This is a genomic window from Chryseobacterium sp. CS3K3.1 (assembly GCF_059515165.1).
The window spans coordinates 1-57,671 of the sequence record NZ_JCAKRV010000019.1; the positions used below are offsets into that span (position 1 = coordinate 1).

The 57,671-nt window shown below is 34.8% G+C and carries 50 protein-coding genes and 1 pseudogene (1 of these 51 running past the window's edge); 14 read left to right on the top strand and 37 right to left on the bottom strand.

Features of this window, described 5'->3' with window-relative positions; translation table 11 throughout:
• Positions 1 to 124: 124 nt before the first annotated feature.
• From AC5YGI_RS16810 to AC5YGI_RS16830, 5 genes are all read right to left on the bottom strand, one after another.
• Entirely contained in the window at positions 125 to 667 is a 543-nt protein-coding gene (locus AC5YGI_RS16810; RefSeq protein ID WP_330746755.1) for a peptidoglycan-binding protein LysM, read from the bottom strand.
• A gap of 341 nt (positions 668 to 1,008) precedes the next feature.
• Complete coding sequence (locus AC5YGI_RS16815) at positions 1,009 to 1,335, bottom strand: helix-turn-helix domain-containing protein (RefSeq protein WP_496169032.1); 327 nt, start codon at positions 1,333 to 1,335, stop codon at positions 1,009 to 1,011.
• Between the two features lie 12 nt (positions 1,336 to 1,347).
• Positions 1,348 to 1,785: a transposase gene (locus AC5YGI_RS16820; RefSeq protein WP_446105566.1), complete on the bottom strand. Its 438-nt coding sequence runs from the start codon at positions 1,783 to 1,785 to the stop codon at positions 1,348 to 1,350.
• A 118-nt stretch (positions 1,786 to 1,903) separates the two neighbouring features.
• Positions 1,904 to 3,169 carry a phage tail-like protein gene (locus tag AC5YGI_RS16825; RefSeq protein WP_496169033.1) on the bottom strand — a complete coding sequence of 422 codons (1,266 nt, stop codon included), beginning with the start codon at positions 3,167 to 3,169 and terminating at the stop codon, positions 1,904 to 1,906.
• Positions 3,170 to 3,259: 90 nt separating this feature from the next.
• A complete protein-coding gene (locus AC5YGI_RS16830; protein WP_496169034.1) occupies positions 3,260 to 3,823 on the bottom strand; it encodes a hypothetical protein in 564 nt (187 codons plus the stop codon).
• Positions 3,824 to 4,509: 686 nt separating this feature from the next.
• On the opposite strand from AC5YGI_RS16830, the gene AC5YGI_RS16835 reads away from it, so the two are divergent.
• On the top strand, positions 4,510 to 5,454 hold the full coding sequence (locus AC5YGI_RS16835) for a helix-turn-helix transcriptional regulator (RefSeq protein ID WP_496169035.1): 945 nt from the start codon (positions 4,510 to 4,512) through the stop codon (positions 5,452 to 5,454).
• A 1,151-nt stretch (positions 5,455 to 6,605) separates the two neighbouring features.
• On the opposite strand, the gene AC5YGI_RS16840 is transcribed toward AC5YGI_RS16835, so the two are convergent.
• The gene (locus tag AC5YGI_RS16840; protein ID WP_047433474.1) at positions 6,606 to 8,099 is read right to left on the bottom strand and encodes a phage tail-like protein; all 1,494 of its coding nucleotides are present in this window, start codon (positions 8,097 to 8,099) and stop codon (positions 6,606 to 6,608) included.
• A gap of 1,954 nt (positions 8,100 to 10,053) precedes the next feature.
• Between AC5YGI_RS16840 and AC5YGI_RS16845 the strand changes: the two genes are divergently transcribed.
• Positions 10,054 to 11,343 (top strand): chloride channel protein, encoded by a 1,290-nt coding sequence (locus AC5YGI_RS16845; protein ID WP_227942425.1) that lies wholly within the window; start codon positions 10,054 to 10,056, stop codon positions 11,341 to 11,343.
• 443 nt (positions 11,344 to 11,786) lie between these two features.
• On the opposite strand, the gene AC5YGI_RS16850 is transcribed toward AC5YGI_RS16845, so the two are convergent.
• Positions 11,787 to 12,701, bottom strand: a complete 915-nt coding sequence (locus AC5YGI_RS16850) for a helix-turn-helix domain-containing protein (RefSeq protein WP_047433476.1) — start codon at positions 12,699 to 12,701, stop codon at positions 11,787 to 11,789.
• Between the two features lie 46 nt (positions 12,702 to 12,747).
• On the bottom strand, positions 12,748 to 13,650 hold the full coding sequence (locus tag AC5YGI_RS16855; protein WP_496169036.1) for an SDR family oxidoreductase: 903 nt from the start codon (positions 13,648 to 13,650) through the stop codon (positions 12,748 to 12,750).
• Between the two features lie 606 nt (positions 13,651 to 14,256).
• On the opposite strand from AC5YGI_RS16855, the gene AC5YGI_RS16860 reads away from it, so the two are divergent.
• Positions 14,257 to 14,622: a hypothetical protein gene (locus tag AC5YGI_RS16860; RefSeq protein ID WP_120231234.1), complete on the top strand. Its 366-nt coding sequence runs from the start codon at positions 14,257 to 14,259 to the stop codon at positions 14,620 to 14,622.
• 425 nt (positions 14,623 to 15,047) lie between these two features.
• Here the strand turns inward: AC5YGI_RS16860 and AC5YGI_RS16865 are convergent, their stop codons facing one another.
• From AC5YGI_RS16865 to AC5YGI_RS16875, 3 genes are all read right to left on the bottom strand, one after another.
• Positions 15,048 to 15,335 carry a helix-turn-helix domain-containing protein gene (locus tag AC5YGI_RS16865; protein ID WP_047433479.1) on the bottom strand — a complete coding sequence of 96 codons (288 nt, stop codon included), beginning with the start codon at positions 15,333 to 15,335 and terminating at the stop codon, positions 15,048 to 15,050.
• 107 nt (positions 15,336 to 15,442) lie between these two features.
• A complete protein-coding gene (locus AC5YGI_RS16870) occupies positions 15,443 to 16,294 on the bottom strand; it encodes an RteC domain-containing protein (RefSeq protein ID WP_330746762.1) in 852 nt (283 codons plus the stop codon).
• A 50-nt stretch (positions 16,295 to 16,344) separates the two neighbouring features.
• A complete protein-coding gene (locus AC5YGI_RS16875; protein WP_123277880.1) occupies positions 16,345 to 18,015 on the bottom strand; it encodes a helix-turn-helix domain-containing protein in 1,671 nt (556 codons plus the stop codon).
• Positions 18,016 to 18,302: 287 nt separating this feature from the next.
• On the opposite strand from AC5YGI_RS16875, the gene AC5YGI_RS16880 reads away from it, so the two are divergent.
• The 7 genes from AC5YGI_RS16880 to AC5YGI_RS16910 all read left to right on the top strand — a co-directional run bounded on the left by AC5YGI_RS16880 (position 18,303) and on the right by AC5YGI_RS16910 (position 23,061).
• A complete protein-coding gene (locus AC5YGI_RS16880; RefSeq protein ID WP_047433482.1) occupies positions 18,303 to 18,506 on the top strand; it encodes a hypothetical protein in 204 nt (67 codons plus the stop codon).
• A gap of 8 nt (positions 18,507 to 18,514) precedes the next feature.
• Positions 18,515 to 18,688: a hypothetical protein gene (locus tag AC5YGI_RS16885; protein ID WP_183037380.1), complete on the top strand. Its 174-nt coding sequence runs from the start codon at positions 18,515 to 18,517 to the stop codon at positions 18,686 to 18,688.
• Between the two features lie 9 nt (positions 18,689 to 18,697).
• Positions 18,698 to 20,209, top strand: coding sequence for a MauE/DoxX family redox-associated membrane protein (locus AC5YGI_RS16890; protein WP_330746763.1), 1,512 nt, complete (start codon positions 18,698 to 18,700; stop codon positions 20,207 to 20,209).
• A 29-nt stretch (positions 20,210 to 20,238) separates the two neighbouring features.
• Complete coding sequence (locus tag AC5YGI_RS16895; RefSeq protein ID WP_047433484.1) at positions 20,239 to 20,502, top strand: hypothetical protein; 264 nt, start codon at positions 20,239 to 20,241, stop codon at positions 20,500 to 20,502.
• Positions 20,503 to 20,879: 377 nt separating this feature from the next.
• Positions 20,880 to 21,266: a hypothetical protein gene (locus AC5YGI_RS16900; protein WP_330746765.1), complete on the top strand. Its 387-nt coding sequence runs from the start codon at positions 20,880 to 20,882 to the stop codon at positions 21,264 to 21,266.
• A 191-nt stretch (positions 21,267 to 21,457) separates the two neighbouring features.
• The gene (locus tag AC5YGI_RS16905) at positions 21,458 to 21,844 is read left to right on the top strand and encodes a hypothetical protein (protein ID WP_330746766.1); all 387 of its coding nucleotides are present in this window, start codon (positions 21,458 to 21,460) and stop codon (positions 21,842 to 21,844) included.
• Positions 21,845 to 21,939: 95 nt separating this feature from the next.
• Entirely contained in the window at positions 21,940 to 23,061 is a 1,122-nt protein-coding gene (locus AC5YGI_RS16910; RefSeq protein WP_330746767.1) for an aspartyl protease family protein, read from the top strand.
• A gap of 77 nt (positions 23,062 to 23,138) precedes the next feature.
• Here the strand turns inward: AC5YGI_RS16910 and AC5YGI_RS16915 are convergent, their stop codons facing one another.
• The 4 genes from AC5YGI_RS16915 to AC5YGI_RS16930 form a co-directional block, all read right to left on the bottom strand.
• Positions 23,139 to 25,703 carry a S9 family peptidase gene (locus tag AC5YGI_RS16915; protein WP_330746768.1) on the bottom strand — a complete coding sequence of 855 codons (2,565 nt, stop codon included), beginning with the start codon at positions 25,701 to 25,703 and terminating at the stop codon, positions 23,139 to 23,141.
• Positions 25,693 to 27,096 (bottom strand): RagB/SusD family nutrient uptake outer membrane protein, encoded by a 1,404-nt coding sequence (locus tag AC5YGI_RS16920; protein WP_330746769.1) that lies wholly within the window; start codon positions 27,094 to 27,096, stop codon positions 25,693 to 25,695. The genes AC5YGI_RS16915 and AC5YGI_RS16920 overlap by 11 nt, the downstream gene beginning before the upstream one ends.
• Positions 27,097 to 27,121: 25 nt before the next feature.
• Positions 27,122 to 30,151: a SusC/RagA family TonB-linked outer membrane protein gene (locus tag AC5YGI_RS16925; protein ID WP_330746770.1), complete on the bottom strand. Its 3,030-nt coding sequence runs from the start codon at positions 30,149 to 30,151 to the stop codon at positions 27,122 to 27,124.
• A gap of 143 nt (positions 30,152 to 30,294) precedes the next feature.
• The gene (locus AC5YGI_RS16930; protein WP_330746771.1) at positions 30,295 to 30,783 is read right to left on the bottom strand and encodes a hypothetical protein; all 489 of its coding nucleotides are present in this window, start codon (positions 30,781 to 30,783) and stop codon (positions 30,295 to 30,297) included.
• Between the two features lie 502 nt (positions 30,784 to 31,285).
• Between AC5YGI_RS16930 and AC5YGI_RS16935 the strand changes: the two genes are divergently transcribed.
• On the top strand, positions 31,286 to 31,612 hold the full coding sequence (locus tag AC5YGI_RS16935) for a hypothetical protein (RefSeq protein ID WP_330746772.1): 327 nt from the start codon (positions 31,286 to 31,288) through the stop codon (positions 31,610 to 31,612).
• A 215-nt stretch (positions 31,613 to 31,827) separates the two neighbouring features.
• Here AC5YGI_RS16935 and AC5YGI_RS16940 read toward each other — a convergent pair whose 3' ends face one another.
• Genes AC5YGI_RS16940 through AC5YGI_RS16955 form a run of 4 tightly spaced genes read right to left on the bottom strand, consistent with a single transcriptional unit; the run spans position 31,828 to position 37,765 of the window.
• Positions 31,828 to 32,832, bottom strand: coding sequence for a hypothetical protein (locus AC5YGI_RS16940; RefSeq protein ID WP_330746773.1), 1,005 nt, complete (start codon positions 32,830 to 32,832; stop codon positions 31,828 to 31,830).
• A gap of 28 nt (positions 32,833 to 32,860) precedes the next feature.
• Positions 32,861 to 34,615: a restriction system-associated AAA family ATPase gene (locus AC5YGI_RS16945; protein WP_330746774.1), complete on the bottom strand. Its 1,755-nt coding sequence runs from the start codon at positions 34,613 to 34,615 to the stop codon at positions 32,861 to 32,863.
• A complete protein-coding gene (locus tag AC5YGI_RS16950; protein ID WP_330746775.1) occupies positions 34,596 to 36,194 on the bottom strand; it encodes a restriction endonuclease subunit S in 1,599 nt (532 codons plus the stop codon). The genes AC5YGI_RS16945 and AC5YGI_RS16950 overlap by 20 nt, the downstream gene beginning before the upstream one ends.
• Positions 36,194 to 37,765, bottom strand: a complete 1,572-nt coding sequence (locus tag AC5YGI_RS16955; RefSeq protein WP_330746776.1) for a type I restriction-modification system subunit M — start codon at positions 37,763 to 37,765, stop codon at positions 36,194 to 36,196. The genes AC5YGI_RS16950 and AC5YGI_RS16955 overlap by 1 nt, the downstream gene beginning before the upstream one ends.
• 481 nt (positions 37,766 to 38,246) lie before the next feature.
• Between AC5YGI_RS16955 and AC5YGI_RS16960 the strand changes: the two genes are divergently transcribed.
• Positions 38,247 to 39,797 carry a T9SS type A sorting domain-containing protein gene (locus tag AC5YGI_RS16960; protein WP_330746777.1) on the top strand — a complete coding sequence of 517 codons (1,551 nt, stop codon included), beginning with the start codon at positions 38,247 to 38,249 and terminating at the stop codon, positions 39,795 to 39,797.
• 194 nt (positions 39,798 to 39,991) lie between these two features.
• On the opposite strand, the gene AC5YGI_RS16965 is transcribed toward AC5YGI_RS16960, so the two are convergent.
• On the bottom strand, positions 39,992 to 41,281 hold the full coding sequence (locus AC5YGI_RS16965; RefSeq protein WP_330746778.1) for a DUF3945 domain-containing protein: 1,290 nt from the start codon (positions 41,279 to 41,281) through the stop codon (positions 39,992 to 39,994).
• A 438-nt stretch (positions 41,282 to 41,719) separates the two neighbouring features.
• Here AC5YGI_RS16965 and AC5YGI_RS16970 point away from each other — a divergent pair, with 438 nt between their 5' ends.
• Positions 41,720 to 42,316 carry a Crp/Fnr family transcriptional regulator gene (locus AC5YGI_RS16970; RefSeq protein WP_330746779.1) on the top strand — a complete coding sequence of 199 codons (597 nt, stop codon included), beginning with the start codon at positions 41,720 to 41,722 and terminating at the stop codon, positions 42,314 to 42,316.
• A gap of 56 nt (positions 42,317 to 42,372) precedes the next feature.
• On the opposite strand, the gene AC5YGI_RS16975 is transcribed toward AC5YGI_RS16970, so the two are convergent.
• The 6 genes from AC5YGI_RS16975 to AC5YGI_RS17000 all read right to left on the bottom strand — a co-directional run bounded on the left by AC5YGI_RS16975 (position 42,373) and on the right by AC5YGI_RS17000 (position 47,372).
• Entirely contained in the window at positions 42,373 to 42,933 is a 561-nt protein-coding gene (locus AC5YGI_RS16975) for a hypothetical protein (RefSeq protein WP_330746780.1), read from the bottom strand.
• A 479-nt stretch (positions 42,934 to 43,412) separates the two neighbouring features.
• Positions 43,413 to 44,060 carry an SMI1/KNR4 family protein gene (locus AC5YGI_RS16980; protein ID WP_330746781.1) on the bottom strand — a complete coding sequence of 216 codons (648 nt, stop codon included), beginning with the start codon at positions 44,058 to 44,060 and terminating at the stop codon, positions 43,413 to 43,415.
• Between the two features lie 479 nt (positions 44,061 to 44,539).
• The gene (locus tag AC5YGI_RS16985) at positions 44,540 to 45,523 is read right to left on the bottom strand and encodes an alpha/beta fold hydrolase (protein WP_330746782.1); all 984 of its coding nucleotides are present in this window, start codon (positions 45,521 to 45,523) and stop codon (positions 44,540 to 44,542) included.
• A gap of 65 nt (positions 45,524 to 45,588) precedes the next feature.
• The gene (locus AC5YGI_RS16990; protein WP_330746783.1) at positions 45,589 to 46,929 is read right to left on the bottom strand and encodes a hypothetical protein; all 1,341 of its coding nucleotides are present in this window, start codon (positions 46,927 to 46,929) and stop codon (positions 45,589 to 45,591) included.
• A 7-nt stretch (positions 46,930 to 46,936) separates the two neighbouring features.
• Positions 46,937 to 47,173, bottom strand: a complete 237-nt coding sequence (locus AC5YGI_RS16995) for a hypothetical protein (protein ID WP_330746784.1) — start codon at positions 47,171 to 47,173, stop codon at positions 46,937 to 46,939.
• Positions 47,139 to 47,372 carry a recombinase family protein gene (locus AC5YGI_RS17000; RefSeq protein WP_496169039.1) on the bottom strand — a complete coding sequence of 78 codons (234 nt, stop codon included), beginning with the start codon at positions 47,370 to 47,372 and terminating at the stop codon, positions 47,139 to 47,141. Before AC5YGI_RS17000 ends, AC5YGI_RS16995 begins: the two co-directional genes overlap by 35 nt.
• Before the next feature lie 680 nt (positions 47,373 to 48,052).
• On the opposite strand from AC5YGI_RS17000, the gene AC5YGI_RS17005 reads away from it, so the two are divergent.
• Positions 48,053 to 49,603 (top strand): T9SS type A sorting domain-containing protein, encoded by a 1,551-nt coding sequence (locus AC5YGI_RS17005; RefSeq protein WP_330746786.1) that lies wholly within the window; start codon positions 48,053 to 48,055, stop codon positions 49,601 to 49,603.
• 491 nt (positions 49,604 to 50,094) lie between these two features.
• On the opposite strand, the gene AC5YGI_RS17010 is transcribed toward AC5YGI_RS17005, so the two are convergent.
• The 11 genes and pseudogenes from AC5YGI_RS17010 to AC5YGI_RS17060 all read right to left on the bottom strand — a co-directional run.
• Positions 50,095 to 50,640 (bottom strand): peptidoglycan-binding protein LysM, encoded by a 546-nt coding sequence (locus tag AC5YGI_RS17010; protein WP_496169040.1) that lies wholly within the window; start codon positions 50,638 to 50,640, stop codon positions 50,095 to 50,097.
• Between the two features lie 702 nt (positions 50,641 to 51,342).
• Positions 51,343 to 51,786, bottom strand: coding sequence for a Rid family detoxifying hydrolase (locus tag AC5YGI_RS17015; RefSeq protein WP_330746788.1), 444 nt, complete (start codon positions 51,784 to 51,786; stop codon positions 51,343 to 51,345).
• A gap of 64 nt (positions 51,787 to 51,850) precedes the next feature.
• Positions 51,851 to 52,759, bottom strand: coding sequence for an alpha/beta fold hydrolase (locus tag AC5YGI_RS17020; protein ID WP_227942476.1), 909 nt, complete (start codon positions 52,757 to 52,759; stop codon positions 51,851 to 51,853).
• 26 nt (positions 52,760 to 52,785) lie between these two features.
• The gene (locus tag AC5YGI_RS17025; protein ID WP_330746789.1) at positions 52,786 to 53,697 is read right to left on the bottom strand and encodes an alpha/beta fold hydrolase; all 912 of its coding nucleotides are present in this window, start codon (positions 53,695 to 53,697) and stop codon (positions 52,786 to 52,788) included.
• A 224-nt stretch (positions 53,698 to 53,921) separates the two neighbouring features.
• Positions 53,922 to 54,746, bottom strand: coding sequence for a helix-turn-helix domain-containing protein (locus AC5YGI_RS17030; RefSeq protein WP_047433498.1), 825 nt, complete (start codon positions 54,744 to 54,746; stop codon positions 53,922 to 53,924).
• A gap of 165 nt (positions 54,747 to 54,911) precedes the next feature.
• The gene (locus AC5YGI_RS17035) at positions 54,912 to 55,157 is read right to left on the bottom strand and encodes a hypothetical protein (RefSeq protein WP_330746790.1); all 246 of its coding nucleotides are present in this window, start codon (positions 55,155 to 55,157) and stop codon (positions 54,912 to 54,914) included.
• Between the two features lie 199 nt (positions 55,158 to 55,356).
• The gene (locus AC5YGI_RS17040; RefSeq protein ID WP_330747664.1) at positions 55,357 to 55,659 is read right to left on the bottom strand and encodes a Crp/Fnr family transcriptional regulator; all 303 of its coding nucleotides are present in this window, start codon (positions 55,657 to 55,659) and stop codon (positions 55,357 to 55,359) included.
• A gap of 45 nt (positions 55,660 to 55,704) precedes the next feature.
• Positions 55,705 to 55,951, bottom strand: a pseudogene (locus AC5YGI_RS17045) (Crp/Fnr family transcriptional regulator); the annotation flags it as partial.
• 253 nt (positions 55,952 to 56,204) lie between these two features.
• Entirely contained in the window at positions 56,205 to 56,390 is a 186-nt protein-coding gene (locus tag AC5YGI_RS17050) for a hypothetical protein (protein WP_047433500.1), read from the bottom strand.
• Positions 56,391 to 56,743: 353 nt separating this feature from the next.
• Positions 56,744 to 57,106, bottom strand: coding sequence for a hypothetical protein (locus tag AC5YGI_RS17055; protein WP_047433501.1), 363 nt, complete (start codon positions 57,104 to 57,106; stop codon positions 56,744 to 56,746).
• Positions 57,107 to 57,120: 14 nt separating this feature from the next.
• On the bottom strand, positions 57,121 to 57,671 hold the 3' portion of the coding sequence (locus AC5YGI_RS17060; RefSeq protein WP_330746792.1) for an exodeoxyribonuclease VII large subunit. Its footprint extends 256 nt past the window's final position; only the last 551 of its 807 coding nucleotides appear in the window; its start codon lies beyond the right edge, outside the window — the gene reads right to left on this strand; the stop codon is at positions 57,121 to 57,123.

The window sequence follows — 57,671 nt, forward strand, 5'->3', positions numbered from 1 at the left end:
CATTGTAGTGGAAAAAGGAAGTTCATGTAGTAAAATCACTACACAGTTTATTCACATAATAAATGAAAAAGCCCTCGATACTTTTGTAGTATCGAGGGCTTTTCTATTTAAAATTGGTATTGACTTATAATGCAGTGGCAGTATAAGTTATTTTTTGTGTATAAGTTCCCTGTGGTTTTCCTAAAAGTACCTTGGATGCATTTTCCGCAGAAATAGAGTAAGCAATATTTAAAGACTGCCTGGTACCTAAACTTGCATTACTTACCAGCACCTGATCATTTGGAGATAAAGTGACCTCATTCAGGGTTCCCACCAAACTTCCGCCTGGTATTGCTTTTACCTGTAATATATCTACAGGAATGACATTTGCGCCACTTACAAAGTGTGCACCTTCAGATTTTACTTTTACATCAAAATTTTTAGAGGAAATAATAACTAAACTATTGGGAACGGTCACATTTTTGGATGAATTATAATCTTTTGTGTTCCCATAATTAAAATCTACAGCGCCTTCTGAAGCAGCAGAGCCAATATCCATTGCAATAACATCTGATAAAATAATATTGACTGATGTACTCACCTGCTCTGAATGTTGTGCCATAACCCGGTGGGTTCCTAAAGCGGTTGCTCCCAGAGATAGCGCAACGATAAAGATTTGCTTTTTCATGATTAATAAATTTAGTGAGGTGTAATAATATTGTCATTCGGAATTCATTATAAAGCTAATAACAATATATGACATTACCAAGACTTTTTTCATTGTTGAGTGTATTATATAAAGAATTTCCCATCTTAAACTGGTATAAATAGTTGATTATAAACTGCAAGCAAACAAGAAAAACATCAATCAAGTAGTTTAATTAACAATCAGTGATTTTAAATTCGATTAAACACATCAAAAAATAGAAAAGCCGGAAGATTTTTCTTCCGACCATCATTACCATAAAAGGATTTCTTATTTAATCTTTAATACCTATTTGTTAACCAATCTGTTTGTTATAAAACATTTTATATTAAAAAACTCTTTTTCCATTTGGTTACTGTGTTTGGGCTTAATTTAAAATGAATGGCAAATTGAGTGTTATTAAGTTTATTTTTTTTCTGATAATCAAGCATTTTAAGTATATCCTTTTTCATAAATGAACGATGCTTCTGACTGGCTGCAAAAGTTTCCTTATCCGGAATCCCAAAAATTTTTTCATTAAGTTTCATAATATCCATAACGGATAAGCTTTCTTTCTGTAATAATCGTTGACAGGAATCTCTTTTTTCCGGAAACTCTTTTACGATGATGTCATGATAAATTCTTTTATAATCGGGAACTATTTTTTCCATAAAATGTTGTATTTAATTTATTTCGCTTTTATACTTATATATCCATTTATACAAAGTTGTTTTAGGAATTTTATAATGCTCTATTACTGCAGCCTTTGACATTTCTCCTGATTCTATCTGTCTCAGAATAAAATCAATGATTTCCTTTGTGTAAATATTTTTACGAAACTGAGGTAAACCTGGCTTTTTATTCTGTCTATTTTCTATGCTTTTACCTGCTATTGATGGGGCGTACAATATCAAATGCTGAGAATACAGCCTGAAAAAATCATATTCTAATAATTTACTCCATTTCAACAGATTTTCTGTCTCTATACTTGAAGATTTGTACATTCCTTTTATTTCCTGTTCCGTACATTTCATAAAGCTACAGATACGGGATAGTTCTATCCCGCTTTCTGCAACTTCTTTTTCAATCAATATTCCTATTGGAATCTCTTTAAAATTCATTAGTCTGTGTTTTTAGAATCTTGTAATTGAAGGGTATTTATAAACCGACAGACGGAATTCATCTGCCGGATACAATGAATTTAAGACGCGCTCATCTGTTCTATTTTATCATTTCATATCAATAGGATGACATTCTTTGTGCTGTCATAAAGACACGTCGGATGTTATTGGTGGGATCAGTATCATTTAAATTATCTACAGAAACAAACACGATTATTCTATACCAGATTCCGTCAACAATTACATCTACCGTTTCTATCTCCTGAGAATCATCACTGGAACTGGTAGCTGTTACAGGCGTAGAACTGCTATTCATATTGTCTCCCCAGTTAAGATAAATTCCGTTATCCGTTTCCATGTAACCTCCGGGCGCTAATAAAACGTTCGAGCGGCGGAAACGGTCTACACTCGATAATGCCGAATACCACACCTTAATATTAGAACTGGAGGCATTTACCAAACGTGGATTGTAGGTAACGGCTCCTGAACCCTGATTGGAACTTGCATTAAAATTCAGGTCCAATTTTAACTTTCCTCCTAAAATAGCATCATAAGTACCGCCAATCTGTGTGCTCAGCAATCCTATATAGGTCGCCGGTAATGTATAAGTAAAGAACTGATACTCTCCAGGTGCAAGCACTTTCCCAACACCTACTGTTGCACTACAGCTCTGTCCTCCGATCGAAATGGGAAATGTTGTTGTATTAGGACTGGATACTGTTGGTGTTCCGGAAACAGTATAGTTTAAAGTACCGGATCCTTGTGCAAAATTACCCTGAGGAAGTGTTGCGGTAAGACCATTTACAGGTCCTATCGTTTGTGGAGCATATACTCCGGCATTGCCTCCTGAATAAGGAATCGACATGGTGCCCTGATAAGGAGTTCCGGCAGTATAGGTAAGCGGACTTAGTGTTGCGTCAGTACATCTCAAACCGCTTATCGTTCCCGGCTGTAACGAGCGCCCGTCCAAAGGTCTCCATTGGGTTCCGTCCCAATAAACATATCCCTTAAAGGTAAGGGCAGCTGTTCCCAGATTGTAAACCAACAAGCCTACTGCGGGATTAGGTATTGTAGACGCATCATTATATACCGTTAAAGCTACTCGTGGACCTAAAAACCCTTTTTGGCTGCCCGATGCAAGCTGACTTACATTAAGCTCCAGAATAGCAGATGCATCGGGAATTGCACCAATACCTGTAGATCCTGAATTGGTTACAATAAAATCGTTGGCCAATTGTGCGGCCGTTGGAGTTCCTGTTACAGCATTGTTTTTACCACCATCGATATTGAATATCCCTTGTGGATTTTGCGTATTGATGCCTACTTGAGCGAAAGCTAATGCGCCAACTGTTAAGGCAAAGATTGTATAAAATTTATTTTTCATTTTGTTTGATAATTTGGAAAATGGAAAAGAGTCTTATGAGTACTCTTTCCCATAATTACTATATTTTAAATTTGTGTTCCTGTTATTTTGCTATAAAATGAATTTGAAAGAAGGAGGAGGCCGAATTTGTAGTCCTGCCCGAAAAGCCCTTTCGTACATATCAGTTTTAAGAGATTGCTCTGGACAAAACTGTTTTTCGTATAGGATAAATATCTTATGCTTTCTATGTAATATTCCTTGTTTTTCTTTAAACGTGTTGGTTATAATAATAGCAATGTCTTCTGATTTTCCATAAAAAATGATAGTAGACTTACCATTTTCAGCTCTGGAGATTTTCTGTTCAGAAATCAATTTTAAAACTCTTTTTTCTTCTTGCTTTTTTTTAGCTTTTTTTATAGTATTACTACAAGAACTCTGCAATGGTTTTGATAAATAAGAAGAAAGTACAACAATCTTGATATTGGACATTTGCTGCAGGTTATGCACTTTAGTGTCGGCTTTAATATATAATGAAACCAGACTATCTTTTCTCTCTATCAGAGAAATAATAATATTATCTTTAATATTGAGATCACAACTTTTTCCAATATATAATTGAGCATACATCTTACAAAAAGAGCAAAGCCAAAGAAGCATACCTGATGCCTTTGTCATATAGTAACTCTTATTCTTAAAATACATTTTCACCTCATTGGAATTGAGTTGTAAAATTGATCTTATTTTAAGCTTAGATAAAGAAATACCATACGCTACAGATACCTTTTCAACACGGTAAAATATACGGCATAGATACCATCAAAAGAACAAAACACACTTAACTTTCTAATTTTCAAAACATTACAACGAACAATAATAGATCATTTGATTAGTAGTATTAAAAAACCAGAAATTCCTGTGCTACGCAAATGGAAATCTGATAATATTACAATTACCATTAACCTTGTATGAAGTTCTGAGAACCAAAAAATAATATAATGACAAACAATAATCAAAACCTGATGCAGATAAAAAAACAGAAAACCAATAGTCTAAAAAAATCCGTTGAGGATAAAGTATAAATGAAATTGTGTGGGGTGTCTACAAAAATATGACTATGACTTTTATTATGATATTAAAAATGCCAGACGATATAGTTTACCTTTTTTAGTAAAAAACATTCAAAGCATTTAAAACTACAATTTCTGACCAACTAATTTCAGTATTTTGTACAAGCCGCTATAAAGATTTAACATTACTAATCACTTGGTATATTTTAGCTTACATTTTTATGGAAAATTAATTTTACAGAAATAATTTTCAACTGCAAATAAATAGTATCTTTTAACAAATATTTATAAACAATGTTACGTAAAATTTGGAATTATATAGAGAATCTGCATATTGATCCCAATGCTGACAGATTTGAACGTCTAGATGCCCAAATATTAAATTTATTCGCATTTTCTATAGGAATAGTTTTGCTTGTAAGCGGATTCAGGGATTTGATGTTTGGGTTTGAGGGCTATTTTTTGTTGTTGTTCGTGTTAGGAGGCATTTTCCTTATTCTTTTCTTTTTTACTAAGGCCCGGCAAAACATCATGATATGCTTTATTGTTATAGAACTTGCTATGCTGTTGGTTTTTTTCTTTTCATCCACTTCAGGTTTTGAAAATGGCTTGTCATTATATTATTTTTTGCTGCTCATGACTTCGTTATTTATTTTTAACACAAAGAAAAAATTAAAGTATATTATAGCTGTTTTTGCTACCGCGTTTGTTTTATTTCTCGTAAGTCATTATTATGATTTTAGAATATTCAGGATTAAAAATGCCGGAAATTTAGAATTTTCAAGAAATCAGAGACTTTTTACTTTTTTACAAGTATTTATATGGTTTGCAATTTTCGGATATTTTATTCTGCTAAAACATTTTACTGTTTTGGAGCTGTACAGAAAAGTCCTTCGTAGCCAGAATATAATCGCTAATATACGTACGAGGCTGGATAAGAAAGACGATATAGATTTAGAAAATCTTGTAAAAATGGCTATGAATGATGACATCGCTTTCATACCAAAAATAAAACAATCATTTCCCGGATTATATGAAAACCTCATGCAAATAAATCCGGAAATTACATCAGAGGAATTTAAACTATGTGCTCTTCTCAAGCTGAATTTTACTACAAAAGATATAGCGGAATACAATCATATTTCAATACGCACAGTTCAGTCAAGGAAAAGCAGGCTGAGGAAATCATTTGGAATCTCTTCTGATACAGATCTTTACAAATGGATAGATACTTTCTAATTTCCCTTATTTTAGCAGTAGTTATTTATTAGAAATCAATAAAGCTTAAAAAGAATTTTTGGCACATTTGAAAAACTTGGAATATGGTGGCTTTCTCATCTTTAGGATGAGTTTACCCAAAGATTGATGGAACTTGATAGCTTAGAAATGAAATTGCAAAATCAGAAGATGACAAGAAAAGACCTGGATATAAAACATAGGTTGAAAAAGTTTTAGAAGTGATACCGAATCTATCAAAGCTATACTCAGAAGGAAATACAGAAACAAAACAGTCGATTTTGGCCGAAAAACCTGAATTTGAAGAAAATGCGTTTCGAACACCAAATTAAATTCCGCACTTGCTCAAAAAACCCTGATTCACAATCAGTTACAAGGTAAAAAAAAGGAAAGAGCACTTTTAGAAGTGCTCTTTCCCGAAGAGTGACCGCAGAGTTGCATTTTCCGAACACTTTTATAGAAGATTTGAACAAAATAGCTGAGCTTGAGTCGTTAAATTTCAAAATTCATATTTGATTATTTTAATCTACCACTTTGGAACTATCAATTTTAGCTATGAACCTTCCATTGCCTTCTATCTCATGAAAGTTCAATCCCCTTGTTACAGCTTTAAAATCTGCTTGAGAGTTTTGAAACGAGGCAAAGACAATACTTTGTGCTTCTTGCTGCAAAGACAGCTCTCTTAAGAACTCATGAAAATCTTTTTAACAAAAGCGGGTGACTCCTATCTTTAGCATAGGAAGTCTCTAAAAGTGCGATATAATAAGCCCACATGGCGCGAATATGATCACTTCCGGAAGAATCAAACCGTAAGTCTTAATATTTCAGTCTTCCATTTGGAAGGGCTACTTCTATTATTGGCATTTACTTATCACCGGATATGCGAATAGCGCTTTTATCTTTACTTTAATAGTTGAAATGTGTTAATAAAGTAACGAAACAATTTTCCAGCAATTGAATCTTTTCATCATCCTGTTTCGTAAATAAATCTTCTCCTAAATTTGATTCTAAGCCTTTTAAATTTTCCCACTGATCTGATAGCATTTTGAGGCGATTTTTTAAACCCACTGTAGTTTCTTCAAGCGCTTCATAAACTATAATTAATTTTTTCAGATTGATCTTTAAATATCAGGCTTTTCAACAAAACATAACTGTTATTTAATGGTTACAGCCATGTTAGGAACTACAATATCGCCTGTTAAACCTGTATAACGTTGTGCAAATATTTCAACGTAATCATTCGTGGATAGTTCAGTTGTGCCATTAATTGGCAATACCACAATATCATTTAAAGCAGCTCCACGTCCATATACTTTATACTGACTGATGGCTGTTCCGTTTTTTGCAATATAGATGATATAAGTACCGGCTGCAGGTACCTGAAATGATACAGAACCCGTGACCTGAAAAATTCTTTTCTTTTTACCCACATACTTCAACCTGTTAGGAACCCCATCCGTAGTAAATCTGAACAGGTTTGATGAGGTGGAAACAGATGTTGAAGTGCCAATTTTTACAATATTACTTGGATTGGAGCTGTTAAAACTTACCCCAATACCGGTTCCTACTGGATAATCAACTGAAAAGTCACCAACAGCATTGGTGTCTGCTTCAGTTGGAAGACCTGCTGCCCTGACGGTCCAACTGTTATTAAAATTGTATCCTGAATACGTCCCAGTAGTATAAGGCTTGACATATCCAGCTGTATTGGTTCCTGTAAATACAACGGATTCCATCACCGCATCTCCTGTAATGGTAAGCCCGCTTGTTGAAACATCAAAACCGATTGCCGAACCGTTGACCTGACTAAACCCGCCCTGTTTTTCAACCGATGTAAAGGTTCCCGTAAGCTTTTCGTAGGTGCCGGAATTATTAGCTGCCCAACCCATATTGCTGAGCAGAAGCTGCCCGATATTATTATAGGTTATACCATTGGTATTTCCGGTAAACTGGATGATACTGAGAAACACCAGTCCAAGCCCGGAAATGGTTCCCACACTACTCGAGTTGGCTACAACACTATCTCTGAAGATAAGATTCTGGGTAGCGGCACCTGATATATTAAAAACATTTCCTGATGGTGCACTGAGGGTAACACTCTTAATACTTCCCCCTGTTGCTCCCTCAAAAATATTTCCTGTCGTTCGGACAATAATATCGTTATTGGTATCAAGTCCGTGTATATAAGCATTATTAATTTCTATAGGTCTGTCAAAAACTATCTGTCCGTTGATTTCATACAATGTATCTGCATTCAGAAGGTACCTTGTTCCACCTCCTGCACTTAGTTCCGTTGCCAGCACTGTAGCTAAAACATCTGTAGACTTTATTCGCTTAAAATTAAGTCTTTCAGAGACATTACTTCCTACAGGGAACCATGCTGCCGTATTGGAAGCATAATAGTAAAGCTGTTTGAAATTAGTATCGTACACGATGAGTCCATCAGCAGGTGAAGCAATAGCGATCCGCTGGGCTGTTGTCAGACGTGGAGCTAGCAGCCCTCTTGTTGTGGAGTTGAGATCTAAAATAGAGCTGGGATGAGGAGTTGTTGTATTTATCCCTACCTGGGCTCTCATTGAAAATGAAATAAGAAAAGCCATCAACAACATAAAAAGCTTTCCTGTAAAAGAATTTTTTTTTGTTTTCATATTAAAAGATTTAGGTGGTTTGATAAGGTAATTTTATGTCTCGGGTAAGCAGTAAGTCAGAAAAACACTAATCAGCGTTTTCCGGTGGTCTCAGAGTAAAAATGATTCAGTAATAAAAAAATCTACAGTACTGTATATTTTTCGTAAAAAGGAGTAATTCTTGTTCTGACAATAATTAAAGAAACCAGGTTATCGGATATCAGACAGGATATGGTCATTGTTTTATACCATTTATAGATCATAACGGTAATCCACCTGCCTTTATCAATGAGCCTGTACATCTTTTTTTTAAAGTACATAATAACAATGTCCTTCCTCTTGCCTTTTAGTGAAAATAAGTCTATCATAATATTTTGTAATTTTTAGTTTAACAATTTTTATGGTTTCCTTATTTCATGGATAGTTTTATTATTCCAAATGTCGTGAAATAAATTAATCTCTATTATGACGGTGATCATAAAAAGAACTAGTTAGTCTTTTTTTATTAATCTATGTAGGATTGTGGTTATTAATTACGTCAGCATAAAGGCAAAAATCATGGAGTTCCCAACCAAGATTCGACATGAGTTAGCCACATACTTGTTGTATTAACCTGGATTAATGCTATTTTTAATATGGTAGGTCAAAAAGTACATATCTCAAAATGCTGCTTTTTGCCTTCAAACTCACCAATCATTTATGCTTAGGAGGATGGATTTCTTACCAGACAATTCCTCCTAATTCATTCCTTTCACTGACGTGGATATATTGATTATTTAGAACATATCCACATCAATTTTAGTTCAACAAAGCAAAACCCTTTATACTACGGAACTTTACGTATTAAAAAGTAAACCACCAAAAGTAATAAAATAAAAAAATCTTCCGGGACATTAGGAGGTTGAATATATCTTCATCCGAATATTGAAGTAATCGAACACTTAAATATATACCTCTAAAAATGAGAGTCAACTACAGATTTATTAGTTCATAAATAATCCACAATACTCACAAAAATAAAAAAACTCCATTAAAAAATGAAGTTTAAAGTGTGTGATTAAGTATAGATAAATGATGTGGTGTCCTATGTCTTTTGTTTCAAAATCTGCATTAACACTAACAAGGCACATACCAAAATCTTCACTATTTAATGAAAATAACGTTTTTGTGGTGTGAAATAAAAAATTAGCTTACAAATAGCCTAAATTGCAAGAAGTTTCATATCAACAAAAAATCCCCGGATCTCTCCGAGGATAAAACTAATAACCATGAAAACTCAACTAATGAGTTGTATTTTAATATACGATCAAATTTACGGTATGGATTTATTAAATAAATAAAAACCTCCCGGATAGCAGGAGGTATAAAAACTTATGTTAAAATTTATTTATTAACAATACAAATGTAATAACTCTCTTCCAATTGATTTATGACTTGGCTCATAAAAAGCTCCCAGGCTAAGAGAGGTGGGTTTATTTTTTTAGCAAAAACCTTCTAAAGGGGCGGAAATATCTATATATTTCTTTCCACTAATAAATTAAATACAATAATTTATTCACTATTAAATGATATAAAATCTTTTTTGTGTTTTTGCAAGAAATTTTATTATATTTGATTAAAGTCTGTTATGAAAGCCGACTACTTAATCATGCGACCTCTCCTATTGAGAGGTTTTGTTTTTATTTGGTTCATTAATTTGCATCCTAGTCTTAATGTTACCAAGCCTAAGAATGAGGATCTTCTTATTATAAATTATGAACATGAGGATAACATACGCCTGCAATCCGATTCTGTTACCATCGATTTTTATTTGCTTGCTATAAATTGAGGGTAAAATTGTTTCTTTTTAGACATCCTAATGAAACACTCTGTTAGACATATAAGAATTATCTACTACTTCCCCTGCACTTGGGCGCAAAAAGAAAAATTCAAAAGAAATATCACTTACCTTTGCAGTTGTTTAATGTTTATTATTATGGAAAGCACTTCGATATACAGAAAAAAAGTAGTTCGATATAGTTATCTAAAATTGATTGCTTGTTCAATTTTGGTCAGTATAATTTGTTGTGTACTGGCTTATAGCTTAAAGCATAGTACTGCTTATGTACAGGAAAAATTATCTGAAAAAATTTCCGGCTTTGATCCGAGATTTTATATTATCGCACCAAGTATTGGTATTACGTTGATATATTTCCTGAGAAAATATGCTTTTCAAAGCAGAAAGAATAAGGGAATAAAAGAAATCTATACGACATTGGAAACAAGGAAAGATCACCTGCCCTTTTTTAAAATTCCTTCACACTACATTAATGGCTTCTTAACTGTTGCTTTTGGCGGATCAACGGGAGTTGAAGTCTCAACCGTTGTTGCAACCGCTACAGTAGGTAACCAAGCTTATAAGAGATTACAACCTGCAGGAGCTTACAAAACCGAATTGATATGTGCAGGGGCTATTGCTGGCGTAACTCTGCTATTTGGAAGTTCGTTGGGTGGTTTGTTTTTCGCATTTGAGGTCATTGCACGAAGATACAGCAGGACTTTACTACTTAGTGCATTAACTTCGATGTTCATTGCATCAATTATTGTTTATTATTTTGATTCCACTCCCCTCTTTACTTTTGCAGTAAAAGAATGGCGGTGGCAGGCAATTCCTTTTGTGATTATTTTAGGATTGATAGGAGGAGTTTTGGCACTTTATTTTACTAAGATTGTTATCTATGCAAAATCTTATTTTGCAGAGATAAAAAACAACTTTATCCGAGTTAATATTGGAGCAATAACGGTAGGAGTTTTTATATTTTTCTTGCCAGCACTCTATGGTGACAGTTATCATGGTCTTGAAGAAATTTTAAGAAATAGTTTAGATAAATCTATTGATCTATTATACTTCTTTCCGCTGATCCTGCTCGTTCTGTTAAAACCCCTTGCAGCCTCACTTACATTAGGAGCTGGTGGTGACGGTGGTGTCTTTGCGCCTAGTATCGTAACAGGTGCAATATTAGGTGTTTTGTTTGCTCAGCTTTGTAACCATTATCTCGGAACTCAACTTGTGACTATTAATTTTGCACTTTTTGGTGCGGCGGCAATGCTTTCTGCTGCAATCCATGCACCTTTTACAGCAATATTTATTATTTCAAGTCTTGTTCCCAGTGGATATGTTTTGCTGCTACCATTACTAATTAGCAGTTTAGTTTCAAAAGTACTAGCGAAAAATCTCTTTCCCTATAACGTATATACTTATAAAGAAGAGGCTGTCACTAAATAAATAATACATATGCAGAAATCTAAGTACTTTAATTTTAATAAACATCTTCTACTTTATAACAAATTTCAAACACAAAATCAATGCTTTCCTAGCGCAATAATTTGTAAACATCATACTTAATTAAGGATACATATACGATTTAACAGCTACAGGTAGTGTAATTTAAGTAATTCTAAGTTCATTAGCATCTCCATATCTTCAAACCTTTCATCTTACTCTGAAAAGTTTGAAGTTGTTATGTCTCCACGCTTGGTCTGGCTTCTTCACTGTCTCCGTAAACCGCACGACACCCATGGCCATCAACATAAAAACCTGTTCAATTCCGGCTTGGGCCCCTTTTATATTTTTTACGTTATTTAATAATGTAATGAGCCAATGATATTGTCCATTATATCAGCCGTAATTTATTCAGCACACTATTTGATGAAGTCGCTACCACTTCCTTAATTGAATGAATTCCTGAACTCTAACGGTGAAATATTAGTTTTCGCTTTAAACAGTTTATTGAATGACTGTGGGTGTTCAAAGCCCAGTTCATAGGCGATCTCGCTTATGGTAAGTTCAGTTGTGGAAAGTCTCTCTTTGGCTTTTTCGATTAACTTTTCATGGATGATTTGCTGCGTGGTTTGTCCGGTCAACGATTTGAGCATTGCACGCATGTATTGGGGTGATATATTTAGCTTTTCGGAAAGCAGCTGCACCGTAGGCAAGCCATGCTCTATTATATTTTTTCCTTCAAAATAATCCGAAAGAAAATTTTCCAACCTCTCCAAAAACTGATGAATGACTTTCTTACGTGTTATAAACTGGCGCTGATAAAAACGTTGGGAATAATTAAATAGAGTTTCCAATTGAGAAATAATAATGTGTTGGCTGAACTGGTCTATATTGCTCTGATATTCCTGTTTGATATTTTCAATGATCTGCTTCATTTTCAGTTCCTCATCTTCTGATAGGAACAGCGCTTCATTAACAGAATAATCAAAAAATTCATATCTTTTGATGGAAGTGGAAAGTGCCGTATTCCAGAGAAAGTCCGGATGGATCATTAGCATCCATCCGGAAGGATTTCTTCCTTGTTCTTCACGTATCACACTTAAAATCTGATGTGGGGCCATGAAAAACATCACTCCTTCATCAAAATCATAATCATTCTGCCCATACCTGTACTTGTGCTCCATATCACGTTTTAGCGAGATCATATAAAAATCAAACAGAAGGCTCTGTTTTCCGACTTTTGTATGCTCGGTCATATCTTCAAAATTGATCACACTAATAAGCGGGTGCTTCGGCCCCGGCAGACCACGTAGTTTGTGGAAGTCTGAAATGGTCTTAATTCGAACAGGCTTATCGGACATGGAATTATGTGCTTTTATATTAAAATAGATAAAACAAAAATACAGATTATCGGAGTTCCGAAAAATAATACGAACCTTTTAAATCTTCCAATAAAGTTGGATGTACAGGATTCCATCCCAGCGCATTCCTTGTCCATTCACTTGAAGTGGGGTTATCCAGCTCTGCAAAATGCGTAAACCAGGAAAAATGCTGCTCAGCTTCCTGAGAATTCAGCGAGGTAAAAGGAATATTTAAACGATCCGCAATTTCAGCGGCTACTGTCTTGAGCTCAATTCCTTCTTCGGATACTGCATGATATCTGGTTCCATTTTCAAATGGTTTTTCCAGCGCCAATCGGTAGAGCCCTGCCGCATCCAGTCGATGCACAGCTGGCCAATGGTTATTTCCGCCCTCAATAACCGCAGAGACACCTTTTTCTTTGGCTATTTTGATAAATAGCGGAACAAAGCCGATCTGATCTCCTTCACCATGCACCGATGGCGATAATCTAATCACGGCGACACGCACACCTTTTGCAACCTGATCGTCCGCGGCATTTTCAGTTGCAATCCTAGGATGTGGGTGATTGACGTTGCGGTCTTTCTCAGTTGTGATGCCATCTTTTGAAAAAAGTGCAGTGCCGGAAGTGATGAGAAAGGGCTTGTCCGTACCGACCAGAGCATCTCCCATGGCGCCGATTACATCCCTATCCAATTCACACATTTCCTCAAACCGCCCAAAATCATGTACAAATCCTAAGTGTATAACTGCATCAGCTGCATTAGCCCCAGATTTCAGACGTTCAAAATCAGTAAGGTCACCTTGGTGGACCTCTGCTCCTGCTTCAATTAACTTCTTTGCAGATTCTTCCGACCTTGCAAGCCCAAGAACCTTGTGACCAGCTCCTAATAATTCTTGTACTACAGCTGTTCCTATGAAACCTGTAGCGCCTGTAACAAATACTTTCATTTCTAATATTATTTATGAAGCAAAGTTCGGGGTTCTTATATCGCAAAATGTAGCCAAAAATAGCTTTGTTGTAGCCAAAACTTACAATTTAACTAAGAGTGATTTAGATGTTTGATTTTAAAGGGTCTCTTAATTGGCAGATATCTCTGTATAGTCCCCGGCGAAACGCAATCCACATCATCAATTCCGGCAATCCTGCTACTGTGTGCATCCTGAATTATCTATTTATCATCAAATCCAAGTAAGAAAAACTTCGAGGATAAGGAAATGTTATATCCATATACCATTACAGGTATTTGGAAAATCATGGAAGATCATCTTAAAAATAGAGAAATCAGAAATAAGACTGTGCTAATACAGACTGGCTGGGATATAGATGACAAGGCTAACAGAACAAGACCAGTTCACACAGAGCTACTGGGTACAGGGATTTTGATTGTCTAACATCTTTGTAATTTACATAAATTGCCGGCTAAGAGTTTTTTCCTTCACCGCCGCTCCACCAAAATTTAAAGGTGTCGGGACATTTCCGGTAAGAACTTTTGCTTCAATTGAAAAAAATCATTAAGTTCGAATACGAACTTTATTACACTAAGAAAATTAAACATGGCAAAAAACATTGGACTAACGAAAGATGCCGGCTGGCAGTTTGGAATCAGAAAAACTATGCCAACGAACGTGGAAACACTTTGGGAAACCTTTTTTTCAGACAGGGGCTTAGGCTACTGGGCTGAGGGGGTTGATCAGAACTTTTCGACTTTTAAAGAATATTCACACATCCGAACTACATGGAAGCATAAAGATTTTGAAGAAAGGGCCCATTTGCAGGTCAGGTTTATTCCAACTAAAGATAAGGATAAGACTACAATTTCGATTCATGTTGATAATTTAAAAAATGAAAGTCAACGTGAAGTAACTAAAAAATACTGGTTGGTCGTGATTGAAAGTCTATACTTGCTAACAGCACCCTAGATCTCGGGCCAAGGGGCTAAATCTAATTTTTACTTTCCCTAACAGCTTCGAATAATCCAGGATAACTTTTGATTATACTTCTTGATCTACAAGAATCGTAGTTGAGAATCAGAATCAATGTTTTCATATAGAGATTGCTTTATTGGATTGAATACCATTGCCTTATCGGTTTGATTTCATTGCTCAGGATGTAAATGTATAAGACATCAATTTAAATTATAGCATGAATAATTTTGTGTTCATATCCTCGTTTCTTTTTTCCCCGACAATATAACTCTATATCAACATCATTTTTGGCAGTCACACGGGTATATGCACCATCCCAATTATCTTTCAAACCCGGACTTAACACCTCTCCATCTAAACCAATAAAGTTAATTGGCTTATTTATTTCATAACTGTAAGATGCCTATCTGCGATATTCTTCATTCAATCCGGCGAAAACTATCTCTTATCAGCTGATGAACATCAGAAAGTTTATAATACAACTTTCCGCTTATTGTATAATATGGCAGCCTTTTATCTGAGCGGTAACGTTGCAATGATCTGGCACTGATCTTAAGTAATTGCAAAACATCCTGATTGTCCAGTAACTGTTCTCCGTCAATACTGTTTAAATCATTTTGCTTTCGACTTAATTTTTCGCCAAGAATATCAAATCGGGTCATAATACGCTCCATCCATGCCATAAATTCTGTTCTGTCAATGTTCATGATATTTATTTTAAGAGTAAAGCAAAGTTTACACTTTACTGGGAAATTCTTTCGGTAGACTGTCATAACTACCGAAAGATTATCCGCAAAAAAAACATAAGTTCACTTCATTGATCACAATCTGCAAAAAACTGATTAAGATTGTCGTTTAAAAGCTGAAGAAACTTAGTCCTGTTAATTTTTCTGCTTTTAATTTCATGGAGGGTCTTATAAAAGTTCCCTAAATTAACATTCAGTGATTTTTCGGTAAAACGTATTACCTCACTGAATTCAATATTTCCGCCGTTGAAACAGCAGGTTTGATGAAGTGCGTAGAGAAGTTCAACCAATCCTGACTTTGAAGCCGACCAGTTCAGGGGAGACCTGTCAGTGACTTTTTCAAAAATGTATCCTTCTGTTTGGCTGATCGATTGTAAAAGATATTTCTCTAAAAGATCGTTGGCAAGAATCTGGGCAACTAGGTGATCGTGAGATGTGGCAAACTTTTCATCATAATTATACAGCCCAGATTGAAGTTTTGTTTTGAGATCAAATTGATTCCTGACAAAATATTTCTGGTCCAGAAATGCTGCTTTCCTTCTGTAATATTCATAAAAGTCAATATGCTGCTGATAAAAATCTTTAATTAATTGCAATTCACAATTATAATATTCTTTAAGACTCACTTGTCCTGCATTCGGTTTGGCCGCCTCAATAGCTAATAAATTTGAATAATAAATAAAGCGCGAAATAAAAAGCGGCTTGAGTTCTTTAAAAAAGTAAATTTCATCTGCTACGGATGAAAATTCAAGTCTGGCTACCATTGATTTGATGAGTCTTATGGCTGTATCAATTTCCATCAAAGATTTTTCGCAGGCTCCTATCCTATCTTCACTATGAGTAGAATCAATCATCTCTAATTTTTTGTCCAGTTCTCTTTGTAATTCTTTGCACTTTTTAAAAAACAGCTGTATTTCCATATTTTTATTTAAAAAGTACAAAAATTAATCAAATCATCTTTTCATCAATCCTAAACAGTACCATCATTATTTTTGCTATTCTCAATATTCTGGATAAACTCAACAGGGCTCATTGAAGTCATTTCATGAAACAATTTAGAAAATTTTGATCTGTTGGAAAAACCACATTCTTTAGACAGGTCATCGACCGCATATTTTCGCCATAGAGAATCGTTAATAAGCCTTTCTTTTGCATATATAATTCTTAAGCGGTTAATATAAGCATTAAAATTGCAGCCTTTATGCTCATTGATAATGGCAGATAAATATGCTGTATTGGTCTTCAGTTTCTTGGCCAGCTGGTTTTGTGTCAGTCCCTTTTCAAGATAAAAATTTTTCTCTTCCATTTGCTGCAGCTTACTTAGAATGTCTTCCACCAAATGTTCAGGCAGTCTGGAAGTCTTGACACTACTGCTCTGCTTAGGATCATCCTCATCTGGTTGAACATACTCCTTTTCCTTTTTATTTTTTTTCCTTGTTCTGTAATAACCTGCTACAGAAAACACTAAAACACTGATGAACGAAAGCAGTGCTATGGTATAAACGTAGTACGAGGTATTTTCCAATTTTTTCTTTGACTCCATCAGATCTTGTGTATCATATTCTTTATGAATCCTGGTTGAGAGATACTTAAAATCTGCAGATAATATTTTATCAAACTTTAATAATTGTCTAGTATAGTAAAGTTCTTGTTTATGATCTTTCTTATTTCTGTAATAATCAATAAGCAGCTCATATGTTTCTCTGGTCGCTGGTAAAACAAAATTATTTTGCTGAAATACAGAATCCACTTTTTTAAGGAAACCTATTCCTTCATCGTCTTTTTTATTTCTTAACAGAATTTTACCTTTCAAAAAGTAAATAACTGAGGCATTCGTAAAGTCATTTATCTTTTCAATAGCTCCTATAGCAGTATCAAAATCCGACAACGCCTCTTTATCCTTATTATTAAGATAACCCAGCACTGCTTTAAGTTTATAAAAATAGCTCCTTTCCAGATCAAAATCTTTATCATTTGATGATTGCTCCAGACCCTGTTCTGTAAGCACTGCTGCTTCCTGATACCTGCCAAGCAGGACAAGACAAATGCCCATCTGATTAAGGCTGTTCAGGTAGCCCTTCTTTCTGTTATATCGAAGATTGGGAAGTGTTTCCGAAGTATGGGGTTTATTATAATATCTGCTGCATTGTAAGAAGATATTAAGGGCTTCCTCGTAATATCCCAGATAGCTTTTAACCACTCCTATATGATAGAGATTTTTGTAGTAGAGATAAGAATTATCAGAATTTTTTAGATATTTCCAGGCCTTTAGATATTCATCTAAGGCTTTCTGATATTTACGTAACGTGAAATAATATATACTGCCCTTAGTGAGATAGGCATTTCCGATTGTTTGAGAATCCTTTGACAATAATGCAGCCCATATCGTACTATCGGCGTAAACAAGTTTTCTGTCTTTGCTAAAGTAGACTGCATCCCTGTAAGCCTGTGATAATTCTTTGTAGTTATTTGTTTTTCCAGCTTCTTTAATATAGGGATTAACAAATTCCAGTGCACGGGCATCATTTTCATCAAAGTTATCATAACGTGCCCTGTAGTCTGAAAACTTCTGACCATCCGTTAAAATGCTAATAAATACAAAAAAAAATATTGCTTTTTTCAAAACAGAAAAAGTTTTCATCACAAATTTTTGAAATACAATGATTATTATTCAAAAGTACACAAATTGAAACAGGAATAAAATTATTTCAACAGAAAGGGAATTTAACAATCATCAAAATAAAACACAACAAATTGATTTCCAAAACATTAAATCAATATTATATTTTGATTTAATTTACAAAACATACCTCAATAATTTATAAATCAAGTCCAAACATCATTTTTTTCAGTCCGTCGATGTTCTAAATTCGTTCTCAGAATTCTAATAAAAACCGGCCGGGATCACTAATTTTTAAATCCCAGATTATGAAAACCTTAATTTACATTTCATCAGGAATTATCATCACTATAATCCTGCATGCCTGTCATCCGGATCAATCTGTATCAGCCGAAGGTCCTCAGGAGAATAATCTCAATATTAATAGTCTTTCTGCAAAATCAGACAGCACACAATATATGGAAAGCGATCCTCCTAAAGATCGCGACCATTGGAAACCTACAAACCAATAACCATTGAAATGAATGATACATCAATTCCAATCCTGACAATAAGATCAGGACAAAAGTGTCCGGTCAGCGGGCTATGGAAAAACAAGGGGACTTTCACCACAACAATCATTATTGCTGAGAAATCAACAATGCCGGAATATTGCGGACAAAAAGTTGTATGGATTCTTTTATACCAATGCTAATAAAATACCATGAGAAAGCTCGTTGAACAACTACCGACATTAACTGCTTACTTTTTTGTACTGCTGTTTATGTACGCATCGGTAAGCAAGATTCTTGATTTTGAAAATTTTCAGGTTCAGATTGCCCAGTCTCCTATTCTGACAGCTTATGCCGGAGTGCTATCTTACGCTGTAATAAGTATTGAATTACTGATCGTTATTCTGCTGCTGATTCCACGTTTAAGACCTGCAGGTTTATTCTTTTCTCTGGGGATAATGACCAGTTTCACCGCTTATATCTATATGATCCTGCATTATAGTGAGTCTGTTCCGTGTTCATGCGGGGGTATTCTGGAAAAAATGGACTGGGATGAGCATCTTTTTTTCAATCTTGTATGTGTACTCCTGGCAGTTATTGCGTTGATCTGTATCTATCATAACCAGCAAAAAAACAGATATAAAGCTTATATAATACTATGCGCGACTATCCTGACAAGCTCTTTTGTAGTCATTCTGCTTTATATCAGTTCAGAATACACCATAAAAAAGGAAAATAATTTTACCCGTCGTTTTCTTATCCATCCGCTGATTGAAGATAAAGTATTACAGCTTGACAATGAACATTATTACTTTGCCGGAAATAACACACTCAATGTATTTCTGGGAAACAAATCAACCCCTTTGGCTCTGACATCCACGGATAATCTTTTTAACGCATTACAAACCATGCATATCTATCCCGATCAGACAGATCACACCTACACTAACCTGCAATTAAGGGTAAAAGATTCAGATTATTATCTCTATGACGGAAGTGTTCCTGTTATTTATAAAGGAAAACTAACAGGACCGGCAGCCCGGACCATCAGCTATAACGAAGTGTACTTTAATCAGCTTGTCGTTATTGATTCTTCAACCTTCGCAGTAAGAATACGCAGCAGTAAGACTGGAGAATATGAATTAGGATTGCTTTCTCTCAATAGTCATCCGAAATTTACCTTACATGACCAGTTGCTGGAAAAGCAGATTGATGGAATATTTGATGCGGACGGCCAATTGGTTACTGACTTAAAAAGCCAACGTATCACCTACATGTATGCCTACAGAAATCAATTCCTGGTAATGAATGACCAGCTTCAGCTCAAGAAATTCAAAACCATTGATACCATTTCAAGGGCGCAGGTTGAGCCCGTTACTCTGGCGGATGGCAGTACAAAATTAAAATCCCGCCCTCAAAAGGTTAACGCTGCCTTAGCGGCTAATGGTCCTTTCCTTTTTAATCAATCCCATCTCATGGGAAAACACGAAAGCAAAGACCGTTGGAAAAGCTCTACGATTGTTGACATCTACAGGACGGACAAACAGGAATATACCGGAAGCTTTTATTTAGATCGTATTGATAACAAACCCGTTTCTCAGATTATGGTCACCGATCAGTACCTCTATGCTATAGCCGGCAGAAAACTGATCCGCTACCGATACCGAACATCTAATGTAAAATATTTTACAGCAGGGGAAGCTGAAAACCTGAACAAAGAGTAAGCAATCATTAACCAAAAACTTCAATTATTATGAAAAAGTTTCTTATTCCTGCCGCCCTGGTGATTATGGGCACAGGAGGTGCATTAGCATCAACCATCGAAAGTTCATCCAAAGTGATTACTATTGGATACAGAGTAGGCAATTTCGGAGAACCTACCTGTGTAGCCGTTAAAAACTGTGAAACAGTTAACACAGGAGTACTCTGCACGTACACAGATGCCACAGGCCCTCACAACTTAAAAAGAATGAGCGGCTCACAGTGCTTCGGAGATTTGTTTGAAATTTTACCGTAAACCCTATCAATTAACAAAAGAGGATGCCACAGGCATCCTTTTTATTATTTAGGATTACTTTGAGAAGCCTGAATCACAATATAATTCAGCCACATTTCATTTAACAGCGGTTTTATTTCTGAATTGTATGGTAATTTTTTTAGTGAATAGCTGCTAATCCCAACCGATGATCTACGCTATGTTCTTTCTCCACTTTCCACTTTACGGTACTGCCGTGTTGATAGTTTTTTTAAAAAAAGATGAAATTTTCTTCATTTAATTTTTAACACGACGAGTTCTGTCGCTACACGAAACTATCTTTGTATCAGTAAGAAAAAGGATAAGAGCTCTTCCAAACTTTACTTAAATTATTAACCAATTAACCTAACCAAATCATTATGAACAAATTCCCATTTACTCCTGAAGGAGTACAAGCAAAACAAGAAGAACTGAGTACATTAACTCTTGAAGAGAGATTAAAAATTGCTGAATATGTAGCAAGCAATCCTATTGAATTCATTTCTGAAAACTTTGAGATGTCTGACGAGCAGCAGGTATATTTAAAAGAACTTGAACTGGTCGATATCAGAGTAACAGGATTCAGCCTTGCTATTGGATTCTTAGGACAGATTCCTGTTGAAATGCAGGATACAACACCTCCTTCAGCTTTCGCTGCAAGAGGAAAGAAAAAGAAGGAACTTTCAGCTAACGTAAGTACAACAACCAATCCGCAGACTGGTACTACTACTGTTACAGGTTCTGTAGGTATCAAGTGGTCTTGGTAATCTATGACTGTTATTGTAATAAAGGCTGTCTGCATGACAGCCTTTATCAAAAAAAAACTAATTTTTTTCATTTAATTTTTAACACGACGAGTTCTGTCGCTATGCGAAACTATCTTTGTTTCAGTAAGAAAAAGGATAAGAGCTCTTCCAGTCTTTACTAAGTATTAACCAATTAACCTAACCAAATCATTATGAACAAATTCCCATTTACTCCTGAAGGAGTGCAAGCAAAACAAAAAGAACTGAGTACATTAACTCTTGAAGAGAGATTAAAAATTGCTGAATATGTATCAAGCAATCCGGTTGAATTCATTTCAGAAAGCTTTGAAATGTCTGATGAACAGCTGTTGTATTTAAAAGAAGTAGAATTAGTCGATATCAGAGTAACAGGATTCAGCCTGGCAATCGGATTCTTAGGACAAATACCTGTTGAGATGCAGGATACAACGCCTCCTTCAGCTTTTGCTGCAAGAGGAAAGAAAAAGAAAGAACTTTCAACCAATGTAAGTACAACAACGAATCCACAAACCGGTTCGACTACTGTTACAGGTTCAGTAGGTATCAAGTGGACCTGGTAATTTACCAAGGCTTATGAACAATAAGGCTGCCCCCATATGGCAGCCTTTATTTATTTTTTTAATTATATTTGCCTGACACCCCGATAAATAAGAAAATGAAAAATATTAAATCACATTTATTTATATTACTATTAACACTAACCCCTTTCTTTTTTAACGCTACGACCATACCTTTTGAGCTTATCGATGGAAAAATTGTTGTTGATGTGAGTATTAAAAATAATAGACATAGCTTTATTTTTGATTCGGGAGCTTTTACCATCATTTCAGCAGAGCTAAAAAACCAGCTGAATGAAAAAAAAAGTACAACTGTTTTCGAAGGCGTAGATGCAAATAACGCAAAGTCTAAGATGGAGGTTTTCTCAACAGATTATATCCAAATAGCAGATCTGAAAATGAAAAACATCAATTTTTCATTTGCTGACATCAGCTGGATGAGCGGCAGGGCATGCAAAAAGATCAGTGGAATTTTTGGTGCCAATATGATGAAGGATAAGGTTTGGCGAATAGACTTTAAGGCAAAGACTATTACAGTCTTTGATAAACCTCAGGAACAATCTGGTACTGTTGCAGCAATCTCTTTTTCTGAAGAAAGTTTCACGGGTGTTCCCAAACTTAATGCTAAAATAAGAAATCAAAATATAGAATTCATTTTTGATACCGGCTCAGGAATGGGCTTTACAGTGAATCAAAAGGTGTATGATAAAATAAAAGATAAAGACTTTCTAACTTTTGAAGGACTCTTATCACAATCCTTAAATAGTATTGTAAAAGGGCAAAGACAGGTTGATCTAATGGAAGTCCAGCTTAATAATACCCAACTTGGTCCTCAAATTATTGACAGCAGTTCAGATTCTCCTAATCTCATTGGTACAAAATTTATTGAAAACTACTTGGTAGACCTTGATTTTATCAGCAAAAAAATTCTTCTTGCCAATGAAGGAAAAAAGCCGCAATATCAAAGTTTCGGAATCGCATTAGCTCCTGTTGACAACAGCATTGTTATTGTTAACAAACTGGAAGTTCCTCAATTATCAGAGATAAAACTAACGGATAAAATTATTAAAATCAACAACACTGATGTTACAAAGGCCTCAGGCGACACCTTTTGTAAAATAAAGGAACTCCTTGACCAAAATCAGTCTATTACCATAGAGAATGGATCTCATCAAACATTCACTTTAGAAAAAAAAGATGTTTTACAGTATCTGCATTAGAATTATATAATCACGTAACAGCACTTATCATGTTAAAAGCTTCAGAATATTCTGAAGCTTTTAGTTTTATTTACCAATTAGTAATTCTTAAAACTGTATACCTTTTTCATTTGTTTCTCTATCCATGGAATCTCCTTCTTCCCTTTCAGAAAATAATCCCACCACTCCCGTATCCTAATTTCCAAATCTTTCTCTGCCAAGGAACCAGTTGTAAAAACATGTCCTTCTCCCGGATAAAGCAATGCCACGACATCCTTTTTATTTCTTTTCAATCCTATATACAATTCAATCGTCTGATCCCATACAATCCTTTTATCCTCCATCCCGGTCCATAAAAGCATCGGGGCACTCACAAGATGTACATTATCAATCGGATTATTATCCATATACAGCTTCTTATTTTCTGCAAAAGAAGCATGCATATTATACTGTCCCTCTTCAAACTGCCAGTAAAAAGGAGTCGATGATGTTTCATTATAGGAAAAATACATTCTGGTCAGATCACTGGCTCCAGCTCCGGAAATATAGGTCTTAAAACGGTGGGAATGTCCTGCTATAAAGTTCGTCCGGTAGCCTCCAAAAGAATGCCCTATCAATCCTACATTCCCAAGATCAACACCCGGATAATTCTCTAAAGCATCCAGAGAACTTTCCACACAGTCGAGTGCTGAGAGTCCTACCCCGGATGCTCCGTTTACAATATCCGGCAGATACACAAAATATCCATCTTCCAGAAGCTTCTTAATAGAAAACCCTACCGGAAAATTATTGAGTGGTGACAAATACTGGTTAGGATTTCTGCTTTGCACTTCATAAATATGTACCACCATCGGATATTTTTTCCCTTCTGTGTATCCAATCGGATAATACAGAATCCCTTTTAAAGATATCTCCTCTTTATTTTTAAAACTAATGGTCTCCATCCTAATCAAAGCAGATGTTTTATCCTGTGGATTACTCTGAAAGATAACATCCCCTTTTGGATGTCCGATCTCTTTATAAACAATCCCGGGCGGCTTATGAAGGCTTTCTTCCAAATATATGGCTTTATTTAACATTTCATCCGTCTTATACCACGTGATATTAGAGCCTGAAGAAACCATGAGTGTTCCTACACGACCCTTATACCATTTCAAAAAAGTCTTCTCTATGGTTCCTTTCCGGGTTACTGACAAAAGCACCGGAGCATTTACATCCAGTATGCTTCTTCTGAAACTATAACCTGTTTCAGGATATAAATCCGTTTCATCTTTAGTGACCACCCTTACTTCATTTTCCTTATCGATAGTAAGTGCCGTAAACTTCCCTTTATTGATTTCATATCTCCAAAGATCACTGCTGCTTTCAAAATAAATTGTTTTGCCATCCGGACTGAAATACGCTTTTGTCAGGTCCTCTTTTTCAAGAACCACTCTATTTAAGGTATCTGTATCCAACAAGATCCATATTCCTTGCTTATTTTTATACACAAAATGATTTCCTTGATCTGATACTGAAACCTCCGCCTGCATGATGCCCAGATCTTCATACGTATTCCTTTTCATATTAAAAAGCCAGCCATGAATCAGAGGAAACAGGGTGGAATAATTCTGAAGTTCATCCCTGTTAAACATCAGAAAGTAATCCGGGTTATTCAGGCTTGCTACCGTTGAAAAACGGTCAGAGGGAACCCTGATCACCTCCGTTTCTTCTTTTTTCCATATCCAATATCTTTTTACAAAAGAACCTTCCTGCTTAGCCTCCAGATTCCCGTCATTTCCATACCAGATATCCACCGTTCCTTTTTCTGCCGCAATATGCGTCATTCCCGTAATCATAACCGCTTTTCCTTTCTGTATTTCCGTAAACCGCAGGTATTCCTCCTGCTTTATTTCTCCGATATCCGGATACAGCAGCTCTAAGTTCGCTGTATCCACAAAAACAATTTTCTGAGACTTACTTTCTGTACCAGCATTACCGCCACTTGACACTTCTTCCTTAAGAATCATCAATTTTCCTGAAGGTGTTTCCTCCATGCTCCGTATCATACCGGATGCAGAATATACTCTTTCCACTTTATCACCGGAAAACCTTACGAGCTGGTTTTCCCGGCCTTCTTTTTTCACAATATACAATGCAGATACTGAACCACTCAATCTGAAATACTGCACCCGCTCTACTCTTTCCAGCAGTTCAGATTTTGCATTGTAGATATGGAGAATACTGTCACTGGTCTGCACAAAATATTTCTGTCCTTTCTCCATGATCCCGCTCTGTATAATACTTCCTGAATCACTGCCCTCCCGGCCTGTTTTCACTTCTTTCTGCATTCCTGTAGCAAGATTCCATAACAGGGCTTTTCCCTGCCCCAATGCCAGCAGCTGATTGCCTTTTACAAAAGAGTACTGGTATTTGTTGGTCAGCGTTCCAACCAGTGATTTTACTCCTGATCTTCCTGCAGCCAGTACCACTGCGGTATCATAATTATTCCTGTACACTTTTGTGGCTACGATCCATTTGCTGTCATCCGACACTTTATTAACGGCAATGTTGTAATACTGAGAACCTTCATCTTTCAATGAATCCCTAAGGGCCTGTCCATAACAGACCATTCCCAGCAGAATAAGTAAGAGAATAATCAGTTTATTGATGTTAATAGCCATTATTCTGCGGATTAAGGTTAGGATTAAGGAGGATATCTTTCTGAGGAATGGGCCATACACTATGAAAAGTTTTCCAGTTGGGCTTTACCGCCTGTACATCAGAGAGCCTGTTATTGCGTTTTAAGTCCAGAAAGCGGTGCCCCATTTCGGTAAAGAACTCCCTTCTGTTTTCCAAGAGGATTTCACTCAGCAAAACCTCTTTTGGAACTGATGTTAAAGCACTCATTCCTGCCCGCTGTCTCACCGGATTGATATACTGCAATGCTTCCCCAATCTTATTCTGCTGAGCAAGCGCTTCTGCCAGCAGTAAATATACTTCTTCCAGACGGAAGACGATAGAATCTTCAGTATCATTGATGGTGATATTTTTATACTTATCCGCTCTGTACCACGTATTCCCTCCCACGGTTACCGCAGCCATCCACAGCTGTTTTCTAAGGTCTCCTGCTTCAAATGAATTCACGAGGCTTTCAGATAACGCATACCCTGTAGGCGCTGCCCCTGAAAAGTAGTACACCATCGCTTCTTTCACAGGATCACCGGGATTCGCGGGCTTTAGCTGCCATATAATATGCTTTGAATCCTTTTGAAACACCTTCGACAGGTCATTCTGAAAACTGTACAGCGGACTTCCCGAAATGGTCTTAAGCACCTGCTCTGCCTCTGCCCACTTCTGCCTTACCATATACACTTTGGCCAGCATCAGCTCTGCTGCCTTCCGGTTGGGATATACCCTTTCCGCATCCCTATACTGATCCGGGAGCAACCCTGCACAGTAAGAAAGATCCGTTTCCAGCCTTGACAGCACCTCCCCGGATTCTACCCTTGACAAAGACTGGTTAACCTTATAATCTGTCGTTACCGGGTAAGGAACGGGTCCAAAGACCTGCTGAAGATAAAACAGAAGCATGCTTCGGGCCAGAAGAGCTTCCCCTTCTATCCTGTTCTTTTCATTACCCGGCAAGGCTGATGCTCTGATTCCTTCTATGATGGCATTGGCAGCATAGATATGCTGGTATGCGGTTGACCAGACCGAATACACCGTAGAATTGGTATCGGTCTGCTGGTTGTGATACAGCGCCAATACTCCATTGGTATCGGTTATGGCATAAAAGTCCAGATCATCGGTATAGACTCCCAGAAAAGGTCCCAGTGACTCCCCTGACAATGGAGAATTATCCCTTAAGCCTGCATACAACCCAGCCAGCGCTGCATTAGCGGTCTGAACATCTGTAAAGACCTTATCTTTTCCGATCTGATTGGAAGGCGTTTCCACTTCCAGCATCTTTTCACAGGAGAAAGCAAGGATACAAAACAGCAGAATCATTCCCATGTTCCTCCAGAACACTATCGCCTTACGATATTGATTTATATTGATTTTAGAATTTTTCATTATTATTTTTTTTTAGCATTTAGATTTACAGGGTGATCAGCACCCCCATGGAATAAGTTTTTAAAGGCGGCAGGAACCCGATATTCCTGAACTCAGGATCAGGCCCGAAGTATTTGGTAAAGGTCAGCAGGTTCTGTCCCTGAAAATAAACTTTCACACTTTTAAAGGTTCCTTTCACCGGAACCTGATAGCCCAGCTCCAGGTTCTTAAGGCGGATAAATGACGCATCGGACACCGCTGCCGTACTGTTCATAAAAAACACATGGAGCTGATTCTTGATCCCATTACTGCCTGAAGAATAAGGCATATAGCTTCCCCCGGGATTCTCAGCAGACCATACATCCAGTACCTCCTGAGGCTGGCTATTCATGGTTCCCGGTATAGGCATGATATTGTTATAATTCCAGTTTCTCTGTTTCACGAACTGAAAAAGAAACGACAGGTTCCAGTTCTTAAAGCGAAGGGTATTGTTCCAGCCTCCAAAATACCTAACTCCGATATTCTCCACAGCCTGCCTGTCGTCAGGAGCCGTGATCTTGCCATCGCCATTAAAGTCTTTGAACCGGTATAATCCCGTAGCCGGATCAATTCCTTCATACTGATATACCTTTACCGATGTGATGGGCTGTCCTATAACATAGGTATTGGCATAGGTAGACCCTGCAAGACCCGGAAAAGAAACCAGCTTGTTCTTTGGAAAACTTATATTAACGTTTGATTCCCACTGAAAAGCTCCACCTGAAACAGGTCTCCCGGAGAGTTCCAGCTCCCATCCTGAGTTCTCCACGACGGCATCCAGATTGGCCAGTACACTTGGAAAGCCTGTTATGGAAGGAAGCTGATATCCCACCAGCTGACTCGAAGAACGGTTCCTGTACCACGCTGTAGTCAGGTTAATCCTGTTTTTCAGAAATCCCAGCTCCAAAGCCGCTTCCAATTTGGTGGTCTTCTCCCAGCTGTAATCCGGGTTATACAGTCTTGAAGGATTGAGCCCTGCTGTATTGTTATAGAGGTATTCCGAGAGATCATAGGTATCCAGATACCCATAGTCTCCAATATTATCACTTCCGGTAGTTCCGTAGCTGCTACGAAGTTTTCCAAAGCTCAGCCATTTCTTATTTTTCAAAAATCCTTCCTGAGAGAATATCCATGCCGCTCCCACGGCCCCGAAATTCGCAAACTTATTGCTGGGACCAAAGCGGCTGCTTCCATCCCTTCTTCCCGTCACATTCAGGATATACCTTCCGGCATATTGGTAATTCACCCTTCCAAAGAAAGCAGCATAGCGGTACTCCGTTTTAATCTGATCGGTAATAATCCTGGTCCTTGCCGCTCCTATGTTCTCTATGAAGGCATTACTTTCAAATCCAATCCCGATCATAGAACCCTGATTGCCTGTATCCCCCTGAAAGGTCGCCCCTGCCAATACATCAAGAACATGCTTTCCTTTCTTCATCTGCCAACTGAGCTGAGGTTCCAATATAAAAGAAAAACGGTCCTGATTACTTCTATATGACTGCGAACTCGCACTGGACTGTCCCTGATAGGATGAAGGATTATACATGATATTAGGCTTTAATGACCTTTCATCAAAAGACTGGTAATTAAGACCCCCACTGAACTTCAGAAACCAATGTTCCAGCAGTTCATACTGCACATTCATATTGGTTAAAAACTGCTTGTTCTCATAAGAATAGGAGCTGTTATACAGTCCTGCTGGATTGTTAAAGGTATTGTTCTCCCAGTTGAGGCTCCCATCCGGCAGATACAAAGCCGGAGCATTGGGGACCATCAGGTAAGCCTGTCTGGTAATATCCTCACTCAGTACGTTATTTTTCTGAAGGGAAAACCTGCTGGAAACACTGAGCTGAAAACGTTTGTCTTCAGAGGTGTGGCTGATATTCGCAGAGAGATTATCCGCTTTGTACTTAAACCCTTTTGAAAACACAGTAGACTGCTCATTGTGCCCATAGCCTACCAGAAAACCTGTTCTTTCATTCCCTCCGTTTAAGGAAACATTCGCAGTAAAAGCATCAGCGGTATTTCCGATCAATTCTTTCCTCCAATCGGTATACCTACCCTGATCCCACACCCCGTTAATATCATAGGCATTAGCCGGATAGGCAGAAATCCCATCATTCTGATAAGCCTGCCTTCGCATCCTGAGATAATCCCCAGTCTTCATCATGGTAAGGTTATTAATCACAGAACTCACCGCGTACGAAGTCCCTGCATTTAATCCCAGATTTCCCATTGCGGATTCTGATCCAGCACCTGCACCGGATTTCCCGCTCTTTCCTTTCTTCGTAGTGACCAGCACTACACCATTAGCTCCCCTTGATCCATAAATCGAGGTTGCATCCGCATCTTTCAGGATCTCAATACTCTCAATATCCGCAGGATTAATACTATTAAGGGGATTAATACTGCTGGCTGGCAGTACCGCTCCTGAAAACTGGGAAGCCATTTCTCCTCCTACCGGAACCCCGTCTACTACATACAACGGATTATTCCCCAAAGCCCGAAGACTGTTCTTTCCTCTTATCTGAATATCATAGCCTCCTCCCGGCATTCCCGAATTCTGCACAATATTCACTCCCGCTACCCTTCCCTGAGCCGCAGAGAGCACATTCAAAACAGGCTGATTTCCGATATCTTTTGCTGAGACTTTGGCAATACTACCGGTTCTTTCTTTGTCTTTAACCTTGTAGTAGCCAGCATTGAGAATAACTTCTTCGATTCCCTTTACTTTTTGTTCTAAGCTGATATTAACGACTTTCTGATTAGTAAGTGTGAATTTTTCTTCTGCATAATCAGGGTGTCTGAACAATAGGACGGTATTTTCTGCTGAAACCTCTATTTGATAGGTTCCGTTGCTTCCGGTTCTGGTAACCTGGTCACTGCCCTCCCGGGAGATTATGACTCCTGAAAGAGGTTTGCCGGATGAGGTTACGGTACCGGAAATGGTGCGTGTCTGGGCTTTTGTATGAATGCTTACAGCGGTAAACATAAGCCCAAAGAAAATGCCTCCTATATTGTAATAGGAATTTTTCATAGATTTGTAAAGGTTTTTAATTTAATTAATGACTTAATTGTGCTCTTTTCTATAGGTCTGCAAACTGTATGGAAAAGGGCTTTTTTATGAATTTCTGTTACTTGTTTTTATTTTTTTATTACTTTTTTGTACTCCTCTTTGCATCATAAGATAAGCTGCATCCAGCATTTTGAAAGATGGATATAAGGTCTTACCAGATTGCTTTCCGGTCCATGCCTGTACATTTCCTGTGAGAAACAGACAATGCCGGATATAAAATAATCATACTTTTTAATGCTGTATTCCTTAAAGGCTCTGTTGAAAACCAACAGTGGGTTTTCGTATTCTTTATCAGACAGAGCACCTTTCATCATGGGTGAGCTGATTTCTGGCGCTGCAATTACCTGCCATTTATTTATTTTTTTACCGATCATATAACCTTCATGAATGAAAATGCGCAATGATTGATGAAATTGTAAAATGACAGAAGGATCTTTCTTTAGCCAGTCTTTTCCGTTGACTGCATACTGCATGATGGAACTGAGCATCTGTTTGGCTGTAACAAGGTCATGGGTCTGAAAGAAAGTTTCAATACACTGTAGTTTTTTACGTTTCTTTCTGAGTGATCTAACAGCTGTCTTTTTGTTTTTCAATGGTTGTTTTACTGTAAATAATAGTTTTCAAAGACCATGTAGGAGAAACCTAAGGCAAAGCATACTGCTCCTCCCTACAAGGTCAAATGTGAATATGAATGAATTTGTGTTCCCGTGAAAGCTTTAAAGCCGCAATAGGTTGTAAGCCTATTGTATCGTGCAATCTATTATTTACAAAAAGCAGCTTAGGATGTAGAGAAAATATCGGACAGCATTGGAAATAAAACGGCGTGGAACTCTACAATATCGGCCCAGAGGTACTGCCATACCCATAACAACAGATAGAGAGAGCTCACGCCTAGGTCGTGAGCTTTCTGCTTATCCTCTCGTTGTTATTTGAAAATTGGCAGTTTTCTTAGGCGAGATTCTAAGCGAATAGCTTCTAATATTTTTGAAGGTTCGCAAAATTACAATTAAGTAACTTGTTTTACAAAGATAAAAAAAACATTTCGGTATACAAAACTATACCAAAATATTTTTCATTATGTGCTTAATTGCGTCTATGATTAAGGAGAGTGAAAAAATCATCATTATAAAAACAGCGATTGCTTTGCGTAAAATGCTCAGTAAAAATAAGAGCTCTTTATCGAAAACTAGCGATAATTCTGATTTAGTTAATAGTTATGATAAGATAGCTGCAAACTCTAATTCAGAACTGACCAAAGCCACAGTAAATAGTGCTTTTAGTGGAAAGAAAAGGTCAACAATGGCAACTATTGTTCTTATTACAGAATCAATGGGTTATACGATGGTAGACTTTTCTGAAATTTATGATAATCTTTCAGAAGAAGATGTTATTAAATTCAGAGAAGAAGTGATGAAGAAGTAATATTCTATAATTAAATAAAGAACAAATCCCAACATACAAGTTAGGATTTTGTTTTACTTGCCAATCTCTTGGTAATAAAAGGCTGAAGATTGCGGCAATTTTTTTTTCAGTTTTCTAATAATTTTATTATTAAGCATATTTTTGCCTATAACCCCAATCTTTCTCAAACGCTGAATAGGGTAGAAATTCTGTTATTTTTATTTATACCTTTTTTATCATACATAAGCATTAGCCTCAATTTGTGCTCTTGCTAAAACAGAACCTCTTAAAAAACCGTCTAAAACAGGTTTTCTAATAAATGATAGATTTAATTTTTCATCTAATTCTAAAGCTTTTAGACATGCAATTTTTCTATCTTCTTCGGGCATATGAGCCATATCAGAATCATTAATATATTCCCAATAAAAGCGATACCATTTTTCTACTCTCCCCTTTGCAAAATCAGAATATCTAATATCAATATCATAAATATTCCGCCAGGATTGTATTTCGTCCACCTTACCATCAGGACTGAAATAATTTATGTCCCAAACTATCTGTTCAGGTTTTGCGTTATCAGTAATTATGTCAAATGATACAGATATTTTTTGATGCTTTAAATCAAAAGGATAAAATAAATGGCCCGTTGATATTGCTATAGTATCTTTATCACCCTTAACATCAAATGAGTTACATTCTTTACAACAGAGAATTAAATTTTCAAAATTTACTGAGGAAAATGGATATAACGATTTTGGTAAAAAATGGTCATATTGGTCACGCGTTTTGCTTTCTTCCATTTTTAATTCTCCAATTCCACAGGTTGGGCAAAGAGTTGTATTTTTATTAATCCTTCTAAATTTATTGAAATGTTCTAAAAGTGTTGTATTAAATTTTTCACGAAAAGCATTTCCATCTAACACTTGATCATATAAATTCAAGAAAAAATCTCTTAATAATTTCTTTAAACCTTTAACATTGCTGTCTAATAAAACTGGTGAATAGCCACCAGAGCATATTAACTCTATGTTATTACTGTTTTTTATTTGATTACAAATAGTAGTTCTTGTAACTTGATTGAGTCTTCTTAAAATATTATAAATATCAATTAGTGGTTGCTTCACTATTTTTGGGTGTCTTCTTACAATATCATAAAAGTCAGGATCAAAAAAAACATTATCAAATGGACCTGTTTCATGTTCAATTCTTTCAAAAAACTGAATAACAAAGTCATGTAACATAATATGACAACTAATTAAGTATTTATAGCTATTTATCATCTTGCTTATTAAGTTCATTTTCTCTGATAATCAGCTCTCTAAATAACAATACTTTTTCTACAGATTCACCCAATATTCTTGCTTCTTCTTTAGCAGCTAATATATCTTCAGGACTATTTAAAGGCATGTTTTTAATCTTTTCAATAATTTCTAATGAAAGTTTAGATATAGACTCTTTTTTACCAAAAATCTCTTCCGTTAAAATATTAGCTGAAGTTCCAAAAGTTCTTATCCCTTTGTCTTTAGCAGTTTGATGTTCTACTTTACTATTTTTTTTTCTAAAAATAATAACATTTTCTGGTTGGCAATCTGATATGATAAACGGTGAGTGAGATGTTATAAGTAGATCTCTCCTATTATCTAATGAGCTTGTTTGATCTTGTTTGAGACAATCTCTTAACGTTGAAACAAAATTGGAGCGCCAATCAGGATTAAAATGGGTTTCTGGTTCATCTAATAAAAACAAAGAGTTAGTATCCCTAAACAACAAACATAAACCTATGCAATGGATAAATTGATATTCACCATCTGATAAAGATTTTGTGTAAATTACTTCATCAACATTATCTTTCTTTAGAACAACATCCTTAAATCTAAAGATTCTTTCCTCATCATACGGCAAAGGAATTACATCTTGATTGATATAAATATTTTTAGAATGATAAACTTTTTGTTTTATTTTTTTTGTAGTTTTATAGTTATTCAAGTTAAGTAAAACTTGGAAAGTTCTAAACAACTCGAAAGCATCATCTGCAAAGTGAAATTTGAATGCTTGTCTACATTCTTTATCCACAAAATAATCCAAAATCAACTCTTTTGTATCATGGTTGTAATACGAGGTTGTACTGCAAGCTTTTAATCGTTCGATCGATTTACTTATCAAAGATGTCAGTTCACGGGTAATTTTGTTTTTATTTTTCCTTTCTTCTAGCGGAATTGTTTGGAAAACATCTTTATGAACTTTTTCAAATTCATCATTTTTTATTATCAATCTAAAAGATTTAATATCATCAAGCCCTAATTCATTCTTAAAGGGAAGCAGTGATTCTTTTTCACGTAATAAATAAATAGATAATAGGACAGCTTGATTGTAGTAGTCATCCAAATATACAAATCTACTCTCAGGTTTAATATAGTCTAAATCTTTGATTAGCCTGTACAAATATTCATCATATTGTACAAATCGCATTTTAAAAAAAGGAAGATTTATTAATTGATTTTCACCTGATGAATAAGCAACAATAAAGTCTGGTAAAAAATCTTTGACTTCTTTTCTTTCCAATAATGTATTTCCGCTTTTAACACATTCTGCTCTATTTAACCAATATACTTTTGGAGATTCATTTCTTTTCTTGTCAATTTTTATATGTGCATCATAGCCAATATTAAAAGAAGAGCTAAAATGCTTTCTAGAAAAATCTCCTTTGATGTAATAATAATATTCCAACTCAAAAGCGTCTGGATTACAACTTTCAGCAAAAAAACCTTCAGTATGTATATTTTTAAATTTTCCTTCTCCACTAAAACCCTCGGGTTTAAAATCCAAATAGATACATTCAATGTGATAAAAAATTTCTGCTAAGACTTCAAGTATATTTGATTTTCCGGAACCATTTCTACCTACCAAACAGTAGGGTAAAAAATCCCATAACTTATCTAAATTATAATCATTTAGAAAGTCTATTTCAAAGCCTGCCTGTAGGCTTCTAAATTGGGAATTTAATTTAAGCCTTTTTAATTTCATTAATTACTATTTCTAGTTGATTTGTTTCTGAATTATATTTTTGTTTTAAAAATGGTTTAGGTTTTGAAATCTCTTCGAAAATAAATTTTTTCCAATCTTCAAATTCAAAATATTTACCATGATGAGAATAGATTTTATTATAAATTTCTTCAAGTCTCGATAAGTCTACTGGTCTGTTATAAAAAATCTTTTTAAGTAAAAGTTCCTGGTCTTGATTGTGGTCGTCTATGCTTCCATATTTTGCTATGATTTCTTTAGGAATTCCATAATACTCATCAAGTGACATATCCTTTATATGTTTCACTTTTTCTGGAAAAACCGGAATGTTTTCAGTTTCAATATGTGGTTCTAAAGAACCTCCGACAGGTGTTTTTAATTCGGTCTTAGATAATTCTAAATTTATTTTATTTAAATTAATTTCACCTTTAAAGGCTTTTTGACTCAAAGCTCCATACATATTTTCTAATTCTAGTAAACTAGACTCATAACTATTTTTTAAACTCTCAACTTTTTCAACTATTGTAGCAAATAGATTTTGGAGTTGAATAGGAGGAATAGGTATGTTTATTTTTTTTAATGCATTAACATTAAAGTGTTTTTGAATTCCCCCCACTTCATTGGATAAAACTATTCGTTTACCAATATCAGAATTGAAAAAGAAAACTAAATATTTAGAATTAATTAAATCTTCTTTTGGTCTTGCTATAATTAAATCAATGCAATTGCAACCATCTAATTCTTTAGGAATAATCGCTGCTGTTCCTGTCATACCAGTTCTCACAAAAACTACATCACCTTCATTTAAAATTGATTTTGATAATAAAGTTTCATTTGCTATTTTAGAAAAATAAACAAGGTTAGATAAATCAATTCTATTTGGTTTAACATTTAATGATCGCAATGCTATCACTCCTTCCTCTACATAATGAGATGCAGGTTTTGTAACCACCCCAACAGTAAGTTTACTTAAATATTTTTCTCCAGTTAAATATTTCCACTTCTTTTCATTCTTTAGGGGATCTCCAAACATCTCCAAAAAAGTACTCTTCAAAAACTCATCTAAAAGCTTTATACTTTCTTTCCGCATTTGGATTAGCTTGTCTGCCTGTGTTAAAATTTTCGCAATTTGGGTTTGGTCACTCAACGAAGGTAAAAAAATCTCTATTCCTTCAATTGAAGTAGAAGAAATATTGGTTTGTGCACCACCATTTGCTATTGTTTTAATAATTGGCTTAATGGTATTTAAAACATGAAATAGATAATCTTGATCTAACCTATTTCTATCCAATATCTTAAAACATCCTACTCGCTGATTTTGATATGCAATTTCTTCAGATTTATATATTCCATATTTACCAGTTGTTGCTCCTGACATTGCAATCAGAATATCCCCATTATTGATTTTAAAATTATCAAATTGTTTTTCATAAATGGTTCTCACTGAATTTTGCGGTGTCACTACATTATCACTAATATTTGAAATACGAATAATCGGGACACCGCTTTCAGTAAAATTTTTACTTTTAAAAGCATAACCATTTCTCAATTTACAAACAGAACCTAATTTTACAAATTCCATTAAAATAGCTCTTTTAATTCATTAATTCCTTTAATAATATCTTCTTCAATAGTTTCTAATTTTTTAAATATTAATTTTGGTTCTTCAAATTCAACATCTTCATAAACTTGTACTTGATATTTATTAAAACTTAGATCATAGTTATTATCAATAAGTTCTTGTTTTGAAATGTTGAAACAATTTACCGTTCTTTGATTATCTGTGCTTGGTAAAGAATTACGTTTATGATATTTCTGAACAATGTCAAGTAAATCACTCTTTTCAATTTTATTACGTTTATCATCAAGAGTATACCCATCATTTTTCATGTTGTAAAACCACACATTACTAGTTTCGCCTCCCTTGGTAAAAATTAAAATAGCAGTACTTACTCCTGCATAAGGTTTAAACACCCCACTTGGCATACTTATTACAGCTTTCAATTCGCTTTTTTCCACCATTATTTTTCGACATTCCACAAAAGCTTTTCCGCTACCAAATAATACACCTTGAGGAATGACAATTGCTGCACTACCTCCCATTTTTAGCATGGTATAGATACGTTCGATAAAAAGTAATTCGGTTTTGGTAGTTCCAAGTTTTAAACTTTCATTGATATCACCTTTGTCAATATTACCTGTAAAAGGTGGATTAGCAAGTACTAAATCGTATAGCGAATCCTCATTATAGGATTTACTTAATGTATCTTTGTAATCAATATTAGGTTGGTTAATACCGTGCATCATAAGGTTCATCAATCCTAATCGCACCATAGTAGTATCAATATCATAGCCATATAAGGATTCTTCAACAATATGCTTTAAATTTTCATTTAAAGTAGCTGAAACCGTGGCACGCATAAAACCATCTTCATCTGGTTGCAAGGCTTCTGGATTATCTTTTTTAACTAAATCAGTCAAGATATACTGATATGCTCCCAATAAGAAACCAGCAGTTCCACAAGCAGGGTCAACAATTCGCTGCTCCAATTGTGGCTGCACTAAGTCGATCATCAATTTAATAATATGACGTGGAGTCCTAAATTGTCCATTTTTACCTGCACTGGCAATTTCACCCAATAACATCTCATACACATCACCTTGTATATCTTGAAAGGCGTGACCACCTTCAATAGCATCTTTTTCAATTTCAACAAAGATCTTTTCAATTATTTTGATGGCTTCTTCTAATAAAGATGGCTTCGGCATAATAAAAACAGCAGTTGCCATAGCTTTGGTAAACTTAGACCCTCCTTCAAATTCTTTAAGAAAAGGAAATACTTTAGTTTGTACATGGTATAAAAGTGCTTCGCCTGACATACTGCTTGAAAACGTAGACCAACGCAAGTCTTGTTTGTTAATTTCTTCGTCACTTCCTGGTACTTTATAAGTACCATCAAATTTTGAGGTATAAGCCTCTCCTTTAGACCTTGCATTCCGTTCACGTTTCTCTTCCAAATCATCCATTTGTTTCATAAAAATCAAATATGTAATTTGTTCAATGGCGGTAAGGGGGTTACTGATACCGCCACTCCAGAAGTTATTCCAAAGACGGTCAATTAAAGCTTTTAATATTGGATTATTTTGTAGCATAAAATCAAGTTAAAATTTCAAAATTTCTTTGTTTGAAGAAATTCCGACAATCTACAAATATACCGATTATCTATATTTACATGAATTTATGATGACTTAATTTTTATGATTATTAAAGCTAAATATTCTATACTAAATATTAAACCTCTTAAAAACCTCTTAAAAACCTTTTAAAAACCTTTTAAAAACCTTTTACTCATCTCAATTTTATTTTAGTGTTAAAGCTTCATCAACAATTTTTATTTCTACTCAAAGTATTCTAAAATATGCGCGAAATATGTGCGAATCAATTTATTAAGATATTTTTCAGACATTTTTATCGAACCTTCTTTATGATGAAAGAGGCAGCATTCTCAAAAGTGGGATTCATGTTCTTTCATTGAAGTTTTTGCCTATATTTGCGTGGTTTAATTCTGCTGAATTTCAGGATAAAACCGTTGACTCCATCGTCAAATATCAGAAATTAGCTAAATAAATAATCATGAAATATCAAGCGATCTTTATTGTTTTGTTATCATCTGTACGCCTCTTTTTTGCTCAGGTACTTGATAATAATTTTGGAACCAATGGAAAAATGGTTTATGACATCAATGCAAACTCAAATATTGAGAAAATAGGGTCGATGATTGCTGTGAGCAACAGTAAAATACTGGTTGGAGGTACTGACAATACCAGCGCTTATCTTGTGAGACACAATTCTGACGGTTCTTTTGACACTTCTTTTCAGAGCAACGGAATCAAACAGCTTCCGTTTAAATCAATTGAAAAAATATTAAAGACAAGCAACAACGAGGTGATCATTCTCGGAACTAAGCTTGCCGCCGACGGATATTTTAACATCATCGTCTGTAAAGTTGATGAAAATGGAAATTATGTTACAAATTTCGGTACAAACGGTATTCTGGAAATCAATTTTGGTGTTCAGTCAGATGACAATGTCTTTAACGGTGAACTGCAATCTGACGGAAAAATAATTGTGGTCGGTAACAAAAGAGGCACGAATGCATTGACAGAAGGTTACGTTTTGCGTTTATTACAGAACGGCCAATTTGATACTACGTTTAATAATACCGGACTATTCACTATTGCACCTGTTAATCACCGCCATTATTTGAATGCCGTAAATATTGCTCCCAATGGAACAATCGTTTGCTCAGGCTATCTTTTGCTGACGACAGGCTCCAACCAAGGTAGAATGTTTATATTAAGATTGTTACCAAACGGAACTTTGGATACTTCATTTGCCACCGTAGGATACAGATATTTTAATGTTACGAATATAGGTAGCTCACTGTCAAATACCAATATTGTTTTAAGCGACGGAAGTATTTTATTGGGCGGAGAATCATTCTCATCAAGCAATAACAATGTTTCATCTAACTTTACGATAATAAAATTCAATGTGGATGGTTCTTTTGAAAATGCTTTCGGAACGAACGGTGTTGTACAGACACTTCTTCCAAGTATCGGAGGTCAGCTGAGAAATATGAAATTAGATTCTTCAAATAATATTATCGCAGTTGGATCTACGTACTCGGCGACCAACGGTAATGAAAATTTTGCGATGATGAAATTTAATCTATCTGGGATTTTAGATACACAATTCGGAAATTCCGGTGTTGTAATTACAGATTTTTCAGGATTTCAGGATATTCCGTATTCATCATTGGTTTTTGATTCAAAAATAATTCTTGCAGGATTTGCTTCTTCTTCAGATTTTCCAAGCAAAAGCAAATTTGCACTTGCACAATATACATACAATAACTTAGGAATTGTTGAGTCTAAAAAAGCAGATAACTTCAAAATCTTCCCGACAGTTTTTTCAGACCATATTAATATAAAATGTGAAAAAGAGACCAAAGTAAGCGTTCGTATTTTTGATTATTCGGGTAGACTTATTTATGGAAAAGAAAATTTCAGATGCTCTCAGGCTCCGGAACAGCTGCAACTGCCGATATCAAAGCAAGGAGTATATTGGTCACAAATCAATTCAGGAAATAAAATTTCTGTTCAGAAATTGATAAAGAAGTAATATTGGAGTTGCTAACTTTGTCAGGACATAATTCTTATACTCTTTAACTTTAAGAGTAGGAAAAAGATCAGAAAAAAGTACCCTTATTTAAAATTAACAGCTCCCTAAAAGACAGTGAAATATAAAGGATGAAACTGTAATCCCCCAAACACTTGCTTTCACCCCAAAAGCAAAAGCCTTCCCACAGAAGGCTTTCAAATCCCCCTCCCTCTCTTCCTATTCTTCCCGTCCTCTTGTTTCTTGTCTTTCTTCCACACATTCCTAAACGAAAACTCAAACTTCCCTATCCTTCTGTCGAACCTCAAATATCCCTGATATCCCTTCCCATTCCTATCCACCAGCCCATCCATATACGCTACCTCCCCAGCCATTAATTTCTCTACCTGCCATTTCTTTAATTCTTTTCCCCTAAACACTCTGGGAACTTCCCTTAAATCCGTAACTCCCATCCTCCTAACATTCTTATCCAGCAAAAACTCCACATATCTTTTATCCGCATTATACTGAACTGCTGCATTGAACAGGGTCCCCCGAGCTGAAAGCATATTTTCAATAAACAGCGCTTTTCCTTCCCTTAATATTTTTCTCTGCCCTTCATCCAAGGTCACACCTTTGATCACGAGTGGAACTCTCACCCTGTCTGCCCTTACCTGCACCAGCTCATTGGTCAGCCTGTCCCTGCTGATAAGAGAAGGCACGATCTCTCCTGTAATCCCATGCACCAGATCCACTACCCTTCCCATATTCCCGCTTACTATCAGATTCCTTTTATCCTCTTCTGAAAATACATGCCCAAAGAAAGGCTGGGAAAAATCAGGCATTCTTCTTACCGGATGAAACCTGAGTTCCACTTCTCCAAAATCATTAGCCTGAAGGGAAAGCCTCGCTTCAATCGTACCCGATACTGTTCCCAGTTCAATATGTACCGGAACCAGCATCGGGGTTTTATATCCTTTCAGCATCGGTTCCAATACCTCCAATTCTTCCAGCTTCTCTCTGCTTAAACCGATCTTCTCTACCACCTTCCAATCCACCTGTTCAGCTTTAAATAAATAACTATTCCCAACATCTTCTCCTTTGAGAACTTTTCTCGCTTCTGCCTTTCTATATGCCTCCACCACATCAATAGATATCTCATACTTCTTCAGCTCTTTTTTCTCTTCATCCGTAGCCTTATCCATATACTTCTGAAGGTTTACAGCTGTCTGCTTCGCTTCATATTCTGTCACTTTAAAGAAAGAAAACTCCGAAAGTTCCTTCAGCTGGTGATAAAACGCCGAATAAAACTCAGTAAAAGAGTTCTCATTGCGCTCAATACTCAGCATTTCATCACCGTTCAGATCCTGAGGACCTGCTCTATTTACTTCCCCATTATCACCCAATCCCTTAACAATTCCAACAGTACCTGTTTCATGATGGAGTACCAGTAAGGTATCGCCTGTTTTTTCAACGGTTTTCAGTTCTTTGTTTATATTGTTATCCATGACTTAAATATTGAGTAAGGATTTAAGATACAAAGAGAAAAAAGTTTTTTACATCAATGGCGGCTGATTATCTATATTTGGCACTCGGTGACATTACAAAGTGAAATTAATGATTATTCTGTCATTAGATTTACTTTCAAAATATTCCTAGCTTTAAAACTATCTATAATGATGATTCAAGAGTAATTAAAGTTATCTGTTATGAACATCATCATAAAAAAAGCCTCCCAGGGCTAAAGGAGGCTAAAATATCGTTGCAATATTTTCACTAAGAAGTACAAATATACAATTTTTATTCACTAACCAATGAATAAAACCATTTTTTTTTACCGACCAATGTATTGATAGGTATTTACCAACAAATTGGCCTTCTTTTTGATATGGGAATTAATACCAATTTTTACTAAAAGAAGAATTATAAAATTTAAAATTTGTAATATGATAATTAGTAAAGATCTCTTATTCTCTTATGGTGCGGCATGTCAAAATTACAATTCTAAAGAGGTAATTTTCTCAGAGGGCGCCGTGCCTTTATTCTATTATCAAATAGTGCACGGAGCGGTTGAACTAAATAATTACCTCGATGATGGTAAAGAGTTTACGCACAATATTGTTACTGATGGTCAAAGTTTTGGTGAATCTCTTCTTTTCATCGATCAGCCCTACCCTATGAACGCAATTGCCAGGGATTCTTGCGAAATAATAAAACTATCAAAACAGGATTTTAAAAAACTGTTAAATGAAAATAATGATGTAATGTTGGAAATTTTTCATTTACTTTCAAGCAGATTATTTTACAAGTATATGATGCTGCCAACAATGTCTGGTTCTGATCCTCAGAATAAAATTAAAATTATTTTGGACTACTTAAAGTCAACACAATCTAACTTAAAAGGTAGCAAGTGCATTATACCATACACAAGACAACAAATTGCTAATTTAACCGGATTAAGAGTTGAAACGGTAATCAGATCAATCAAGAAAATGGCAGAACAAGGGCTGCTGCAATTAGATGAACGAAAGATCGTTTTTTAAGATTTTAAAAGTAATTATTAACGTTTTGGCAATACCTTGTTATCTGTAGTCCTTACTTATTTTACTACAGTCCAAATTTTATCATTGATTTTTTTGAATCTTACAAGTTTAAATTCTTTAAAATTTTTTGTTTTGTATTCAAGTTCTATAGTTATAATATCATTATTTGGTATCATTGATTGTCTATGATAGGAACGAGCTTTATTAGCTATTAAAAAATTTCCATCAGATAAAATTTTTATAATAGTACCATTTCCCCAATCACTGTATGTAAATTGAGATTCTTTTGGAAAATAATTATTTAGGTTAGTTAAAAATTCTTTATCATTTGGATTTGTTTTAATTTCCTCTAAATCATTTTTGCTAACTAAAAAATTTTTAATAATTGAATATTGTCCAATATTACTGTCCCAACGAATAACTTTTCCTGGAATGCTTTCAGATACTAAAGGGTTATGATCAATATCTTTCATAGAAGCAATAAATTTCGAAAGAATATCTTTTTTGTATTTATATTCAAATTTTTCTTGAATATCTTTAGTTGTCAGAGTCATATAATTCTGAGAAAAATAAAGATTGGAAATAAATAAAAAGTAAAAAAAAATTAGTTTTTTCATATAGTGAGATGTTAGAATTGGAGATAACTCTCAAATATACTTAGTTATCAAAATACAATCAAAATTTATTTTTTTTCAAAGGATTGATTTTTAAATTTATATTCGATGATAAGTAATTGTAATTACCTACAAATCTTGCGCATAATTCATATTTAAAGATAGTATAATTGAAATTTTATTATTTAGTAAAGATTGTTTTTTCATCGTTTTTTGAGACTTATAGAATTCATTTATTAAGTTTATGATAAATCTATTTTGGAAGATTTTTAATTCCTCATACTTTTATTCTGTCCATATGCAAGAAATCAATCGTTTTTTGAGATTTTCATTTTTAATATTCGGGTCACTTATAAATAAATTCTTAATTTCCAAATAAGGAATTTCTATTTTTTATTTTTTTGGTTATATACATCAAGAAATAAAACCAATGATTTAAAACTTCAATTCTGTATTTTGCCATTACAATGATAGCAGAAGTGTTATTTGAGTATTTTAGAAAAGAAATTCATTACACTGAAAGAGTGCTTTGGTTTAATTAATCTTCTATTTGTCTCTATTTCAGTAAGTATATTTTCAATTTTTTTTGGGTCATATTTTTTATAATAATCTATTTGTTTCTCTAAAAATTGGTTATACCAATCTAAAAAAGATAATTTTTCATTTTTTATATTTGTTAGCGGCATCATTCCATTACATGATACTCGATAATCACCCCAAACATTCCCATATTCTTCTCCATTAACAATCAATATTTCAAAATCTCCGCATCCGCAATCAGAAATCAATATAACTCCATTTAACAAAGAATCATATTCAAAATGGTAGAGTTCATCATCTTCTTTTTTTTCTGTAAATGGAAATTCTTTTTGTAAATCATTTTCTAAAATACGGTGACGTAAATCATTATATTGATTTAAAGGAAGAAGTCCTTCATTAGGCCCAAAACCAAAACAACCTACATTTGTTACAAAATCAATATATTCTTCTGGTAACTTAATTTTATGGTTGAATTCGAAAAGTTCTATTTCTTTTAAAGTTAAACATCTTCCAATTTTGAAATTACCCTTAGGGTTTATTTCAATTAATTTTTTAAGATTTTCTTTAACTTTTTCTAATTTTGATTTCATGAAGAGTTTGCGTTTAATATTTCTGTTTACGTTTTGGGCTTTGCGTTAGGGAAGAAATCGAAGCAAAAAGCCTATCTTATTATTAAAGTTCAATTGATTCAGTTTTCGGAAATATTAGTAAATCGGCCCAAATAACAACTGTCTATGTTTCTTTGTGGATATATACCGGTTTCTTGATCCTGTTACTAATTCTTTAATGAATTCAGCTTAATTCAGCACGCAGCGAGTTCCCAATTCAGAATATGAAGAAAAAGTTTGCACATTATTAACGCTTCTCTCATTAAATCGTTTTTTGAAATTTTATAATAATTTAAAATTCATCTAAAGTACTACGATCTTCAGCAACTGGCTCTCCGGTTATTTCGATTTCACAAGATTCAAAATTTATTTTATAATTGACAATAATGTGATCATTGTCTTCTTCATCTAAATCTTTACAGCCACTAAAAAAATTTATAGTATAGCGAATATGTAATTGATCAGGGTTTTGAAATATCTAGATTTAATGACTGAATGATTGTATTTTGGAATTTTTCTGGCTCATCCTGATGAATTTGATGACCAGAATCTTCAAACAAAAAAATATTTTTATGAGGTGCTTTTAGACTTTTGTAATATTCTGTAGTTATTTTTGTTAATGTCTGAATATCATTTTTACCTACAAAAAAATATATAGGGCAATTGATTTCTTTTAATGTTTTTGATAAATTAATAGTCATGACTTCATTCCAGACAGGAGACCATCGCTTTGACCATTGTAAAAATCCATTTTTGAAATTATTTTCAGTTACAAATGTTTTACCTTCTTTAAAAAAAAGCCATTTTCTTAAATAAAATAAATCTTCTTCTTTCAGAAAAGGAATATTGACCTTCTCCAACTCCGTTCTTGCATCCGGATTGTCTTTGAAGTATATTTTCAAAGTTTTGAGTAATTCTTTTTCGCTGGATAATTGATTTACAACAGGATTGACTGCAAAATATGAGTAAAGTAATTCAGGATGTTTTTGGACGATATCAAAGCCTAAAACATTGCCCCATGAACTGCCTAATAAATATAATTTTTCTTGCTTTAACTCTTTTAAAACAAATCTTATAACCTCATAAGTATCTTTTGTCATTAGGTCCAATGAAACTTGGATCTGTGAGGGATTTAATGCAAGGGTTTTACCAGCGTCTCTTTGATCCCACTGAATAAGAGTGAAATGATCTTTTAATACATTTGTGAACTTATCCGAATTATTCATCATGGAACTTCCGGGACCGCCTGATAGAAAAAAGAGTATCGGTCTCTTAACATCAGAAGTTGTAATCCTTATCACTTGTTTAATTCCTCCAATATCATTAGAAAAAACAGAGTCTATTGAATATAGTTTTTTTTCAGAATCACTTTTAATCACGCTTTGCGCTTGAAAGGTGTGGTAAAAAAGTAATGTTATGATGGAAAGTAGTTTTATTTTAATCATCTTATTCAAATTAAATTGCATAAATATATTTATTTAAGTATAAGAAGTATCGTTTTTTGAGATTATTATGATTTTGCCTTAAAAATATCTGCAAATTTCTGAAACAATTCAAGCATTTTGTTAGGATCTACTTCATCATTTGAGGAGTTTATCGAATCAATTTTCGATCTTTTCCTTAACGGATCTTGGTGAATTTCTGCTAGCGCGGTTTTCATGTAAGTGACATATTCATCAGTATTTTCATTCTCATTTTTCTTTATTTGTTCAGAAAACCCGACAATTGCCTTAGCAATTACAGTTTTATAAGCATAATCTTCTATAATCGTTTTTTGTTTGTTGTATTGACTAATACAAAAATATAATCCAATTGATAGAATAGGTATCATTAAAATTCTTCCAATCAATACATTAGTTTCAATACTTTGGCCAGATAGAATCCAATAACTAATCCAAATTATAAGAAGCATAAAAATAAGCGCTGTAACAAGCCATATTCCAACCTTATAAAATCCCTTAGAATTTTCATGTTGAGTTTCAAAAGCTGCACTTATTCCTCGTGCTGTAGAATAATTAAGAGCTTGACGTGCGGAGTCTAACATCTTTTCAGCATCAATAAGTAAGTTTTCCCTTTCTTGAGTATATTTTCTTATATGTTCTTCATTATCATCCATTTTTACATGAAGATTAGTTAATTTGTCCTCTGATCTTTGAACGTTTGTAGCAAAATTTTTAATAATTTTTTCGTTCGAAGTCACTTCATTTAGAGAGGTTTTTATTGTTTCATGAAAATCAATAGAAGAGTTTTTTAATTTTTCTATTTTTTCATTTTTAGCTTCTAATAAGTTAATTTCCTCCTCTAATTCTTCTTTTTTCTCTTGTAGTTTTTCAATTTCTCCATCTAGAATTGTTAACTTCTCCTTACTTTCCTCCTGTCTCTTTGCAATTTCTTCTGATTTTGTTTTTATTTCTTCTATTTCTTTCTGTATCTCAAATTTATCCTCTTGAATATTTATCTTAATTCTACTTATTTCTTCGATTCCTTTATCAAATTCAACGAATCTATCTTCAAAATATCTGATATTAAAAGGGCGTAAGTTTAGTTTTAGTTGATCTACTTGAGCATAAAGATTTCCAGGTGTGTGAATATATGTTTTGATATTTTGTAGTGTACCTAACAAGGAGCTACGCTCCCCGTAGGTAGAAAACTTTATAAATCGATTTTCGCTTTTAGTTAGTACGGACAAGTCAATTAATAATGCTTCAATCCCAGCAATTAATCCTTTGTAAGTATATTCACTTTCTGACCCAAAAGTTTGGTCTTTAAATGATTTTAAGTCTATATTTTTTATTTCTTCTCTGATTTCATCACGAAGCTGCCTGATTTTAATAATAGAAGTTATTGCCATTTTGGAATTAGTTTTTTATTGCCATTTTCTTTATTTCCTCATTTGTATGATTATCAAGAATTTTAGCATAACGATAAAACATTGCTCTAGTCAAACCAAGTGGCTTGTAAATCTCCTCCGGAGTCTTAGTTGGATCTTTATACACAGACCGCATAATTATTAACTTAGAAATTGTTTCTTTTGAATACCCCTTTGGTCTTCCGCCAGTTCTACCCCTTGCTCTTGCAGACTGTAATCCTTTCATATTCAGCTAATGAAGCCATGAGATTCAAAAATAGTCGTCCGTTAATTGTAGAGGTATCTACACCATCTGCAAGCCCTTTTATTATAATTCCTTTTTCACTTAAACTTAAGACAAGATCAATAATATTTTTTAAGCTTCTACCCAATCTGTCCAGTCTCCAAACATAAAGCTCATCACCTTTTCTAAACTGTTCGATCATCTTATCTAGTTCCGGACGATTCTTTGTTGCACCCGAAATTTTCTCTTGATAAATTTCTCACAACCAACTTTTTCTAAGGCTTCAATTTGTAAATCCAAATTTTGGTCTTTGGTTGAAACCCATGCATACCCAATTTTCATATTTTGTTACATTAAACTCATACTCTATAAATTTATGAAACTTTGTTTAATGATACAGGTTTTTGAGAAAATAAATTTAAAGTGAAAAAGGTAAAATGTTATCATTTACCAAAATCTCACAAAACCACCGAATAATCCATGCAGGACAAATGGTCTAAAATATAAGATTAATAATTGTGGTAAGAATTAATAGTATTAAGAATTTAGCTTTACCAATATTTCCAAATCATCAACTTATTAATTCGATAATTGTTCATCTTGGCTTACAAAAGCGTTGATTTTTAATGTTTTTTATTTAACAACTTCAAAATTATTAAAAATACTCAAAGTATTTTAGAATATGCACGAAATATATACGAATCAATTTATTCAGATATTTTATCGAACCTTCTTTATGAAAGTTGCAGCATTCTCAAAAGTGGGATTCATGTTCTTTCATTGAAGTTTTTGCCTATATTTGCGTGGTTAAATTCTGCTGAATTTCAGGATAAAACCGCTGACTCCATCGTCAAATATCAGAAATTAGCTAAATAAATAATCATGAAATATCAAGCGATCTTTATTCTTTTGTTATCATCTGTACACCTGTTTTTTGCTCAGGTACTTGATAATAATTTTGGAACCAATGGAAAAATGGTTTATGACATCAATGCAAACGCAAATATTGAGAAAATTGGGTCGATGATTGCTGTGAGCAACAGTAAAATATTGGTTGGAGGTACTGACAATACCAGCGCTTATCTTGTGAGACACAATTCTGACGGTTCTTTTGACACTTCTTTTCAGAGCAACGGAATCAAACAGCTTCCGTTTAAATCAATTGAAAAAATATTAAAGACAAGCAACAACGAGATGATCATTCTCGGAACTAAGCTTGCCACCGACGGCTATTTTAACATCATCGTCTGTAAAGTTGATGAAAATGGAAATTATGTTACAAATTTCGGTACAAACGGTATTCTGGAAATCAATTTTGGCGTTCAGTCAGATGACAATGTCTTTAACGGTCAACTGCAATCTGACGGAAAAATAATTGTGGTCGGTAACAAAAGAGGCACGAATGCATTGACAGAAGGTTACGTTTTGCGTTTATTACAGAACGGTCAATTTGATACTACATTTAATAATACCGGACTATTCACTATTGCACCTGTTAATCACCGCCATTATTTGAATGCCGTAAATATTGCTCCAAATGGAACAATCGTTTGTTCAGGCTATCTTTTGCTGACGACAGGCTCCAACCAAGGTAGAATGTTTATATTAAGATTGTTACCAAATGGAACTTTGGATACTTCATTTGCCACCGTAGGATACAGATATTTTAATGTTACGAATATAGGCAGCTCACTGTCAAATACCAATATTGTTTTAAGTGACGGAAGTATTTTACTAGGCGGAGAATCATTCTCATCAAGCAATAACAATGTTTCATCTAACTTTACGATAATAAAATTTAATGTGGATGGTTCTTTTGAAAATTCTTTCGGAACGAACGGTGTTGTACAGACACTTCTACCAAGTATCGGAGGTCAGCTGAGAAATATGAAATTAGATTCTTCAAATAATATTATCGCAGTTGGTTCTACGTACTCGGCGACCAACGGTAATGAAAATTTTGCGATGATGAAATTTAATCTATCTGGGATTTTAGATACACAATTCGGAAATTCCGGTGTTGTAATTACAGATTTTTCAGGATTTCAGGATATTCCGTATTCATCTTTGGTTTTTGAATCAAAAATAATTCTTGCAGGATTTGCTTCTTCTTCAGATTTTCCCAGCAACAGCAAATTTGCACTTGCACAATACACATACAGTAACTTAGGAATTGTTGAGTCTAAAAAAGCAGATAGCTTCAAGATTTTCCCGACAGTTTTTTCAGACAATATTAATATAAAATGTGAAAAAGAGAGCAAAGTAAGCGTTCGTATTTTTGATTATTCGGGTAGACTTATTTATAGAAAAGAAAATTTCAGATGCTCTCAGACTCCGGAACAGCTGCAACTGCCGATCTCAAAGCAAGGAGTATATTGGTCACAAATCAATTCAGGAAATAAAATTTATGTTCAGAAATTGATAAAGAAGTAATATTGGAGCTGCTAACTTTGTTAGGACATAATTCTTATACTCTTTAACTTAAGAGTAGGAAAAAGATCAGAAAAAAGTACCCTTATTTAAAATTAACAGCTTCCGAAAAGGCAGTGAAATATAAAGGTTGAAACTGTAATCCCCTACACACTTGTTTTCTCCCCAAAAGCAAAAGCCTTCCCACAGAAGGCTTTCAAATCCCCCTCCTTCTTTTCCTATTCTTCCCCTCCTCTTCTTTCTTCTCCTCCTTCCACACATTCTTAAACGAAAACTCAAACTTCCCAATTCCCTTATCAAACCTCAAATATCCCTGATACTTCTTCCTGTTCCTATCCACCAGCCCAAAAACATAGATTCTACCTCACAGCTGACAGATACCTATTCCCGGATTTTGAATTTTGTCTATATCGTTACAATACATACAAAATCAAAGGCCCCCTGAGGAAGCCTTCGAAACACCAAATCACAAAATATTAATATGAAAATTTTATTTATAAAGCTGTTGCAGTATATGTTACTGTCTGCGTATAAGTTCCGGCTGGCTTACCTAAAATATCAGAAGATGAAGATTTTGCAGCTGGAATAGTATAGTCTAAATTCAATGTTAATGCACTTCCAAGTGGAGCATTGGATACTAAAGTTTGATCTGTTGCAGATAATACTACAGCGGTCTTTGTTCCTCCCATACTTCCGGCAGCGGTAGAAGGTTTGATTGTTAAAACATTCACAGGAATCAGGTTGGTTCCATTCATAAAATTAGCACCCCCTGCCTTTACTTTAACATTAAAGTTCTTTGTAGAAGTAACTTTTAAAGAGTTGGCTTTAGTAATCGTCTGATCAGAGTTGTAATCTGCTGCAGTAGCATAGTTAAAATCTACCGTATTACCAATGGCTGTACTTCCTGCATCGATAGAGATCACATCGTTCAGGGTAATGTTTACCGTTGTAGTTGCGGTTGTATTTTGAGCTTGAACATTGTTTGTTCCCAATAGGATTGCTCCAAAAGTTAAGGCTGAGATTACGATTAGTTTTTTCATGATGGGTATATTTTATTGTTATTTTTTACTCAATTATTATCTTTTGTATACTGCAAATTTATAGTGGTGCTAAAAGTTTCCTTGTAGTGGAAAAAGGAAGTTCATGTAGTAAAATCACTACACGGTTTATCATTTTGACATAAATAGCAAAGCCCTCAGTACTTTCACAGTACTGAGGGCGTAAATAAATTGCTGTTATTTCTAGTATAAACATACCCACGCTCCGTTCGATTTGAAAAGCAAGGTTACGGATCCTATTCAGACACTTATATCAATTCAATTGATAAAGACGAAGTTGATGGGCTTATTATTTCCATTAAAAACTTACTTGACAATGTATTAAAAACAACACCAACAACGTATACGGAAGTTACCTATTCATTGAGAGGCGGATTCAGCCTGGGAAGTTACTTCGAAGTTAAAAAATCAAGATGGACAAGCTTCTTGAAAATTGAAAAAGATAGCAGTAAAAGCATGGGAACTTTGAGTGAGACTGACTCCAGAACTTATTAAGTTTATTGGAGCAAGCAAAATCTAAAATGTAATTAACAGATACAATAAAAATACTCCCGGAAATTCACCAAAGTATACCCTAAAATTTAAATCTAAACTACCTCTTAATCCTTTCAGACAACAGCATTAAGAGGGTAATGTTTTGTATTCAGTGTTCCTCTAAACTATTTTATGTAATGGAAATTTGTGCTAATAACCTTTCTTAACGGCTATACATTCAATCTCAATACTCGCATTTCGGGGCAAAGAGGAAACTTCGATTGTACTTCTTGCAGGAAAACGATCACGAAAATAAGTACCATATATTTTATTAAAAACATCAAACTGTTTCATATCTGTAATAAAAACGGTTGTCTTTGTGATATGATCAAAATCGGAATGATTGTCCCTGAGAATAGTTTTTAAGTTTTCAAAAATCTGTACTATTTGTTCTTCAAAACCTTCTTTTAAGCGGTTTGTTTTTGGATCTATTCCTATCTGGCCCGATACAAACACTAAATCTTCATAGCCGGTTGAATGGCTGTAGGGACCTATGGCTTTTGGTAAATCCGTATGTTTTACTGCTACAATCTGTTTTTTTGTACTGCATGACAACAATGTCAGGGCTAAGAAAAGCAATATAAATCTGTGCATTTTGGTTCATTTGATATTAAAAAAAGAGGTTAGCTTTTTAGACTAACCTCATACTGTACTTATCCTATTTTTTGATGAAGTTCAATAATTCGGTATTAAATTTATCCAACTCTTCGATGAACAAGGCATGACCGCTTTTTTCAAAAGGAACTAACGTTGAGTTTTTAAGCAAAATATTCATTTGTTCCGCAAGATCATAAGAACAGATTTTATCCAGCTTACCGTGTAAGATCAAAGTAGGAATTGTTATTTTCTTCAAATCATTACGCAAATCGCTATCCCTCAGAGTTTTTAATCCCTCAGCCATTGCATAAGGTGATGCCTGAGCCTGAATGCCTCCCAACCAAGCACCATGACCTTGGGAAACGCTGGTCTCATTAGCTGGAAATATCTTACCGAATGTGGCGAATAATTCCGGACGGTTAGTGTTGTTTAGGTGTATCAAACCATTGACATCTTCTTTAGTCCACAGGCCATAATTAAAGTCTGCCCTTTTTGTCCAGATCGGTGCTGCTGCCCCAAATAAAGCCATTTTTGAAACGTGGGCCGCATTGTATTTGGCTACATAGTGAATCACTGTAGCACCACCCATTGAAAATCCGCCGATTGTAGCATTTTTAACATCCAATTTGTCCAAAACAACCTTGATATCATCTGCAAATACATCATAATTATATTTGCCTCCCGGTTTGTCAGACAGTCCGAATCCTCTTAAAGTGATACCAATCACACGATATCCTTTTTGGATAAAATCGGCATACTGGTATTCATACATGGCATCACTCAATGGCCATCCGTGAATTAAAACAATAGGCTCTCCCTCACCAAGGTCCGTTACATGAAGTTTCACATTTTTCTCTACTTCAATATATTCTTCTCTTCCAAAGGCTGCTGGTGTTCTTTTTGTTTGTGATAAAACTGTGTTTGAAATTAATGTTGTAAATAATACGACTGCTAAAATTAAATTTTTCATGTTTCTTTAAATATTTATTATTGTTGTTATTTTGACACTACAAAGTTGCTCTTATTCCTCAGGCCTTCCAATGGACGGCTTTCGCTTTGAATTGTACTTTTTGTCTCTCTTGATTTATATTCTTTTATAAATGATAGGATATCCTTGTTGATTACATCAGCATTGATGGTAGGCATGCCGTGAGAATAGCCCGGATAAATGATCAGTTGGCTATTTTTAAGAAGTTCTGCAGCCTTTACTGCCGTAGTCTGATAAGGCACAATCTGATCATCATCACCATGGAGTACTAAAACAGGTATTTCCAGACTTTTTAGGTCCTTTGTAAAATCGGTCTCAGAAAAGACTTTGATACAGTCATATTGTGCCTTGATACCACCCATCATTCCCTGTCTCCACCAGTTGTCCTGTATACCTTTTTTAATAACCGCATCTTCTCTGTTGTAACCGTAGAAAGGCACTGTAAGATCCTGATAGAATTGCTGTCTGTTATGAAGTGTATTATGGCGGATATCGTCAAATACAGCAAGTGGCACCCCTTCAGGATTATTGACATCAGCAATCATATAAGGTGTAATTGCACTTATTAAAACCACTTTAGATACGCGGTTTTTTCCATATTGGGCAGCATATCTTATTGCTTCGCCACCACCTGTTGAATGACCTACGTGGATCACATCTTTTAAATTCAGGTACTCTACCAATTCTGCAACATCCGCTGCATACGTGTCCATGTCATTACCCTTATAGGTTTGAGTCGATCTTCCGTGCCCTCTTCTGTCATGGGAAACAACTCTATATCCTTTTTCCAGAAAGAACATCATCTGTGCATCCCAGTCGTCGGATGACAATGGCCATCCATGGTGAAAAAATATCGGTTGCCCTTCACCTAAATCTTTGAAATAAATTTCTGTTCCGTCTTTTACTGTAAACTTGTTCATGTCTTTACTATTTAATTGTTGTTATTGTTCCTTTTTGTTATTGCAAAGTTGGGGTAATTCCGAAGGCGTATCAATGGATGGTTTTCGCTTTGAATTGTACTTTTTGCCCCAACAGGAACCAGTAGTATTATGAACAATCTGTTTTTAGGATTAGAAAGGTGTAAATATGAAAAAGCACAACCGATCAGGGCTGTGCTTGTACTGGATATTGGAGAAATATCTGGTTAAAACTGCTTTCTAAAACTGGTTGGGGATATTCCCGTGTGTTTGGTGAAAAAGCGGACAAAATAGGCGTCGTCTTCGTAATTCAATGTGTAGGCAATCTCTTTGACACTCATTGTAGTATGTACTAAAAGACGCTTACTTTCAAGTATAATACGGTTTTTTATAATTTCATTTGGTGTGTCTTTACTAACCAGGCTTACTTTTTTACTTAGATTTTTTGGCGTAATACAAAGCAAATCAGCATAATCAGCTACAGTATGGAGAGTCTTGAAATGCTGTTCTACCAATTTGCTGAATTTCCGCAGAAATTGGACATCGGCCTGCTGTATATTGTCTGCCAGCTGATGTTGCTGCTTCCAGATGCGTGTAGATTTAAGAATGATCAGTTTTAACAATGTCCTCAGCATTTCTTCTGTACCGGAATCTTCATTTTTCAATTCGGACTGAATATCACTGATGATCTTTTGTATATCAGCAGACTGTTCTTCATTTAAATTGATGAATGGAATTTCAAACACATTGTTATACAGAATACCATCACAGGCAACTTCATGATCATGAATTTCCACACAGTAAAAATCCTTGTTAAAATGCATCAGTTGCCCGCCGATAGTTTCACAGGGCTTTACGATGACATGGGGATTAATAAATAATAAGGTATCTGTTTTCATTTCAATCTCCTGAAAATCCACTTGTATAATAGCTTTCTGTGGAATGAACAGGACTTTGATATGTTCGTTTATTTTGTTGAGGGTATCATTTTGAACGGAGGATTTGCTAAATTCTAAATTCCCAAATTTTTTAAATGAAAATTCCTTTATCATTATAATGATTTAAAAATTGCTATGTACATCAACTTAATTAGAAGTCTACTGTAAAAATAAGGAATAATATAACAGTAATGTCAACAGTATTTCTTTATTATCCAAGAGTTCATTATACTTTAGTTCCAATTACTTTCATGTATCTAAAGTAATCTGGTTCCTTGATTAATCAATAGTAACAGAATCAAATCCCGAAACTTGTAATTCATTAGGTACAGGAATGTAGGACCAGCAAATTACATCCATTTGAAAACCTTCCATGCCCTGCCATTTCTGAAGCTCAAAGTCATAATAGCCCAGATCAAAATTATCTAAATCTTTATCGTACAATAAAACAGTTCTCGAAAATTGCTCTCCTTCTACCTGGGTAGGAAATTGATCCACTGGATTAAATTTTAGTTCTTCATTCATAATTATAGTTTTTCAAATAGTAAAGATCTGTTCAAATCAAATTTAACACTATTTTCTGATTCTTTTTATTATATGGTGGAACGAATGATTGTCATCATTTAAAAACCTATGCACAGGATTATGATGATTATGATCATAGATCGTTGAAGATCTGGTAGATACTTTGGATTTACCTAACCTGGGTTACTATAAAAATACATTAATAGAAAATTGTTCGTCCATCAAGCTTCAGGATCTTTTCTTGTGCCATCTTTTTAATCGTCCGTATTACTGTTTCGACCCGCAAACCTGTCAAATTGGCAATTTGCTGCCTGGTAAGTGGAACAGGATAAGAGTAAGGATTTTGTTTTAAGGAACTATCCTTATAATAATCCATTAATGATTTTATTTTCGACATCGGGTCAGTGGATGAATTGTTGAACAGCATCACATACTTATCGAAAAGACGGTCTGACAGATGACGGAAAATTGTAAACATCAATTCTCTATTGGTACTCAACATATTCAGAAAGTTGGATTTTGGTAATTTCAGAATTATGCAGTCAGTTTTAGCGATGGCATTCATCGGATAATTCTTATTGGCAAAAAGTAAAGATTCTCCAAAACTCTGACCTTCTGAGGATATTCAGGGTAAATTCTTTTCCATCCTCGTGATAATTATTCAGTTCTACTGTACCCTTAACAATCTGGAAATAATAGTGGGGAACACTTCCCATTTCATAAATAATTTCCTTTGCGGGATAATCCTCGTAAACGGCTCCATTTTCGAGCAAAAGATTTTCATCGATGATCATATTATCTATATTTTGTTATGGTTCCAAATGAATATCTTAGCAAAAATTGGCAGTAACTTTACATACAAATTTTGGGCCATTCATATGCAAAAAAGCCCTTCAATAAATGTCTCAATGACCATCTGCCCAACTCCTAAAAATCAGATATCGATCTATTGGCTGCCCAAATAATTACTAAAGACGCTCCAATATCCGCACCTGTAGCTTTTTAATTTTTCAGACTGCTTCTCAATCTTCTTTAAAAATAACGTATTTATGCCTCGTCTTTAGTATTTTTGACAAGACCAATCCCCGAAAAAAAGAATATCAGTCCAAGAACTCCGATCACTCCTAAAGTCGTATAGGCTGAGCTTTTATTAATCAATTCATAACCTGTATAAATCAAACCTGCGATTCCTAAAACAGTCAGTATTGTTCCAAATGTGCGTTTAACGTTCATAACAGTATTTTTTTAAAATAATAGTACTCTACAATTTTTTTCCAGTTACTTGCGCTGATATTTTTGAGATTATCAGCACAGCCTTAAAAACAGTTTTCCCCTATTCAGTTAACTGAGATGCGAGGTTAAAAACTATGCTCCGAACTTTAAGGAAGGCTGATTACTTTTCCCTCTCTTTTTTGTTTGTTAACTACCATCATATGATTAATATCCGGCAGTTAAAAAAATTGCAAAAATTAAGCCGTTTGGATAAAAATATTCTTTAACAAGTGGTAAATGCCATAGTAACAATCCTATTGAATTCTATTTTGTTTTTTATATATGTAAAAATCGAGTTAAAGTTCCGCTTGGAATTATAGTTGTAGACCAGAAGCATTAATAGTTAATCCCCATTTATTTTTCATATAATTATGTAATGGGCTATCCCAGAAGTAAGGAGGTGGGCAATACTCACTTATTTCCGGAAGTATCCTCTGAATCCTTTCTTCATAGATAGGATTTTCTTCAAATTTTTCTGAAATCTCTGAATACTTCTCACTTATAAAACGTATAAGCTCATTATCTATGAGTATTCCTTTCTTCTTTAATTGATCCAGCTTTTTAAAAAATTCAATTACAATCTTTTTATATTGCTCATCATCAATAGTTGAAAGAGATTCAAAATTCAAATAAGTATCTATAATATTATTAATTTCTGTTATTTTAGTAGTTTCCATAATGTTATGCAGCTTTAAAATAACTTTGCCAATAAAAACCCTGTTACTAAAGCTATAACAGCTGCGATGACAATCTTTAGATAATCTGTTTTACTATTTTTAACCTCCGTATTCAGTCTTACATTTTCCTGCTGTAAAGATTCTACTGCAGCCTTTAGAGAAGCTGTCTTCTCATTAATAACTGACTGTAAGTTTTTCTCATGTAAAACATTGAGTTCCTTTTTATAGCTTTCCATTTCCTGCTGTCTTTGTTTCTGCTGTTCTGAAAAACTCTTTTGTGTTTCCTGAAGCTGTTTAGCCGAAGACTCCTGAAATTTCTGGAACTCTTCATTTCTTTTTGAAAGCTGATCTGTTAAAGTTTTTACCTGCTGACCATGTTTTTCAGTAAGATCCTTCTTTAACTTCTCTACCTCTTCATTACGAACCTTAAGCTGCTCCGTAAAAATCTTTATCTGGTTTTCAGCCTGCTCCTTAAAGTTTTTCTGTGCTTCGGTAAATTCGTCATTTTTCGTTTTAAGCTGCTTTTCCAGTGTTAACACTTGCTCTGCAAACTGTTTGCCTACAT

What these genes read in the sequence shown, in the direction of transcription:
- AC5YGI_RS16810 (WP_330746755.1), bottom strand. Translation starts at nt 667, where the DNA reads ATGAAAAAGCAAATCTTTATCGTTGCGCTATCTCTGGGAGCAACCGCT.
- AC5YGI_RS16815 (WP_496169032.1), bottom strand. Translation starts at nt 1,335, where the DNA reads ATGGAAAAAATAGTTCCCGATTATAAAAGAATTTATCATGACATCATC.
- AC5YGI_RS16820 (WP_446105566.1), bottom strand. Translation starts at nt 1,785, where the DNA reads ATGAATTTTAAAGAGATTCCAATAGGAATATTGATTGAAAAAGAAGTT.
- AC5YGI_RS16825 (WP_496169033.1), bottom strand. Translation starts at nt 3,169, where the DNA reads ATGAAAAATAAATTTTATACAATCTTTGCCTTAACAGTTGGCGCATTA.
- AC5YGI_RS16830 (WP_496169034.1), bottom strand. Translation starts at nt 3,823, where the DNA reads ATGACAAAGGCATCAGGTATGCTTCTTTGGCTTTGCTCTTTTTGTAAG.
- AC5YGI_RS16835 (WP_496169035.1), top strand. Translation starts at nt 4,510, where the DNA reads ATGTTACGTAAAATTTGGAATTATATAGAGAATCTGCATATTGATCCC.
- AC5YGI_RS16840 (WP_047433474.1), bottom strand. Translation starts at nt 8,099, where the DNA reads ATGAAAACAAAAAAAAATTCTTTTACAGGAAAGCTTTTTATGTTGTTG.
- AC5YGI_RS16845 (WP_227942425.1), top strand. Translation starts at nt 10,054, where the DNA reads ATGGAAAGCACTTCGATATACAGAAAAAAAGTAGTTCGATATAGTTAT.
- AC5YGI_RS16850 (WP_047433476.1), bottom strand. Translation starts at nt 12,701, where the DNA reads ATGTCCGATAAGCCTGTTCGAATTAAGACCATTTCAGACTTCCACAAA.
- AC5YGI_RS16855 (WP_496169036.1), bottom strand. Translation starts at nt 13,650, where the DNA reads ATGAAAGTATTTGTTACAGGCGCTACAGGTTTCATAGGAACAGCTGTA.
- AC5YGI_RS16860 (WP_120231234.1), top strand. Translation starts at nt 14,257, where the DNA reads ATGGCAAAAAACATTGGACTAACGAAAGATGCCGGCTGGCAGTTTGGA.
- AC5YGI_RS16865 (WP_047433479.1), bottom strand. Translation starts at nt 15,335, where the DNA reads ATGAACATTGACAGAACAGAATTTATGGCATGGATGGAGCGTATTATG.
- AC5YGI_RS16870 (WP_330746762.1), bottom strand. Translation starts at nt 16,294, where the DNA reads ATGGAAATACAGCTGTTTTTTAAAAAGTGCAAAGAATTACAAAGAGAA.
- AC5YGI_RS16875 (WP_123277880.1), bottom strand. Translation starts at nt 18,015, where the DNA reads ATGAAAACTTTTTCTGTTTTGAAAAAAGCAATATTTTTTTTTGTATTT.
- AC5YGI_RS16880 (WP_047433482.1), top strand. Translation starts at nt 18,303, where the DNA reads ATGAAAACCTTAATTTACATTTCATCAGGAATTATCATCACTATAATC.
- AC5YGI_RS16885 (WP_183037380.1), top strand. Translation starts at nt 18,515, where the DNA reads ATGAATGATACATCAATTCCAATCCTGACAATAAGATCAGGACAAAAG.
- AC5YGI_RS16890 (WP_330746763.1), top strand. Translation starts at nt 18,698, where the DNA reads ATGAGAAAGCTCGTTGAACAACTACCGACATTAACTGCTTACTTTTTT.
- AC5YGI_RS16895 (WP_047433484.1), top strand. Translation starts at nt 20,239, where the DNA reads ATGAAAAAGTTTCTTATTCCTGCCGCCCTGGTGATTATGGGCACAGGA.
- AC5YGI_RS16900 (WP_330746765.1), top strand. Translation starts at nt 20,880, where the DNA reads ATGAACAAATTCCCATTTACTCCTGAAGGAGTACAAGCAAAACAAGAA.
- AC5YGI_RS16905 (WP_330746766.1), top strand. Translation starts at nt 21,458, where the DNA reads ATGAACAAATTCCCATTTACTCCTGAAGGAGTGCAAGCAAAACAAAAA.
- AC5YGI_RS16910 (WP_330746767.1), top strand. Translation starts at nt 21,940, where the DNA reads ATGAAAAATATTAAATCACATTTATTTATATTACTATTAACACTAACC.
- AC5YGI_RS16915 (WP_330746768.1), bottom strand. Translation starts at nt 25,703, where the DNA reads ATGGCTATTAACATCAATAAACTGATTATTCTCTTACTTATTCTGCTG.
- AC5YGI_RS16920 (WP_330746769.1), bottom strand. Translation starts at nt 27,096, where the DNA reads ATGAAAAATTCTAAAATCAATATAAATCAATATCGTAAGGCGATAGTG.
- AC5YGI_RS16925 (WP_330746770.1), bottom strand. Translation starts at nt 30,151, where the DNA reads ATGAAAAATTCCTATTACAATATAGGAGGCATTTTCTTTGGGCTTATG.
- AC5YGI_RS16935 (WP_330746772.1), top strand. Translation starts at nt 31,286, where the DNA reads ATGATTAAGGAGAGTGAAAAAATCATCATTATAAAAACAGCGATTGCT.
- AC5YGI_RS16940 (WP_330746773.1), bottom strand. Translation starts at nt 32,832, where the DNA reads ATGTTACATGACTTTGTTATTCAGTTTTTTGAAAGAATTGAACATGAA.
- AC5YGI_RS16945 (WP_330746774.1), bottom strand. Translation starts at nt 34,615, where the DNA reads ATGAAATTAAAAAGGCTTAAATTAAATTCCCAATTTAGAAGCCTACAG.
- AC5YGI_RS16950 (WP_330746775.1), bottom strand. Translation starts at nt 36,194, where the DNA reads ATGGAATTTGTAAAATTAGGTTCTGTTTGTAAATTGAGAAATGGTTAT.
- AC5YGI_RS16955 (WP_330746776.1), bottom strand. Translation starts at nt 37,765, where the DNA reads ATGCTACAAAATAATCCAATATTAAAAGCTTTAATTGACCGTCTTTGG.
- AC5YGI_RS16960 (WP_330746777.1), top strand. Translation starts at nt 38,247, where the DNA reads ATGAAATATCAAGCGATCTTTATTGTTTTGTTATCATCTGTACGCCTC.
- AC5YGI_RS16965 (WP_330746778.1), bottom strand. Translation starts at nt 41,281, where the DNA reads ATGGATAACAATATAAACAAAGAACTGAAAACCGTTGAAAAAACAGGC.
- AC5YGI_RS16970 (WP_330746779.1), top strand. Translation starts at nt 41,720, where the DNA reads ATGATAATTAGTAAAGATCTCTTATTCTCTTATGGTGCGGCATGTCAA.
- AC5YGI_RS16975 (WP_330746780.1), bottom strand. Translation starts at nt 42,933, where the DNA reads ATGAAAAAACTAATTTTTTTTTACTTTTTATTTATTTCCAATCTTTAT.
- AC5YGI_RS16980 (WP_330746781.1), bottom strand. Translation starts at nt 44,060, where the DNA reads ATGAAATCAAAATTAGAAAAAGTTAAAGAAAATCTTAAAAAATTAATT.
- AC5YGI_RS16985 (WP_330746782.1), bottom strand. Translation starts at nt 45,523, where the DNA reads ATGATTAAAATAAAACTACTTTCCATCATAACATTACTTTTTTACCAC.
- AC5YGI_RS16990 (WP_330746783.1), bottom strand. Translation starts at nt 46,929, where the DNA reads ATGGCAATAACTTCTATTATTAAAATCAGGCAGCTTCGTGATGAAATC.
- AC5YGI_RS16995 (WP_330746784.1), bottom strand. Translation starts at nt 47,173, where the DNA reads ATGAAAGGATTACAGTCTGCAAGAGCAAGGGGTAGAACTGGCGGAAGA.
- AC5YGI_RS17000 (WP_496169039.1), bottom strand. Translation starts at nt 47,372, where the DNA reads ATGATCGAACAGTTTAGAAAAGGTGATGAGCTTTATGTTTGGAGACTG.
- AC5YGI_RS17005 (WP_330746786.1), top strand. Translation starts at nt 48,053, where the DNA reads ATGAAATATCAAGCGATCTTTATTCTTTTGTTATCATCTGTACACCTG.
- AC5YGI_RS17010 (WP_496169040.1), bottom strand. Translation starts at nt 50,640, where the DNA reads ATGAAAAAACTAATCGTAATCTCAGCCTTAACTTTTGGAGCAATCCTA.
- AC5YGI_RS17015 (WP_330746788.1), bottom strand. Translation starts at nt 51,786, where the DNA reads ATGCACAGATTTATATTGCTTTTCTTAGCCCTGACATTGTTGTCATGC.
- AC5YGI_RS17020 (WP_227942476.1), bottom strand. Translation starts at nt 52,759, where the DNA reads ATGAAAAATTTAATTTTAGCAGTCGTATTATTTACAACATTAATTTCA.
- AC5YGI_RS17025 (WP_330746789.1), bottom strand. Translation starts at nt 53,697, where the DNA reads ATGAACAAGTTTACAGTAAAAGACGGAACAGAAATTTATTTCAAAGAT.
- AC5YGI_RS17030 (WP_047433498.1), bottom strand. Translation starts at nt 54,746, where the DNA reads ATGATAAAGGAATTTTCATTTAAAAAATTTGGGAATTTAGAATTTAGC.
- AC5YGI_RS17035 (WP_330746790.1), bottom strand. Translation starts at nt 55,157, where the DNA reads ATGAATGAAGAACTAAAATTTAATCCAGTGGATCAATTTCCTACCCAG.
- AC5YGI_RS17040 (WP_330747664.1), bottom strand. Translation starts at nt 55,659, where the DNA reads ATGTTGAGTACCAATAGAGAATTGATGTTTACAATTTTCCGTCATCTG.
- AC5YGI_RS17050 (WP_047433500.1), bottom strand. Translation starts at nt 56,390, where the DNA reads ATGAACGTTAAACGCACATTTGGAACAATACTGACTGTTTTAGGAATC.
- AC5YGI_RS17055 (WP_047433501.1), bottom strand. Translation starts at nt 57,106, where the DNA reads ATGGAAACTACTAAAATAACAGAAATTAATAATATTATAGATACTTAT.